The organism is Parabacteroides timonensis, assembly GCF_900128505.1.
Taxonomy (GTDB): Bacteria; Bacteroidota; Bacteroidia; order Bacteroidales; family Tannerellaceae; genus Parabacteroides; species Parabacteroides timonensis.
Genome location: NZ_LT669941.1, coordinates 865,074 through 922,744 on the forward strand (window position 1 = coordinate 865,074; position 57,671 = coordinate 922,744).

48 protein-coding genes and 2 pseudogenes (2 of these 50 cut by a window edge) are annotated in these 57,671 nt (G+C 41.2%); 11 read left to right on the plus strand and 39 right to left on the minus strand.

Annotated elements, in window-relative coordinates; genetic code table 11:
* The 23 genes and pseudogenes from BQ7394_RS25395 to BQ7394_RS11215 all read right to left on the minus strand — a co-directional run.
* On the minus strand, positions 1-1,680 hold the 5' portion of the coding sequence (locus BQ7394_RS25395; RefSeq protein ID WP_082211858.1) for a contractile injection system tape measure protein. Its footprint begins 1,137 nt before the window's first position; 1,680 of the gene's 2,817 nt are visible here — the first part of the coding sequence; it begins with the start codon at positions 1,678-1,680; the stop codon falls past the left edge of the window.
* Complete coding sequence (locus BQ7394_RS11110) at positions 1,667-3,916, minus strand: hypothetical protein (RefSeq protein WP_075557499.1); 2,250 nt, start codon at positions 3,914-3,916, stop codon at positions 1,667-1,669. The genes BQ7394_RS25395 and BQ7394_RS11110 overlap by 14 nt, the downstream gene beginning before the upstream one ends.
* 29 nt (positions 3,917-3,945) lie before the next feature.
* Positions 3,946-4,599: a hypothetical protein gene (locus BQ7394_RS11115; protein WP_075557500.1), complete on the minus strand. Its 654-nt coding sequence runs from the start codon at positions 4,597-4,599 to the stop codon at positions 3,946-3,948.
* 3 nt (positions 4,600-4,602) lie between these two features.
* Positions 4,603-7,791, minus strand: a complete 3,189-nt coding sequence (locus BQ7394_RS11120) for a hypothetical protein (protein WP_075557501.1) — start codon at positions 7,789-7,791, stop codon at positions 4,603-4,605.
* Positions 7,792-7,838: 47 nt separating this feature from the next.
* A complete protein-coding gene (locus BQ7394_RS11125) occupies positions 7,839-8,447 on the minus strand; it encodes a hypothetical protein (protein WP_075557502.1) in 609 nt (202 codons plus the stop codon).
* 108 nt (positions 8,448-8,555) lie between these two features.
* Entirely contained in the window at positions 8,556-9,017 is a 462-nt protein-coding gene (locus BQ7394_RS11130) for an HU family DNA-binding protein (protein WP_075557503.1), read from the minus strand.
* A gap of 142 nt (positions 9,018-9,159) precedes the next feature.
* Complete coding sequence (locus tag BQ7394_RS11135; RefSeq protein ID WP_075557504.1) at positions 9,160-9,651, minus strand: D-Ala-D-Ala carboxypeptidase family metallohydrolase; 492 nt, start codon at positions 9,649-9,651, stop codon at positions 9,160-9,162.
* A gap of 32 nt (positions 9,652-9,683) precedes the next feature.
* Positions 9,684-10,103: a GPW/gp25 family protein gene (locus tag BQ7394_RS11140; protein ID WP_075557505.1), complete on the minus strand. Its 420-nt coding sequence runs from the start codon at positions 10,101-10,103 to the stop codon at positions 9,684-9,686.
* A gap of 29 nt (positions 10,104-10,132) precedes the next feature.
* On the minus strand, positions 10,133-10,435 hold the full coding sequence (locus tag BQ7394_RS11145; protein WP_075557506.1) for a PAAR domain-containing protein: 303 nt from the start codon (positions 10,433-10,435) through the stop codon (positions 10,133-10,135).
* An 18-nt stretch (positions 10,436-10,453) separates the two neighbouring features.
* Positions 10,454-12,228: pseudogene (vgrG, locus tag BQ7394_RS11150) on the minus strand (type VI secretion system tip protein VgrG).
* A 4-nt stretch (positions 12,229-12,232) separates the two neighbouring features.
* A complete protein-coding gene (locus BQ7394_RS11155) occupies positions 12,233-12,895 on the minus strand; it encodes a CIS tube protein (protein ID WP_075557507.1) in 663 nt (220 codons plus the stop codon).
* A 25-nt stretch (positions 12,896-12,920) separates the two neighbouring features.
* Complete coding sequence (locus BQ7394_RS11160; RefSeq protein ID WP_075557508.1) at positions 12,921-13,103, minus strand: hypothetical protein; 183 nt, start codon at positions 13,101-13,103, stop codon at positions 12,921-12,923.
* Positions 13,104-13,114: 11 nt separating this feature from the next.
* Positions 13,115-13,579 (minus strand): phage tail protein, encoded by a 465-nt coding sequence (locus tag BQ7394_RS11165; RefSeq protein ID WP_075557509.1) that lies wholly within the window; start codon positions 13,577-13,579, stop codon positions 13,115-13,117.
* A 6-nt stretch (positions 13,580-13,585) separates the two neighbouring features.
* Positions 13,586-14,050, minus strand: coding sequence for a phage tail protein (locus tag BQ7394_RS11170; protein WP_046149380.1), 465 nt, complete (start codon positions 14,048-14,050; stop codon positions 13,586-13,588).
* A gap of 57 nt (positions 14,051-14,107) precedes the next feature.
* Positions 14,108-15,631 carry a phage tail sheath family protein gene (locus BQ7394_RS11175; protein ID WP_075557510.1) on the minus strand — a complete coding sequence of 508 codons (1,524 nt, stop codon included), beginning with the start codon at positions 15,629-15,631 and terminating at the stop codon, positions 14,108-14,110.
* A 33-nt stretch (positions 15,632-15,664) separates the two neighbouring features.
* Positions 15,665-17,494 carry a phage tail sheath family protein gene (locus BQ7394_RS11180; RefSeq protein WP_075557511.1) on the minus strand — a complete coding sequence of 610 codons (1,830 nt, stop codon included), beginning with the start codon at positions 17,492-17,494 and terminating at the stop codon, positions 15,665-15,667.
* A 33-nt stretch (positions 17,495-17,527) separates the two neighbouring features.
* Positions 17,528-18,289: a hypothetical protein gene (locus BQ7394_RS11185; protein WP_075557512.1), complete on the minus strand. Its 762-nt coding sequence runs from the start codon at positions 18,287-18,289 to the stop codon at positions 17,528-17,530.
* A gap of 12 nt (positions 18,290-18,301) precedes the next feature.
* A complete protein-coding gene (locus BQ7394_RS11190; RefSeq protein ID WP_075557513.1) occupies positions 18,302-18,838 on the minus strand; it encodes a Pvc16 family protein in 537 nt (178 codons plus the stop codon).
* Positions 18,839-18,981: 143 nt separating this feature from the next.
* On the minus strand, positions 18,982-20,853 hold the full coding sequence (locus BQ7394_RS11195) for a helix-turn-helix domain-containing protein (protein ID WP_082211861.1): 1,872 nt from the start codon (positions 20,851-20,853) through the stop codon (positions 18,982-18,984).
* Positions 20,854-20,861: 8 nt separating this feature from the next.
* Positions 20,862-21,092 (minus strand): 4Fe-4S binding protein, encoded by a 231-nt coding sequence (locus tag BQ7394_RS11200; protein ID WP_075557514.1) that lies wholly within the window; start codon positions 21,090-21,092, stop codon positions 20,862-20,864.
* 46 nt (positions 21,093-21,138) lie between these two features.
* A complete protein-coding gene (locus BQ7394_RS11205) occupies positions 21,139-22,680 on the minus strand; it encodes a DUF6850 family outer membrane beta-barrel protein (RefSeq protein WP_075559987.1) in 1,542 nt (513 codons plus the stop codon).
* A gap of 5 nt (positions 22,681-22,685) precedes the next feature.
* Entirely contained in the window at positions 22,686-23,849 is a 1,164-nt protein-coding gene (locus BQ7394_RS11210; RefSeq protein ID WP_075557515.1) for a DUF4876 domain-containing protein, read from the minus strand.
* A 31-nt stretch (positions 23,850-23,880) separates the two neighbouring features.
* Positions 23,881-26,505, minus strand: coding sequence for a TonB-dependent receptor plug domain-containing protein (locus BQ7394_RS11215; protein ID WP_075557516.1), 2,625 nt, complete (start codon positions 26,503-26,505; stop codon positions 23,881-23,883).
* A 151-nt stretch (positions 26,506-26,656) separates the two neighbouring features.
* Between BQ7394_RS11215 and BQ7394_RS11220 the strand changes: the two genes are divergently transcribed.
* The 3 genes and pseudogenes from BQ7394_RS11220 to BQ7394_RS11235 all read left to right on the plus strand — a co-directional run bounded on the left by BQ7394_RS11220 (position 26,657) and on the right by BQ7394_RS11235 (position 29,847).
* Entirely contained in the window at positions 26,657-27,778 is a 1,122-nt protein-coding gene (locus BQ7394_RS11220; RefSeq protein ID WP_075557517.1) for a helix-turn-helix transcriptional regulator, read from the plus strand.
* A 196-nt stretch (positions 27,779-27,974) separates the two neighbouring features.
* Complete coding sequence (locus BQ7394_RS11225; RefSeq protein WP_075557518.1) at positions 27,975-28,376, plus strand: LytR/AlgR family response regulator transcription factor; 402 nt, start codon at positions 27,975-27,977, stop codon at positions 28,374-28,376.
* Between the two features lie 234 nt (positions 28,377-28,610).
* A pseudogene (locus tag BQ7394_RS11235) lies at positions 28,611-29,847 on the plus strand (transposase).
* 87 nt (positions 29,848-29,934) lie between these two features.
* Here BQ7394_RS11235 and BQ7394_RS11240 read toward each other — a convergent pair.
* The 3 genes from BQ7394_RS11240 to BQ7394_RS11250 all read right to left on the minus strand — a co-directional run bounded on the left by BQ7394_RS11240 (position 29,935) and on the right by BQ7394_RS11250 (position 32,670).
* Positions 29,935-30,678 (minus strand): NigD1/NigD2 family lipoprotein, encoded by a 744-nt coding sequence (locus BQ7394_RS11240; protein ID WP_075557520.1) that lies wholly within the window; start codon positions 30,676-30,678, stop codon positions 29,935-29,937.
* A gap of 170 nt (positions 30,679-30,848) precedes the next feature.
* A complete protein-coding gene (locus BQ7394_RS11245) occupies positions 30,849-32,006 on the minus strand; it encodes an acyltransferase (RefSeq protein ID WP_075557521.1) in 1,158 nt (385 codons plus the stop codon).
* 64 nt (positions 32,007-32,070) lie between these two features.
* Positions 32,071-32,670 (minus strand): MarC family protein, encoded by a 600-nt coding sequence (locus tag BQ7394_RS11250; protein ID WP_075557522.1) that lies wholly within the window; start codon positions 32,668-32,670, stop codon positions 32,071-32,073.
* Positions 32,671-32,844: 174 nt separating this feature from the next.
* Between BQ7394_RS11250 and coaW the strand changes: the two genes are divergently transcribed.
* Entirely contained in the window at positions 32,845-33,687 is an 843-nt protein-coding gene (gene coaW, locus BQ7394_RS11255) for a type II pantothenate kinase (RefSeq protein WP_075557523.1), read from the plus strand.
* A 49-nt stretch (positions 33,688-33,736) separates the two neighbouring features.
* Here the strand turns inward: coaW and BQ7394_RS11260 are convergent, their stop codons facing one another.
* On the minus strand, positions 33,737-33,961 hold the full coding sequence (locus tag BQ7394_RS11260) for a winged helix-turn-helix domain-containing protein (protein WP_075557524.1): 225 nt from the start codon (positions 33,959-33,961) through the stop codon (positions 33,737-33,739).
* A gap of 217 nt (positions 33,962-34,178) precedes the next feature.
* Here BQ7394_RS11260 and BQ7394_RS11265 point away from each other — a divergent pair, with 217 nt between their 5' ends.
* Complete coding sequence (locus BQ7394_RS11265) at positions 34,179-35,024, plus strand: helix-turn-helix domain-containing protein (RefSeq protein ID WP_075557525.1); 846 nt, start codon at positions 34,179-34,181, stop codon at positions 35,022-35,024.
* A gap of 225 nt (positions 35,025-35,249) precedes the next feature.
* Here the strand turns inward: BQ7394_RS11265 and BQ7394_RS11270 are convergent, their stop codons facing one another.
* The 3 genes from BQ7394_RS11270 to BQ7394_RS26270 all read right to left on the minus strand — a co-directional run bounded on the left by BQ7394_RS11270 (position 35,250) and on the right by BQ7394_RS26270 (position 39,616).
* Positions 35,250-39,110, minus strand: coding sequence for a TIM-barrel domain-containing protein (locus BQ7394_RS11270; RefSeq protein WP_075557526.1), 3,861 nt, complete (start codon positions 39,108-39,110; stop codon positions 35,250-35,252).
* A gap of 108 nt (positions 39,111-39,218) precedes the next feature.
* Positions 39,219-39,473, minus strand: a complete 255-nt coding sequence (locus BQ7394_RS26265) for a sensor histidine kinase (RefSeq protein ID WP_075557527.1) — start codon at positions 39,471-39,473, stop codon at positions 39,219-39,221.
* Positions 39,470-39,616: a hypothetical protein gene (locus BQ7394_RS26270; RefSeq protein WP_235848731.1), complete on the minus strand. Its 147-nt coding sequence runs from the start codon at positions 39,614-39,616 to the stop codon at positions 39,470-39,472. Before BQ7394_RS26270 ends, BQ7394_RS26265 begins: the two co-directional genes overlap by 4 nt.
* 9 nt (positions 39,617-39,625) lie before the next feature.
* On the opposite strand from BQ7394_RS26270, the gene BQ7394_RS25970 reads away from it, so the two are divergent.
* Positions 39,626-39,907: a hypothetical protein gene (locus tag BQ7394_RS25970; RefSeq protein ID WP_139317699.1), complete on the plus strand. Its 282-nt coding sequence runs from the start codon at positions 39,626-39,628 to the stop codon at positions 39,905-39,907.
* Positions 39,908-39,999: 92 nt separating this feature from the next.
* On the opposite strand, the gene BQ7394_RS11285 is transcribed toward BQ7394_RS25970, so the two are convergent.
* The 3 genes from BQ7394_RS11285 to BQ7394_RS11295 form a co-directional block, all read right to left on the minus strand.
* Positions 40,000-41,370 carry a PL29 family lyase N-terminal domain-containing protein gene (locus BQ7394_RS11285; RefSeq protein ID WP_075557529.1) on the minus strand — a complete coding sequence of 457 codons (1,371 nt, stop codon included), beginning with the start codon at positions 41,368-41,370 and terminating at the stop codon, positions 40,000-40,002.
* 462 nt (positions 41,371-41,832) lie between these two features.
* Positions 41,833-43,884, minus strand: coding sequence for a molecular chaperone HtpG (htpG, locus tag BQ7394_RS11290; RefSeq protein WP_075557530.1), 2,052 nt, complete (start codon positions 43,882-43,884; stop codon positions 41,833-41,835).
* 113 nt (positions 43,885-43,997) lie between these two features.
* Positions 43,998-46,559, minus strand: coding sequence for an ATP-dependent Clp protease ATP-binding subunit (locus tag BQ7394_RS11295; RefSeq protein WP_075557531.1), 2,562 nt, complete (start codon positions 46,557-46,559; stop codon positions 43,998-44,000).
* A 220-nt stretch (positions 46,560-46,779) separates the two neighbouring features.
* Between BQ7394_RS11295 and gyrA the strand changes: the two genes are divergently transcribed.
* Both gyrA and BQ7394_RS11305 read left to right on the plus strand, forming a co-directional pair.
* Positions 46,780-49,356: a DNA gyrase subunit A gene (gene gyrA, locus BQ7394_RS11300; protein ID WP_075557532.1), complete on the plus strand. Its 2,577-nt coding sequence runs from the start codon at positions 46,780-46,782 to the stop codon at positions 49,354-49,356.
* Between the two features lie 40 nt (positions 49,357-49,396).
* Positions 49,397-50,614, plus strand: a complete 1,218-nt coding sequence (locus BQ7394_RS11305) for a tetratricopeptide repeat protein (RefSeq protein ID WP_075557533.1) — start codon at positions 49,397-49,399, stop codon at positions 50,612-50,614.
* A gap of 117 nt (positions 50,615-50,731) precedes the next feature.
* Here the strand turns inward: BQ7394_RS11305 and BQ7394_RS11310 are convergent, their stop codons facing one another.
* The 4 genes from BQ7394_RS11310 to BQ7394_RS25985 form a co-directional block, all read right to left on the minus strand.
* Positions 50,732-51,946: a sodium ion-translocating decarboxylase subunit beta gene (locus tag BQ7394_RS11310; protein ID WP_075557534.1), complete on the minus strand. Its 1,215-nt coding sequence runs from the start codon at positions 51,944-51,946 to the stop codon at positions 50,732-50,734.
* 8 nt (positions 51,947-51,954) lie between these two features.
* Positions 51,955-52,389, minus strand: a complete 435-nt coding sequence (locus BQ7394_RS11315; protein WP_075557535.1) for a hypothetical protein — start codon at positions 52,387-52,389, stop codon at positions 51,955-51,957.
* Between the two features lie 1,052 nt (positions 52,390-53,441).
* A complete protein-coding gene (locus BQ7394_RS25980; RefSeq protein WP_167369471.1) occupies positions 53,442-53,600 on the minus strand; it encodes a hypothetical protein in 159 nt (52 codons plus the stop codon).
* A gap of 764 nt (positions 53,601-54,364) precedes the next feature.
* Positions 54,365-54,529, minus strand: a complete 165-nt coding sequence (locus BQ7394_RS25985) for a hypothetical protein (RefSeq protein ID WP_165359893.1) — start codon at positions 54,527-54,529, stop codon at positions 54,365-54,367.
* Positions 54,530-54,731: 202 nt separating this feature from the next.
* Between BQ7394_RS25985 and BQ7394_RS11330 the strand changes: the two genes are divergently transcribed.
* Positions 54,732-55,193 carry a DUF302 domain-containing protein gene (locus BQ7394_RS11330; protein WP_075557538.1) on the plus strand — a complete coding sequence of 154 codons (462 nt, stop codon included), beginning with the start codon at positions 54,732-54,734 and terminating at the stop codon, positions 55,191-55,193.
* A 76-nt stretch (positions 55,194-55,269) separates the two neighbouring features.
* Here BQ7394_RS11330 and BQ7394_RS11335 read toward each other — a convergent pair whose 3' ends face one another.
* The gene (locus BQ7394_RS11335; protein ID WP_075557539.1) at positions 55,270-55,443 is read right to left on the minus strand and encodes a histone H1; all 174 of its coding nucleotides are present in this window, start codon (positions 55,441-55,443) and stop codon (positions 55,270-55,272) included.
* Positions 55,444-55,678: 235 nt separating this feature from the next.
* On the opposite strand from BQ7394_RS11335, the gene BQ7394_RS11340 reads away from it, so the two are divergent.
* Both BQ7394_RS11340 and BQ7394_RS11345 read left to right on the plus strand, forming a co-directional pair.
* Positions 55,679-55,954: a hypothetical protein gene (locus BQ7394_RS11340; protein WP_028729268.1), complete on the plus strand. Its 276-nt coding sequence runs from the start codon at positions 55,679-55,681 to the stop codon at positions 55,952-55,954.
* Positions 55,955-56,068: 114 nt separating this feature from the next.
* The gene (locus BQ7394_RS11345; RefSeq protein ID WP_075557540.1) at positions 56,069-57,181 is read left to right on the plus strand and encodes a universal stress protein; all 1,113 of its coding nucleotides are present in this window, start codon (positions 56,069-56,071) and stop codon (positions 57,179-57,181) included.
* Positions 57,182-57,286: 105 nt separating this feature from the next.
* Here BQ7394_RS11345 and BQ7394_RS11350 read toward each other — a convergent pair whose 3' ends face one another.
* Positions 57,287-57,671, minus strand: partial view of a phosphatase PAP2 family protein gene (locus tag BQ7394_RS11350; RefSeq protein ID WP_075557541.1) — the 3' portion only. The gene runs 302 nt beyond the window's last position; the window shows 385 of its 687 coding nt (coding positions 303-687); its start codon lies off the right edge, out of view; its stop codon occupies positions 57,287-57,289.

Sequence of the window (57,671 nt, forward strand, 5' to 3'; positions counted from 1 at the left end):
CCCCTTATCAGTATTCCAACAGCTTTCCAGCAATGTTTGAAGGGGATTAAAATCGCTTTCACGGTGTTCCTTGTCTTTACAACTTTTCTCCGCCAGGCATAGTTCTGTCGTTACTAATTCGATGGCATCTTCATTGTCGGTATCTGTAATAATCCGATAGATACATCGTAACAGTTGCCTGATATTATCCACTTCGGTTTTGCCTTGGCATCCGTTACCTATCCAGAGAAGCACAGCTTTTCGAATGGTAAAATCCAATTGAACACTGGTAACCACATTCAGCCAGTCGATCTTCGGTGCATGGCTTTGTAGATAACTTCTCATTTGCTCCACCATTTCCATTGCAGTGAATGAAATGGAAACAAGCAGTTGGTTTATGATAGCCATACTGGTTATCTCTGTCAATATAGAAATTAATGCATCCTCTTTGACTGCTACTGTTTGTAGCCAATGTGTCAGTTTCTCCGGATTCTTTTTTGCATACAGAGTAATCAATATCCGCTTGTCTGTATCGCTTCGCTGTGTATCTTTCAGGAAAGCAGCCAAGGTGGAGATATCTGCCGGATAGCGGTTTTCCACCTTTTCTGATAACGGTATTTCTTTTCCTTCCTTTGCAAGCGGTAACTGAAGGAGCGACAGGTTCAGAAATATCCGGTACAGTTCCCGGTTGAAATAGCTGTCATGCATGGGCGAGCCATCGGGATTATGCGGTTGTTGGTCGTAGATCGCATTTAATACTTCTATATAATCGGTAGAACCGAATACTTCCAGTAGGAAACCGACAGTCAATTCCGCTTTGGAGAAGTAGAACGAATAGGTTTGCTTGTGGATAAACGTGAGCAACCGGTGATGTAAGTGGCGGATAAAATCGCTCTTGCCACCGAAGATAGCGAGACCATTGAACGGATAATACCGGATAAGCCACTCGTACAGGTAATGCCAGTAGGGCGGAAGATCGACTTCGGCGTGTTCTCCGGCTTCAACCTCCATGATCCGTTGGACGGATATGGTATCGAGTAGTTCTGCCATACTTAGTAGTGCGGTATCATTTTCCGCTTCGTGGATGAAACGTATGGGAATATCCGGCTTTGCCACCAAAAGCCTTACCAGGAAACGGCGTTTCTCATGTAGGGTGGCGGCCGGTTCAGAAAGTGCAGCGACATAAAGCCGGAGAAATACCTCTTCGTTATCTGCCTGCCAGAACAGACGCTGCAGAGCATTCTCCTTATTCAGACACAACTTCGATATCTTATTGATGCAGGTTGATGATTGTGTCGCTATCCATTCCAGTTCTTCTGCCAGGTTGAAACTTTCGTCCGACCATTCCGCTTTCGGATAGCCATACTCCAGATAAAAAAGCAGGTTTTGCAACCGGGAAATACCGGTACTTTCTTCCCGGCTTCCGGCAGATATATTCAACAAAGGCAAGGCTCTCTGTAATTTATCCCGGAGCCTACGCGGAAACTCCTGATAGAAATCCTCTTCCAGGATATCGCCCAGATCGAGATCGAGTAGTTCTATCTCATGTAGTACCTTTTCCTTATCATAAACGGACAGGCATTCTTCAACCACTTTTTCCACACAGGCATGGCAAAAGTTGTCCCAGTTGGCATACAATCCGTATGTAAACTGTTCATCTACTGCAGTGAACCCAAACGATATGTTGTCAATACGTATCATCCAGTGTATTCTTATCTTTGTCCTTTACCTTTTTTAATATCCCGTTCATCGTATCCTGCAGCATCTCTACGTCATCCATATATTGTTTAGCCAGCGCCTGTCGCCACAGTCTGTAACAGTCTTCGAACTCTTGCATGAAGGCAATATTCAACCAGTAAATCGTACCACTCAGATGGGCGGGTAATATGGAACGCAACAAATCACGGCAGACTTCGCGGAAACGAGGTGACCAGAAGCGAGCCGTCCACGAGGGCAATACGAGCGACAGTTTGAACGGATGGGATTTGGAAAGCACCGGTTCGACGATGTAAAGTGTTTCACATGCATGGTTGAGTTCCTGCAGGTAATGGCGCAAGATGTTGGCAAATGCATTCAGTTCTGCCTTTTTATTGGTTCGCCCGAGGTTCATCCAGATATTTTCCTCCCGGTTGCGGAATACCAGCATATATTCATTCTCATCGGCTAGCACGAGCCGGTAATTATCCAGGAAAATGCCCCCCCGGAACAGGCCGCTACTGATAAAGTTCTGGTTGAATACAGGCAGTTCCGTGCGTAACCGGCTGTATTGTTCGAATTTTTCATTCTCGTCTTCTGTCTGCTTTTCAGGAACAATAGGTTCCATATGGCAGTTTTCGAGTATTCGTTCATCAATCAGCCTGGCGTTTATGAAGTTTCGTGGAATTTTTCCTTTTCCGTTTGTTTTCATCAATATAAGATTATGGCTGGCCAGAACGTTTCCTACCGAACGGTTCTCGTTCCAACTGATGCCAAGTAGACGGCAGAACCATTCTTTCGCCATTGCTACATTTTCTTTTCCATCCGAATCGGTTATATTCCTTGCCTGGGCGCGATTCTTTATCAGATAAGCGATATGCCGGAGGAAACCTGCACGGCGACGCAGTATTTCTTCTTCTGTTTCACCATAGTTATCAAATTCCTCCATCCATGCCGGTTGGCTTTCCACACAGTACAACTGGTCGAGGAAATCCATATAGCGGCTTTTTAGTGCATATATATTATGGGAGACCGGGGCATTTATATCTTTTGCATCAATGGAGAGCAGACGATCCAACTTTTTTACTTCCGATAATCCCTGCTCGATTGTCTGATCGTACAGTTTAAGATAGGCCTCGAAGGAAGTAGGAGGCTCCCGATCCGGGGAGAGGTTGTAGCATGCCGGGAAATCCCGTGCGATGGGATAGTGATGAAGTATGTCATGGTAAGTGCCTTTCAAGCCTGCCCATTGATAGTTCCGTTTTTCCTCCGGGATATATACCTTAGTATTATAAAGTTCACTTAATTGTTTTGTAAACTTCTCCATATCAACCTGTACCTGAGAACATCCGCAATAAATATCTACCTTCAAATCGTCTTTCTTGTGGGGTATTTTAAGACTATACCCTCCGGAGAAATTGGTCAGTGGCTCGTTGTTCTTCATCAGATAGCAGACGCTGAACGATTTGATGCCCTTCACCTGCCAGAGTTTATTATACAGTTCATATTCGGTATTCTGCTGCCGGGGGATTACAACACGCACGGTATCGTCTGAACCCTCCAGCCATTCTTCGAGCGGCATGCCGGAGATTTTCTGTTCTTCCGGGGTGGAGATACTTACTGCACCAGATAAATAACGCAGGATGATCTGATAGATTTCTACCAGCATGAGGGTGGCATCCTGTCCCGGCTCGATTTCGAATCTCGCATGAAACTCCAGTTCTTCGGGTTTCACGACAATGACCTGGTTAAGATATTCGCACAGGTTACGGTGTTCGTTGTAAACCTTCTGAACCTTCTCCTCCAAAGTCTCACTTTTTATCTCTTTATTAAAAGGAGGAAGAACGATCTTGACGGTGTAACCGCCGGTAGCCGGGTCACACTCTACCCATACATTCTCCAGTTCGGGGATATGAGAGAAGAACAACCTGCGGTAATCTTCTGTCGTGACGGGAGCCGTGGTATAGACTTCGCCGGGAGGGAAGAGGCCGAAACGCTTCGGGTTGAAGTTTTCACCTTCCCCTGTCAGGTAGTCTGCCAAATCGAAGCCCAGCTTGTAGCTTGTTTCCGTCAATGCATAGTTGGCTATGTCGGCCAACGTCACACCGGGATCATGGACGTTGAAGTCCGTCCATACTTTTCCCGACAGGCGCTGCACTTCTTCCAACGTCTTTTTTTGCAGGTACGAGTATAGGTTTTCACCCTCTTCTTGTTGCCTGATATATGGTTCTTTGCCATCCATCTTCGTTTCTTCTCGTTAGTTACAACGTATTATCCTTTGTACATTTCTACAATCCGGCAATGTACTTCTCCGGAGGGCAACCGTTTCTTGCTGCGCATTTGCAAGCAAGGCTTACCGCCGTGATCCAACCAGCGGAAACGAATACTGCCCGACCAGCCCCACCAGTGCTTTTCCGGTGACTCTATCCGCTGCTCCATGAAGTTCAGCCAAATGGCGGTGACACGTGTCAACCGGCAAAGCTCCGTGCCCGGTTCGCGGAAAGAAGCGTAGATGCGGTAGACACGGCAGCCGAAACCTTCGCGGGAAACGTCGAGCGGCAGGTCGTGCCACTTTTTGTCGGCAGGGACGGTCAGGTAATCTTCGCCGGGAGTTGTTCCCCCTCCGCCTTTTGTCTTGTATGTCGATGCAGTGACCGTATCTTCCACTGTCAGGTTGCCGTGCAGGAGAAACGTTTTGTTTTGCGACACTTCCATCACGATCTCAGCCTGCTCGTTCTTTATGACAAGTGTTTTCTCGGGAGTCACGGCAAATGACCAGCCGGAATCAATTCTTATCACTTGTTCGTCTTCCACCAGATTCAGCGTGGAATCGATCAGTTCGGCGAACTGTTCTTCTGTAGGGGTTTTACCTTTTTTGAAGTAACCCTTCAGTGTATCTCTGTTTTTTCGGTTGTTCAGGTTCATAAGCTATGTTATTATGAAGTTACCCTCGATCTCAGCTTCATTGATGCCGGCGTGGGGAGAAAGAAGTTCGATCTCTATTTTAGGAAGCAGTATGCTCCACAGGTATTTACCCTGTATAATTATGTCCTCGGTCTTTACATCCACGTGCGGCAGGCTCTTGCCGCCTACTTCCAAGGCAACCAGTTTCATCAGGTCTTCGTGGTTCGCCATGCGGGCATGCAGTTCCTTGTAGGAGAAACATTGCCGGAGAGCCGGTATTTCTCCTTTGCGGTACCACGGTGCGAGGTAGTTCTGCGCCAGCACCACCAATTGGCGGACGGCTTTGCCTTCGTCCTGCACGGTGTTCCATAAAATCGCTTTGCAGTGAACCACCACCTGTTCATAAACGGGGTTGATTACGCGCAAAGGAATGAACGTAGGGGTATATTGCCGGATAACCTGTTGTATCTCCTCCAACTTCCAGGCCGAGGAGAGGTAATAACGGCTATCTTCCGTGCGGCTAAATATGACGAGACTGATTTCCGATGCGCCTATCTCCTGCGGCACAGGGATACATTGTACCTTGTCCACTTCGGGGAAGTTTTCCAGAACAAGACGTTCGTAATCTTTTATCGTGATAGCCCGGTGACGGTTACTGATGCGTGAACTCTGGCGTATGGCTGTATCGGTATTCGTTTCGGCAGGCCTGCCTCCAAAGCCGGGTAGGGGTTGGAAGATACTTTCTATCCGCTCGTCCGGCTCGATTGTGCCTTGTATTGTTTCTGCAGGTAATGGAGAACCGTCTCCGTTCTGCGCTGTGAGCCGGATATAGTTCGTCCGGATATGGCGTATGGCAAGGCAGGACGACAGGTCGCCTGTTACGGCGGCGCGAAGCCATGCACGACCTTGCTTATCTGTATGACTGTCTTTTATCTTTTCCGGCAGCCTGATTTCTATGAAACCGCTTTGTGTCAATCCCTGGGTTTCTTCGGCACGGATAGTGTCGGTGGCGATGGGAGACCATACATTCCCGTTCCAGAATTCCCAGGCCAGTTTGGTGACTTTGCCCGGCTGCGGACTGTTAAACGGTCTGTTTTCCTTTGGCAAGACCATGTCGAGGTACATCCGCACGGTTTGTTCTCCTTTTGCACGGAGGAAGGCGAAGTAGAGTTGGTTGTCTGCTGCAAATGCCGGCAGGAAAGTTTGTTCACTTGCATTATTTACGGGGAAAACCTCTTGTTCAGACAATACCGTGATGCGGCTCAACCGGATGGATGAATTCGCTATATCGGTCAGTGTCGTTTCTTCCGAAGCGATGTACGAAAGTTCCACATCTGCCAGCTGGGGGACAACGGGTTCGGGAGGTAACTCCTTAAAATCCTTCTTTTTGCATCGGCTGTTATGGATCATCGTTTCGGTAAAGAGGGTGCGGTAGGCATCCGTACCGAAGCCGATAGAGGGAGCCTGCAGGGTGGCACGGAAGAAACCGTCACGGTCGCGGCGGTATTCGTAAGGGACAGATTCACTACGTGTCAGTAGCTTCTTCTCTGTTAAATCAAAGATTACCAAGGCATCGCTGAGCGAACGGTCTGCTTTTTCCCCGGATGTATCAGTAGGATCGGGGGTGAACAAATGTTGCCTGATACCCTGGCAGGATTTCCATTTTCCGCCTTGTTGCCATTCGGTGGAGATGGTGAATGAGTTTATGTCGATTACTTGTCCGGCGGCAGCGGTATAATTTTTGTATAGTTTGTTGAACTCTGTTTCTGTTTCGGGCAGTTTCTTCCACTTGCCTTTCAAGCGGACTTCCTTCAACGGTTTGAGCCCCATTTCTTCATTACCGAAAAGGAACCAGGCTCCTTTTTCCGATTGCAGACCGAAAGGCTGGAAGGGTTGCGAGGTATCGACTTGCCCCAGCTCGTTGTAGAAGGTGAAGTTATGGATGGCAGATACGTTCGTCTCTATCTTTACGGCATCGAATTTTAGCTTGGTTGCCCAATCGTAAGGGCACGGGGTTTCGCTTGCCAGTATCCGAAGAGAGGGATATTCGGTTGTCATGCCATGTGTATCTTCAGTGCAGGGAGCGGGGAGTATACCATCACCAGGAATTGTGATTTCGAAACATAACCAGTGATGGTTGTCTTCCATTTTGATCTTACAGGTGCACGATTGCTCTGTCCAGCCTTCTGCATTGCTGAATTGCAGGATAAAGCTTTTATCCGGTATACCAGGGAGCAGATTGGAAACTGTACCGGCAGTAATCCGGAAGTCGACGTGAACTTTTCTTTCTCCTTCACCCAAGATGAGCATAGAGGATTCTATCATCCAGCCCAGAGGTAATACTTTGCTATGTTTATCGGAGAAGAGTTTTTCTGCTGATGATATGTCCGGATTGTAGATTGCTTGCTTACGGATGGACGTAGCTATTCTATTTTTTCGTTCGATGTATACGGCATTCGCCTCGGCGCATTGCATGGGGGTGATGTATTCGTTGCGCACGGTTTGATAAAGCCGGTCTTCACCGGCGGTATTCTGTCCGGCCGGGAATGCCTGTTGGGCGGGTAGCGTGAAGCCGGCTGTGTTTTCTGCCGGGTTGACGACGATATAGGCGTTATCTTGTATTGCTCCTTGTGGGACGGCATGCAGGATGTCGCGAAGGTAGAGTGCTGGAAGTGTGGCAAAGCGATGGTTGAATGTTTGGGTGATTCCTCCGTAGTTACGCAGGTAAGCGAGAAGGAGGGACAGGGCGCCATCCATGTTGCCGTCGTTTTCGATCTGTGCCAGGTAGTAGTCAAAATGCTCCCGGATGGAACGGATAGTGTTAAGCGTCCGGGACTTCTCCAAGCCGTCTTTCAGCTGTCGGGCGATCAGAATAGAGGAAGAAGCATTGTTAATGGTTTTCCAATTCCTGTCGATATAGCGGTTCAGCCGGGCTATCCATTTGCCGGTCTCGCTTTGCCGGTCTCCGGTATCGGGCGATATATCTTGCCGGGCAATGTCTAGCAACACGGTCAGGACATGGTTTTCCCACAGGCTGACGAGCGTACCCTCCTTGCCGTCGTCATTACGATAACGGGTGTCGCTGTTTGCTTCAGCCAGCCGGGGAAGCAGTTCGCGCCAGTTGCTCTCCAATGCCGGGAAGTTGTCGAGGCGGGGAGAGGAAGTTTCGTAGGTGTGACGGAGAAGGCCGCTGAGATTACTGGGGGTTGCCATTATCTTATAGTGTGTTTTCTATAAATTATATCGAAAGATTTTTTAAATCACCACGCGTCATAAACAAATACTCCGGGAGAGTCTTGATATAATTGTACATCAGGTATAGTCCCTGGTGCTGGAGCTGGAATTACTGCTCCAATAGAAGTATGAACTTGGTTATATATTGTCATTGCCGCATTCTGTGCTGGAGCATTGGGATCAACAGCATTCAATGGAATATTTAATCCAGGATGTGGTATAGGAGCGAAACCAGCCATTTGTCCTCTTCCCACACCAACAGAAAAAGGATTGTTAGATTTAATCTCTCCATAGCCCCATCCTCCCGGAGTAATCTCTGCCAAATCGGCATATGTACCGCCATGTTGCCTTTCTACTTCTCTATTAGGAATCGGAGCAGGAGCAAAAGGTACTGCTCCATTTAAAAATTGGGTTTGAAATAATCCATGTATATGTGATCCTAGTGTCAAATTATTTCCCCAAGACGGACATTCTACATTCGTTCCTATACGTACTCGCTGTATGTTATTTTTATTTTTAGTTTCTAACAAATGAGAAGACCTATTATCAACAAAAACATGTTTATTTAGTTCGGGAGTATGTTGGAGAACTAAGGTATGACTCAATTTAGGTCGATATTTTTTTTGTTCTTTCATGATAAAAAAATTAAATAATATTACTTTCTTTTCAAACCTTTATCAGGTTTAGCCCCCCACTATCAGTTATTCTGGTGGTGAAGGGTCGAATTCGGTTTAATCTTCCTCTTACTCAATCACCGGTCTATCATCCTCGCCACCTGGTTCCGGTGCCGGGTCTTGATCTGGGGTGTTGGGTGAAAGTTCGATCCATTCCAACTGGTCGCTGTCTACGAGCGCGCGGGTGTATGTACCACCGCTCTGTTTCGTGCGTTCGGGAGTGAATTGCACGCGGACTGCTTGTACCTGCTTACCGAAATCGAAGTCCTTAAGGTCTTTCACTCCTTTCGTGTCGAGCACGTAACGGAAGTAACCGAGCCCCTTAATATGAACACTCTTGCCTTGTGCCATACGGTTGTGCATCACCGGAGCGATGTCACCCAAGACGGCCTGAACATCCGAGTTACTTACTGTGGAGATTCTCGACAAATCTTTGGCGATAGCCTCCGTTTCTACGGGCTTTCCCTGCACAATAGCTTGGGGAAAGTGAACGTTCGTTCTTTTACTAAATGATTTTTTCCAAAATGGCATAATCAGTTGTTTTTAGATTGGTAATTAATAACTTTATTTATTCTAGCTTGTATTTCTAAAGGTAGCTACCTCGGCTATGTCAAGATAGCTACCTTCAGGTGGTCGAGGTAGCTACCTTTGATTTTACTCTGAAATAGTCCGTTTATTCAGTCATAGGACAATATTTACCACCTATCATAGAAAGAAACTCGCGACGTTGTTTTCCCTCCGGATGTTTATATCCTACATGCATCCAGTTCGGAACCCCGCTCTTGTTTTCTTTTTCGGAGATCAACTGGTCGAACGAACATTCGGTATAGTTGGTGAGGAAGTCACGACAGAAATGTTTGAATTCTACCATCTTCCCGTTTGCCGGAACCAGATCGAAGGCATAGCCATAGCAATGCGCCGATGTCTTTACACCGTGAACGGCAGTATTAAGTGCCGGGCTACGGTAACCGGACGAAATATTAATACCTACTATACCCAGCTTATTTTTACGACAATGGTTTCCCCATGCCTCGCGCAGCGGAACGACTAATGTTTCTATACTTTCCACAATATGCGCTTTATGTTCGGCACTCGGCGTGTTGTCGATACCTTTGGCTTCTGCTGTGGCAGAATATGTACATTCCTTAAGAGTGAAATATTTCATAACTTAAATCTATTAGTGAATATTATAACACATCATGTATTCGTCCCTTCATTCAGATAAAACGGATACACCATATTGCTGCGGCTATTCGTACGGATGATGGTGTAAGTGATCAGGATCAGCAACAATCCTTCATCCGAACGCTCCTCGAACGACACCTCTTCCAACGTGATGCGTGGCTCGAAGAGAGTGATAGCCCGGGCGATATCTGCCCGCATCCGCACCAGGGTTTGCGTATAGATCGGTTCGAAGGTGTAGCGACGCAGCGGGCAGCCATAATCGTACCGGTTCACGCGCTCGCCCGGCGAGGTGCTGAATAATACACGCAAGCTCTGTTCGATATCCTCTTCGTAAGCTACCATCTTTACCCCATTTTCCGTCAACTGAGGTGGAAAATTCCAACCTCGCCCCAGAAAGACATCGGCATCCAACAGATTCTTCACTTCATCCATCTTCTTTCAGTTTTTCAGTTTCCGGAGACTTATCCTCCAATCATTACCGTGGGACATCCGGCGACAATCGTTCCGCCATGTGCGGTGCTGTCGCCCATCCGGGCTGCCGGTCTTCCGCCTATCATGACGGTAGACGAGCCTTTTATGATCGTGTCCGGTGGCCCTACGCAGACACACATGTCGCCCACGACGGCTGCCGGTATTTTCCCTATCAGTACATTCGGCACAGCAGGCCCTGTAATCGGGCCGCCCACATGCGGTATCGGCGAGGGAAACGCCGGGGTCTGCATCGGGCAGGTGTGCATATCAGTTATTCTTGCTGCCGGTGGCATATTGTTCTCCTTTCTTTATTAGTTTATCATTACCATAGACCCTTGACAATGGTCTGCCCACTAGCGGAGAGCTCTGCCGTGGCGTTACCTTTCACCGAGGCACCTACCTTAGCCTGCACTTTCACATTCAGCCCTTCCAACGTGGCATCCTGCTTGGCATTGCCGCTGAGTTTCATCGTGGCATCCAGTGTGATGTTGCCTTTCGCTTTCAGCTTGATGTCTTTGGATGACGAGAGGGAGATACCATCGCTGTCCATCACGATCTCGTTCTTGTGCTGATCGGTCAGTTTGATGGACTTCTTATCATCATTGATCTCTATACTGTTTTTACCGGGGGTGGAAACCGTTATGATTTTCTTCTCCTCGTCAAACTCTATCTGCATGTTCTCACGGGTGACGATGGCTTTCGTATTGTTTTTGGCCTCATATTCGTAAGGAGGTTTATGCTTCCTACCATACAGGCTTCCCAGTATCACGGGATGGCCGGGGTCTTCGTTCATGAAACCTATCACTACCTCGTCACCCGGTTCGGGCAGGAAGAAACTGGCAGAATTATTGGTGGCATACAAGGTCGACAGCCTTGCCCAAAGCAACCGGTTCTTTCCGTCCAGCCACGGCAATTCGATCTGTATACGGTATTCTTTCAACGGATCGCCGTCCAACTGTTTCACTATCGCAGCATGAATACCTTGCAGGCCGGGCAGAAAGCCGGAAGCGGAAGGGGAAACCACATCTGCTTCATCGGTGATATTTACGGGCGAGATACCTGCACCTGCTTTGGTGATCCATTCATTGTCCTCGATGGTATGCGTTACTGATCCGACAAACATATTGCCGTTGAAGCGTTTACCCAGGCCTTTCAATTCGATCAGGCAGCCCGGCACTACTTTGGCGGAACCGTAGAAACTGCATGAACCCTGGTATCGTGCCAGTCCGGCTTTCAACGCCATGCCGTCCGCCCATTGCTTCAGGGCACTCTCTTCGGTTGGTGCATCGGTTTGCAACAGCAGATTGTCGCCCGTAGCGATATTCTTCGGTTGCAAATCGCCCTGCCGGTTGAGTGAAGGGAGGGAAGCGGTTGTTTTCACCGTCTTTTGTGTATTGGGATCCCATGATACGGCTTCGTATTGCGTGAACTGGTCGTTGGCGGACAGTTCGAGGTCGAAAGCAGTCAGGTCGTTGCCATAGGTTACGGTCAACACAGGCGATGCACTGACGTTGGGCTTCTTCACCTGTATCTTTTTCCCGGCGGTGTAGACGAACAGGCCGTTGGCATCGGCACGAGAGAGAGCGAAGTCCCAGTCTGAGCAGTAATACTGCACGAGGGTAGGATGCATGTAAGGAGTAACATCTATATCGACACTACCGTAATCGGCAAGCGCTTCCTTAATAATATCACTGTCTTTCTTTTTCTCGAAGATGCGGTTTTTACGTCCCTGCGTAGCGGAGTAAGCATTGTCGCGGCATTCTACTAGCATGTAGGAACGATGATCCTTACCTGTGGTGATGCGTATTCCGATGATGATGCCGTCAAACAGTGTTTCCTCTTTGTCTATGCTGCCGACATCCAGACGGATCGGGGTACCGGGTTTGAAGAAGTCGGAATCGCTCTCGTCGAACGTTTGCTTATCCATGTTGCCGGCATTGAACTTTAATGTTGCCTTGCCGATACGGTTCAGTTCCAGATGTACCGAGGCGGATACCAATGAAAAGGTATCTTTTAGCTTGCTGCCGTTGCAATAGATGGAACCAGCCAGTACACGGTCTTTGTTTACAGAAGGTGATTCTGCCATAATTTTATTCTTTTTTTAACATCGGCAGCAGGATATTCGTACCTGCCGGTACATCCCTGTAGCCGTTGAGATTATTAAATCGGGCGACTTCGCCCACCAGGAGCGGGTCTCCATATACTTCGTTGCAAAGGGCGGCCAGGGTCTGGCCTTCCTTCAATGTAATCAGTCGCGACACATCGGGCGAGCGTTTGGAGAAGCGTTTCTTCTCCTCTTTCTGGCTGCAATAACCCATCAGTGTCACTTTCAGTTCGGCACGGAGCGGGATGCTGTCGAAGTCGAACAGGGTGTATTCTGTTTCGAGTGTCTTAAGTTGTCCGAAGAAGGTGATGTCGCCATACTGTACCTTGACGAACGAGGGACGATGGCCTTCGCTATTGTAAAAGTACAGGCGTTCTTCGAGGTCGTTCACGACGTCGCGCACGGGTTTCTTCTCGTCTTCATCTTCCATCGCGGCGGTCTGATCCAGCAGACATTCGAATGAGAAGGTTTCCGGTTGGTAACGCACATATACGTTCGACCCGTTCAGGCTACCCAGTTGCTTGTCTTCCGCATAACGGATTCCCTTGTTAAGCTTCACCTTGCTCGGGTTGATGGGTAGATCCAGCGCAGATTTGTATTCGCTGCTGAAACTATCGTCCGTATAGGCTGTAATGGTCATTTTCCCCATTTCGCTTTTGTCTTTTTATACGTTATTACCGTTCGTTCTTTTTCCGTTGCCACCGTTGTGCGGCCAAGTGTCCGCTTTCTCCGGCAGACAACCTGTCCAGTACACGGTCTTCTATCTTTCGGATGATTTCTTCCGAAACTTCCGCATCCGTGACGATCCGTTTTTCTATCACGGTACGAATGCGCATTTCTTTGATGATGACAGGCATAAGGTTTCTATTTATAGTATACGATCTATCCGGTTGCAGGTCAGGACTACCGTTTCTGTTGCCAATCCGCTCTTTTCCGCATCCAGTCCGCCAGGTGTCCATTGTATAGGATATGCGTATGCACATTTCCAACCGATCAATGGATCCCCTTTTTCGTCCAGTAATTTGATTATTACGTCATACGGTATAATACGCTTGTCCTTATCCGTTTTGAGACATTTATTAACCCACTTAAGGAATGTATCATTATTCAGGGGAGTCGCAGGACGTTTGAGCGTAATATTTCCGTATGTAACTTTAGCCGGCATTTTTATCCATATACCTGTATCATTCGGTTTTTCGTGCGTTTCAAGCCGTATATCCAAACCGGAAACCTCTGTGAATGAAGTCTGGAAGTGATCCAGCTTACTTTGAAAATCCACCAGAAAATGGAAGCTTACAGGAGGTGTCCAGTTTGTTACAGCGTTGTCCGGCATATTACATTATTTAACCGTTACTCCTTCGTGTGCCAATATCAATGTCTCCATCGCCGGTGAATTAGCGTCTGATTTGAAACCTTCCACCGTTATCTTCTTGGGCCATGCATTTGCCACTTCCCAGGTCTTTACAGGACTGCCGCTTTCATCCAGCAGGCTGATGGTTACTGTTTCACGTTGGATGATGTTCATATTGACTTTGTTAATCCAATCCCACATGGCTTTGTCGTCTTTGAAAACACCTTTCTTCAAAGTCACGTCACCAGCTTTCTTCAGTCCGGGCATTTTCATCTTCGTAAATATTTTACTGTCGCCTGCGCGATAAGTCAACTCTTCATATTCCGCTTCAAGACCGGAAACTTCACTGCACGACATATCTCCTACATTGGAGATAGATACTTTGAAATAAAAACTGGGCAACGGCCACATTTGCGTGCTCGAACTCTGTGCTGAACCATTATCGTCTGCCATAATATTAAACTTATTAAATTGTTAACTTTTGATTTAATTCTTAATTCTCATTTTTAGTTAGCTTTTCTGCATTTGCTGCTGGAAGGTGATTTCGATAAATTCTGCCGGATGCGAAATAGCTACCAGTACTGTGATGCGCATAATTCCTTCGAGGATATCCTCAGGAGTCATGGTATCGCCTAAACCTACGTGTACGCTATAAGCATCTTCAGGTGTAGCACCTGCCAGTCCACCGCGTTTCCAGACGCTGCGCAGGAAACTCTCTATCATACATTTCATGTTGATCCACGTGTTGGCGTCATTCGGCTCGAACACGTAAGCACGGGCAGCATTCTTTACCGACTGCTCCAGAAAAGTCATCGTACGGCGTACATTAATATAACGCCAGTCCAGTGAATTGCCGTCCAACGTGCGTGCACCCCATACTTTGATACCTTCGCCGGGGAAAGAGCGGATCGCATTGATTGCTTTTCCACTCATCGGCATGTTCAACTCTTCCTGGTCTGCATTCGTGATAGGGATTGCAGGTTTATTCACGTAGTTGATGGAAACATTAGCCGGGGCTTTCCATACACCGCGCGTATTATCGACCATCGTATAGACGCCGGCCATCGCAGCCGAAGGAGGGAGGAGATTCAGATAATCTTTCACTTTCTTTACCATCAAGCTGTATTCCGGCCAGTTTTGCAACAGGGCGTTATGGAGTTCTTTATTGATTTCTTTAACTGCATTGTCGTCTTCCAACTCTTTTTTCCTGGTTAAAAGTCCAGATACATATTTATCTAATGGGAACAGATCTCCTTTTTTAGGTGGTGTCCAGTCAAAGAAAGGCGATAATAATGTCGGAGATCCCTCCCATTCGATATTATCCTGGGTAATGTCATTATCCGATAAAACAGAGGTTTCCAGCCAAGGATAATAAGCGGCTGCAAACTGAAGGTTATTCGAACCTATTTTGTTGCGGAAATAAGTTGCCGGATCTTTCTCTTCTTCGTCTCCCTTCATGGGTACATCCAGCAATACGAAGTATTTCTTGCTGTCGCACAATCCCAAAAGGTTAGTGTAGATGCCATCCCATTCTTCTACCTGTAAGGCTTCAGGAACAACCAACATTGTGATGTCCTGTACTTTTTTCAGTTCAGGGAAGACGCTATCCTTGATAATACTTTTGTCAAGAGAACCTGTTTGATAATCTCCTATCGAAACCACATAGCATGTTCCGCCGCCATTGGCAAAGAACAACACCATGTGATAATATAAAGTGTAAATAGTTGTCGGAGCTTTTACCTTCAAAGCTGTTTCCTTTTTTTTGTCGGGTAAACAAATCAGATAGTCCTTGTCTTTGGTGTCGATTTTTGCAATAGAAAGTGTAAACTTCGGTGTCGGTGCACCACCAAAATAATTGTTGAACTCTGTCATTGATGAAATCCGCATCGGCTTATTCAGCAAAGACGTTGTGCCGTCCTGTGCTTTCTCTGTAAGACCGATAAAAACAGGGATGGCTGTTTCGACTTCCACAACGGAATTGCCGAAAGCGTTCTTCTCTTTTATATAAACGCCGGGGGTCTTGTATTCTCCCATGATTCTTATTGTTTTAAGTTTAACAACGGGTTATTAACTCTTTTGCATTTGCTGCTGGAAAGTTATCTCGATAAATTCGACCGGATGCGTGACGGCTACCAATACCGTAATGCGCATAATGCCTTCCAAAATATCTTCAGCAGTCATGGTGTCTCCCAGTCCGATATGTACTTCATAGGCATCTTCCGGAGTGGCTCCTGCCAGTCCGCCGCGTTTCCATACGCTTCGCAGGAAGCTTTCTATCATACATTTCATGTTGATCCACGTACCGGCATCGTTTGGTTCGAACACGTAAGCACGGGCAGCATTCTTCACCGATTCTTCGAGGAAGAGCAGCGTGCGACGTACATTAATGTATCGCCAATCGAGGGAGTTGCCATCGAGCGTGCGTGCTCCCCACACCTTTATTCCCTCACCACGGAAAGGACGGATTACATTGATAGCTTTTCCGTTCATCGGTGCATTCAACCCGGCCTGTTGCTCGTCATCGATATCCTCTGCCACGCTGTCTACATAGCTCAACGTTACATTGGCAGGGGCTTTCCATACGCCACGACTTCTGTCTACCATCGTATAGATACCGGCCATAGCTGCGGAAGGAGGGAGGAGGTTCAAGCTTTTCAGTAGACCTTTCATCATCTGCTTGTAAACAAAAGAACTGTTAAGCAATGCCAGATGGAAGGTTTGTTTATCTTCGATATTGATAAATGAAGGTTTCCAAATTACTTTTATCTTTTTGGCTACAACTTTTACTTCATTGTCCTTTGTTTCCTTTATATCTTCTATTTTTTCAATTTTACCAATAGCCTTTTCTGTTTCACCTTCAGTTAGGTAAATATCATCGCCTTCCTTTTTTTTATTAACCTCATCGAACTTAAATTCATGCTTTCTTACCGTCTTTGCTTCACCTGCTTTCAACTCAAATTCATCACCATAATATGCATTTATAATATTGGAAAAGCCGGGATCAATATTGGAGAACTTACACCAATAAGTATAACCTTTGTCACCCCATGTGAACATGTTGCCGTCCAAATCGCGCTCACCTAATACAGAAGTATTCAGCCAGGGGAAATAAGCAGCACCGTATGACAGGAAACTTGAACCGATGTTCTCCCAGAAAACATTCACCTGACTGTCGATACGTGTATTTTCATCCTCTTTGGGATAAATGTCAAGTAGGGCGAAACGGTTTTTCATATCATATCCACAATGAGAAAGCATTTGTTGCTGTACATCTTTGAAGTTATTTTTATCCGATAATTTTACGGCCTCCGGTATTACTACCATTGTAATTTCCTGTTCCAGCTTTAATGTATCCAATGCCTTAATCATAGAATCTTTATTCAATGCTTCTTCGTAGTTACCCACCGAAACGATATAGCAAGCACCACCACCGTTGGCAAAGAATAACTGCATATTATAATATAATGTATATGCATGAGCCCCGTCAATGCAAAATGCATAGTTCACTTGAAACGAAGTTTTCTTTTTCTCCTGACCAATCTCAAATACTTCTTTTTCATCTGTATTTATGTCCAATTGGAATATCGGAGTCTTTGGTTTTTCTATTGGTTTGTCTAGTTGTACAGCTATCTTTTCATCCTCTTTCGTTATTTCAATTTCTTGATGATACTTTACAATATCCACCGTGAAACTAAGTTTCGGTGCTCCACCAAAATACTGTATAAACTCTGTCATCGATGAAATTTTCCAGGGAACATTTTTCAGGTCGTCATTGCCGTTTCGGGCCTTTTCGGTATAACCGATGAAAGCCGGAATAGCAGTTTCGGCTTCCACAACCGAGTTGCCAAAGGCGTTTTTTTCTTTGATATAAACGCCTGGTGTCTTGTATTCGCCCATAAATTAGAATTTTAAGATTAGTAATTATCGTTTTTATAAATAACAAACTTCCCTAATGATATCCGGACGGCTGGTAATATACTTACCTGGTTGCGGAGTAGGAATAAACTTACTTATAATTATTCTTTTGTCGTCAGATAAACGTTCATAAAGAGTAAGTGTAAAATCATAACATTCCTTTGTCTCTATTTTCACTTCAGAAATAACTCGGTATACATTATTACTAAGCATACTATTTTCACATTTCTCAGAAGTATGGAAAATAAGTTCATCCTTATGTACATTCGTTTCAAGCACAAAAGACCTTTTATTCTTGTTGTCCTGATCGGTTTCACCCTTAAAAACAAACAAGTACTCCCAATAATAAGAACAAGTAGAAAACTTGATGGTGTATATTGGTAGGATAGGTTTCAATACTACCCGACAGAATTCTCCTTGACGTTTTGCTTTATCTGGAACCGGAAGCGGATTGAATTCTACCAAACTTTCTCTTCCCAGACAGATTTGATAAAGTTGCAGCGGATCATAACCCTTTTTTAGTGAAATCTTTCTTATAAACTCCGGATCATCTGCTGTTATAGAGACTTCCAGTACATCGTTTTCCATAAAACCTGCATGATCCTCCTCTCCAAACCATTGCCATTCATTGGGAGTAATCTTCCTGAAATACACGCCACGCCGTTTTATCAGCTCGTCGGTTTGGGATGTAGGCTTCAGATCTAGATGACTGTTTATGGGTGGAGTATAATAGTCATGTTCCAGTTTTATACCAGCTATTACTATGAATCGGCTCATATTAGTTCTTAGTTATTTTGTTAAACGTACATTTTGTTCACCGGCTATACCAGTACTTCCACTGGTATAGCCGGCGTCTATCATCAGCCTACGCAGCTTACACATCACTGACGGATAATACTGTCCACCTAATGTTGTCCAGATATTATTGATATCTTGTGCTGACAACGTTACAATTTCAATTGTGTACATCTGTCCATTCAAATCAAAATAAGGGTGAGATTGCATGAATGTCAGTGTTTCAGATAAGACGGATAATGATTCTGTATAGCGTTTTTCATCGTATACAGCAGCCAGCATCAGATCCAGATTCAACAATAGTGGCGGATAACTCCGTTCATATTCCGAACCACTCCGGCGGATACCTGCCGAGATACCTCCAGCCGCTTCCCGTTCTATATTGACTAACGAGATAATTAATTTACAAGGTCTCTCTTCCGAGCCGTTGCCTATAAAGCCCACTTCTGTTACCCCTTCAGGCTGGGGAAACTTCCTCCGCAGATATTCATCCAAACGGGCAGCAAAATGTGTCAAAACCATTCTTATCATACGGTCTCTTTGATTTTATTTAGCGGAAAGATATCAAAAATTCTGAAAACAATGAAATTAAATTCGCAGACGACCTGAAATACACTGTGAAATACAGAATTGAGGGCATGAACGTAAATAAGAAACTAAGAGGAGACAGAATGTCATGATTCTTTAGTAAGAGGATACTGCTTTAGATATTCGCTAGGGGTAAGATTTGTCTTTCGTTTAAAGTTACGATAAAAGGCATCGGTGGAAGAAAAACCTGCTTCATTAGCCAGATCGGATAATTTCTTTCCTGAATGAATTTGTTCCAATAAATAATCAACGCGAAAATCGTTGATCCATTGATTGTAGTTTTTGTTAGAACAGGTATTAATGCATGATGACAGATAGGAGTGGTTGGTACCCAATATTTTTGCCAATGATTTAAGCTTCAGATCTTTATTAAGATATAACTTTTCAGAACTTACTTTCTTTTGGGCTGCACGGAAAAGTTTTTCTTCAGAGCTAAGTGGCATCTTATTCTCTGGTGTAGCCAATGGCTCGGGTTGTTTCGCTTCTTTATCCTGATTTAGTATAACCGATAACCGCTTCTTCCGTTGCTGATAAATGTAGCCTATAGCACATATAAAAAAGAGGAATAAGACTGCACAAGTGGATGAGACTGCAATTATGCGATGTGAATTAGTCAATAAAGCTTCCTGCATCTCGAGTTTGTGCATTAAATCTTTAATCTGCAAACGATCCATAAGATTTTTACTTTCACGTTCCTTATTGACCTTGTTAATGATTTGCTGGATGGAGTCTCGACGTACTAATAAATCTACGGCTTTTTCATATTGCTTGGTAGCCCGACAAAAAGAGCTATAGCGGGTGAGAGCATCGGCTTGGATCTCCAATTGATCTGGATTTTTGATTGACTTTCTCATTAACGGCTCAACTATGTTAAATGCTTCATCTGCTTGTTGATAATTCCCGTTTTGTTGATATAAAGTTGCTAAAGATGAATAAGGTTGCAAAAAGTTAAAAGGAAGAGAAGAATTTACACTTTTCTTTTGGAGATGTTTAGCCTGATTTTGATATTGTTTATTCGCCTTTTTTAACAAAATAAGAGCAGAATCAATTCTCTTTTCTGCAATATAAGTTTCAGCAATATTACAGTTAAGAGTCATTCCTTGTCCTGTTTTCAATTTTTGATTTTTGTTTAAACAAATTCGGGCACTATCAGGTTTTTGGAGTTCTAAATAACATGTAGATAGTACAGAATAAGCAGAAGGCATGAATGATGCTAAAGAATCTGCCCCTATTTCATTAGCATAATTCACTACTTCCTCATATTGTTTCGATTCATAGAAAAGGTAAAGTAATCTAATTACACATTGTCTACTTAAATCAGGAAGACGATTTTCAATAGCCAGTTGATAAGCTTCTTTATACAAGGAGAGACCTTTTTCTTGATCTCCTAATATAGCAAATTGATTTGCTATAGCAGAAAGATCCTCAATTACGAGTTCTGTTTTATTAGCTGCACGGTGTTCTGCTAATAACTCAAACCAAATTGGTAAATATTGTTCATGTAATCCTCTTCTACTTAATAATATTGCTTTTATTTTTTTTATAGTCCATTCTTCTTCTCGTGAAAGGGAGTAATCCGTTTCGAGTTTTTCACTTAGTTGAATACCTTTTATATCAGTACCCAACACTCTTTCTTCATTTAACTTTTCATAAAGCTCCAATAATCGTATTTGTATTTTTTTTCTCTCTTTTTTGGATGTGAGAGGGAGACCTTTCAATAAGAGTTTTTCTTGTTTTTGCATTCCATCTATATCTTTTTCATTCCGATAGGAAATTTGATATAAGATTGCATCTTGCTGTTGGGATGGTAGGTTTTGTACCTCTTGCAATAAAGAATCAAATGATAAAGATAAAATAGATGTTGCAGCTATTTCTTTATCTAATAGACTGATTTTTTCCTGATTTGTACAACCGATATATATGAAGAATATAAGAAGAAATAGATGGAATGCTTTCATTTTTTCTATTAAGTCAATTCAATAGCATCAGATGCACAAGCGCCAGCACAATCTCCACACCAATTGCAATCTATTTGACTAGTTATTATTATCATCTTATCTTTAACTATAAGTATTCCGCGCTTACAAGCATCTACACACTCTCCACAAACATTGCATTTTGAACGATCAATAGTCCATAATGTTTTAGGTATATCCTGTTCTGTTTGTTCTAAAATTTTTCCTTCATTGTTTTCCATAATACTGTTGTTTTTTTTAATTGTTTATCAAAACTACATATTCTATTTAAAATAACAATCCGATTTGTGACGTTATTTTTCGTGAATCAGTATAAATTACATCTTGAGGTGTCTTTTCAAAATCAAACGTCAGCCGAATAAACCAGCGAAAATGAGCTGATCTGGTATAAGTTACAGAAGAATGTAAACCCCAGCGCGACATTGTTTCATAATCGAACACTTGCTGTAATCTGCTATGATTTTGCCATAAGGTGATTTCCGGAGCAATATCTTCAGGTGACAGCAGCTTTTCTTCCATAATCGATCCACCACCTTTCCCATATTGAGCACCCAGAGATAAGTCGAGTAAGGCATTTGGTAATAAAAAATTTTGAACAAATGTAGTATGGATTGTAAACCGGTGAATCGGCTGTGTATACTCTGCCGGATAGAATAATAAAGCTGTTTTCGCCTGACGATAACTAATACCTGAAAGGATATAAAAACAGGAATGCCAAGCATCACGTAACCGATAATATCCATAATTCAAAGCATATCGGCTTGTACGCCGGGTAGAGCGAAGTATTCTTCCATCCGATTGCCAGGTATCCGATTCCACTTGATGCTGCAATGGATCAAAGTTATCAGCATAACTAAATGTAGCCAGCCATTCCCATTCATGCCTGCAATCGGGGAACACCTGCTGTAACTTACCTTTATACTCCACCTGCCAGCTATCTGTTTCGCCTTCTTTCTTATTTTTTATACGGTCACTCTCTACTGTCTGTCCGGCGAAACTCCCACAGATCTCCTGGTATAATTGGAAAGAGCCACGATTCAAGTCAAACTGTAAAGCACCGCCAACCTCTTGTCCGGTATAATACCAATTCACATTTTCGCCCCATGATAAGGTTTTAAAGAACCCCAACGGATACGCTACCAGGACAGGATAAGTTGTATGACTACCCATATTTTGATAATCTATGGTCTCTTTTCGACGGACATAAAGCAGTGAAGCGCCCAAATGTAAATTCCCGCACAGATATCCCACACCCGGTGTAAGGTGCCACTCCATCCACTGATTTTTATTTCGTGGATCAATATCTTTGGCAGTTAGCTGTACTTTATAATCCGCTTTTACACCCAGCAACCATTGCCGATGGATCGGCAGAGAAAAACCTCCCGACAATTGATATTGCTCCGAACGCTGCTTTCCACTTATGGAGTCACACAAGTTTACAGCCTGCCAATAGTCACCTGTCATTCCATTCCAGTTCTGTTGTCGATTCTGAAGCTGGGTGTAACCAATCTTACCATAAAGCGACACTTTATTTACAGTCTGAAATGATTCGCTATATACGGAGTACACATCCGCAGAAGCCGGAAGACTGACGTTCCCAAAATTTCCTTTATGATGGCCGTAACTTGCTTCCGCCACAGAGAAAGAGCGGAAACGGTTGAACGACAATCCCACAGGATTAGCGCCGCCCAACCAGCTATTGTGTCTATACACTTCTTTTATCGAAGGTATATGCAACGTATCCGTTTGAGCAGAAACCGTCATGGATAACGAAAATAATAGTCCGAACAATGTTTCCCGGCTTCTCATGGCCATTATTCTGTTTTTAGGGTAGCAAATGTAACTTCCATATCTTCGGCGGAATTATTTGTATCCTGATAAATAACATGTCCATCTGCCATTCCTGTTTTCTTCCGGATAATCGACCGGCCTGAATACCTGTCTCCCGGAATATAACATTTCCCGTTATCAAGTTCATTAGGCACTCGCTTAGGTGAATTGATATCTTTCACACATTCTATACAGTCTATTACCCATTCCTGAGGAACCATCAGAAAACGCTTGTCCTGATTAGCCGCCTGGGGACGCGGTTCGCGATTATCCGGATCTTGTACATATTCTTCCGGTGAATCCTGCAAGCTGAATACCATAAATGTAGGGCCAAAAACCGGGAGAGAATACATTACTAATAAAGGATTCAGATTTGCGAGCAACGTCATGGGTTTAACACCGGCAGTAATATTTTGCCGTTCAAGACTCACATCCCAAAATCCCCAATCGACCCCAGATAGATCGACAGAGTTGGCGTGTTGAAACTCTGCGCCCGTATGATCCACGGCATTCGTGGCAATGGTTGTTTCTTCTCCCGGTGCCAAAGGATATTCTTTCCCTTTTCCGGGAAACTGCCAGGTCAGATCATTTACCGGAATCCGTTTCATATCCGTATAATTCATCCAGGGAGATTCCAGATTGTTACCCGGATCCACAATTCCGACACACAAACCATCCAGATAAATTGTCTGATCTGAATTGTTATATAAGGTCACATACTGATCTGCCTGATATTCTTTATCATTCAATCCCTTGCAACCACCAAAGTAAATCTCTTTAATGACAAGAGCATTTATTTTAGCCTGTGATAACGATAGCTCTATCACACCTTGTTCCTGGTCTGAAAGCAACGATAAAGATTCTATTCTTCCGCTAAAAATCAGTCCGGAAGCAGCTTGATAATGTACCGAAGCAGCATAGTAACCCGGTTCAACGTTGAATGAAGCCTTTCCTGTAGATGAACAATGCACAGAATACACAGTTCCCTGATCTTTATTTGTCAGTGCAACTTCCATTTCTTCATAAGGCAACGTTGGATAACCTTCGGGAGCTACTAGCTGGATATAAATACTGGAAGATTGTTTCTCATCTTCCGAACAGGAAGCAAAGAATAAAACAGCAAGTAATAAGTAAAAACCTTTTTTCATTTGATGTTTGTTATCTATATTAAAAACTCTTTTAAAACCGGATCGTCATCTCGGCTCCATAATATAAACCGGGATTTTGAATCGTATATTGTTGTGTGCTACTGGTGTATTTCTTTGGATTCGATTGCGTAAAATTATTGGCACAAAAAGCAACTGATACATAGCGCCCTATCTCTTTCGTTACCCGAAGATTCAACAGGAAATAGGGGCCAAACGAATCTTCCTGATACCGGGTCAGTGTGCCAGCATCCAGCACTAGATCAGTGAAACGTTTATCGTTCGCCATTTCCGGAGTGAAGGGATGTCGTACTCCATCACTATCCATATAATATACTGGATTGAGACGTTTACGATGTTCTATATCGGTCATCGGATCTCCATCGATCCGGTTCCCATTATCGTCGATCAGGTAAACGGGATTATTGTAACTGCTTTCCATGCCACGGCGTTGTTTATCCATCCATACGGCCTGTAAAGTTAAAGTTGTGATCAAACCGATGCGGGGTAACTGGGTGATGAACTGGAAACGGGTATTGAATTGTTGCCAAACCCGCAGATTGGAAGCCAAGTGATCTGCTTCATAAATACCGACATACGGATATGGCTTGCCATTCAGCTCAACCTGAGGATACACTGCTGACAATGCCGTGTTTTTTTCATGTAACTTTAAATAACTGCCACTGATAAACAGTGAAGTATGCAAAGTATTCCAGTGCCCCATATCGAATGTATATTCAATACCTTCTTTCAATTGCTCAATACCATTTTCCGGAGAAGTAAAAGTGGCAAACGTCGCAAGGGTAGTGTAGGAGAGAGGTGTCCCGTTGTTCATTACACCATCGGGAGTCAGTTCGGGATGTTCCCCTTTACCGGTTAACGGATCGTAACGGCGGTATGTAAAAGGTTCAGCTTGTTCCGTTGTACTGAATCCATTCCGAAGATGCTCTCTGAACCATACAATATCGGCAATCATTTGTCCTAGCCGAAGGTTAAATCCCAACTCTAATTTTCGGTTTACCGGTAAGCGCAAATTCGGATTAAAAGTATGATCGGTCACAAAAGTATGCATCACAGTCAGCCGCTCGTTATTCTTCACATCATTATAGGTAAAGCCGTTTTTATCGGTATAGGATTTATCCGGATACAAATAGGCTAAGACCGGCATCTTACGCATCAGTCCCCAACCTGCGCGTATGCTAAGGTGCTTCAGCAGGGTATTTTCATTTTGTTCCAACAGAATCTGTCTGACGTTGATACGCGGTTCTGCTGTCGGGGCATAACGCAATGCCTCCGTTTGCAGTTTGGTGAAACGTACACCAGCTTGTATTTCAGTTTTCATCTTTCCTGTATGGAAAGTGACCTTATCTTCTGCGAAAGCTATATATTGATGTACAAAGGGAATACTCCGAAAAGAACGGGTACGCATTCGGATCATTTCCAACGACGGGCGGAGAGGATCGAACTGAATACCTTCTCCACGGTTACCCTCTGTCCCCATTTCCAGGCCAAGCATAAAATGATTATATACATTATTCGATAGTATACTTCTGAGATTGGCCGTAAGTGATGCATCTGCGGATAACGGTTTCCCTTCCACCGAAAGATCGCTGAAGTAGTTGGGAGCTAAAAATATACCGGCCTGCTCACCCGGCTGACGGGTATAAGTTGTTACCTGCTGCGTGCTTGAGTAATATATACTCGATTCATTCTTCTGGTAACTATAAGTCAATCCGGCATGATATTCCAAGTTTGAAATCCAGGATTTATTTAAATCCCATCGTCCGTTTGCCGAGAATGAAAAGCCCCGGTTAAAGGCTTTCTGATATTCACCATCAATAGTGTTGCGACCTCTGCCTCCTTTATCCTGTGTCCAATATCCCCGCAAATTAAAAAGAAGTGATGCCGTGGTAAAGTCTTTCGCATGAGCTATTTGAATACCTATCCGTTGAAATGTTTGTTCCGGCAGCCGGGGATCTTGCGATGAAAGTGCATAATCTGCTCCCAGGTAGAGAATACCTCCATTTGCTCCCATAGCTATCCCTTTACCTATAGAAGCCAGTTTCTCAGTTGCCGTAAAACGCAATCCCACCGTATAAGGTTGCAATCCGGCTTTCGAGTTCACCAATACTACGCCGCTGGTAGCATCCCCATAGCGGGCCGAAGGCACTCCGCGTATCACCTCTACAGATTCTATGGAAGCAGGTGAAATCGAACGGACATCAAATCCGGAAAGAGCAGAACTGTTAAACAGGCTACCTTGACCTTCAAGTCCCAGTTGCTGCATATTCATATTATTGTTCATTCGCATTCCATCTACCAGTATAGCGGTTCCCAGCGCATTTGTCGTATTCTCGTATGTAGCACTACGGACTGTGAAGACAGCAGGAGAATTCAAATCAGGATTACGGGTAAGTACGCCGGGTAATAATTGGGACAAGTCTGATAAATCTGTCGCTTGTATATGCCAGATAGCATCGTGCCCAATCAAGGAACTGGTACCCGGTGCATCTGATGGAGTAGCCGTGACTACCACCTCCCGGAGCCGGATATTACGCAGGGTATCAGGTACTGTTATTTTCTCTTGCCCGTTAATTATTAACGAACAAAAGACAAAGAAAATTACCTCAAAAGCTTTCCTACAACTATGCTTATTCATCTTCTCTTTTGTAGATTACCTACTGTTAAAAGCCTTATGGCAGTACAAAATAAGCTATTTTATTTTGTTCACTTATCGTCTGAAAATAAAAAAACAAAGAAACCTGCATTTATAAACTTTAGTAAGTACATTTGCATTCAGAAATGTTTTTATGTTATCATTATTATTTCAGATTTTAGTTATTTGTACTTCCTTATTAGCCTGGGGTGTTTTAAGCATCGCCGGGATTTCTTTGTTACAATACGGCAGATATAACAAAAAGACTATACTTATAACTTTCATCACGCTGGTACTCTGTGTTGTATCCTTTTACAACAGTTGGTATGAAGGACTCTTCCTTTTCAGAAAGATTGCCCTTATTTCCAGTTTGAACAGTTGGGCTTTCACATTGCTCACTCCCTTGTTTTATTTGTATTTCCGCTTTCGGATAACTAATCGTTTACCGGATGTATGGCAATGGAGACGACACTTACTTCCTCCGGGAGTATTAGCTGTTATTTATGTAGCGATGACATTATTCAATCCGGTACCCGATAAATTGATCTATAGCTGGCATGAATTCGAACTTGATCGCTCTACCTGGTGGGGCTCTTTCCGTATCAGTTGTTATTTGCTTCTGGCGGTACAATTGTTTGTTTATCTGTCTCGTCTTTTAAACAGAATAAACGATAATACAACGCAAATACAAATTATTAAAAGAGAGTTATTTTGCGTTTTATGTTTCATATTCATTTCTGTAATGAGTATGCTTACTCCGAGTTATATATGCAATATTCTGTATAATCTGTCACTTATTCTTATTGGTGTATATTTATTGAAACAGTCCGTATTTTACCGGACTGTAAAGCGTAAAATAGGCTTTTACCTATTACCTTATTTTTTCATCAGAACTGAAGCTAATCCAAAAGAGAAAATAGAAGTATCGACTCAATTCAACCTGAAAGAGGGAGAACGGATAATCAATCTATTGAAATCACCGGATATCCTGCACAATCCAGATCTGACCCTAAAAATACTGGCCTGTGAACTTGGCACGAATGCTACTTCATTAAGTCGTTACTTTAATCAGCAATTAGGAGTTCGCTTTTCTGATTATCTGACGGCTCTTCGTCTGGATGAAGCAGAAGCATGGCTAAAGGATACCAATATAAAGGTAATAGAAATTTCCGAGTTGGTGGGCTTTCAAACTTCATCTACGTTCTATCAGGCTTTTAATGCGCGACATCATATACCACCTTCCCAATGGAGAAAGGGAATGAAGCTTAATTCTTAATGAGGATATTCCGATATTATATATTTTATTCTTAAATCATAAATAAAAAAGCACTTAGCTCGACGTTTAATAATCTGATAATAAGAATAATATAAAAATAATTGAATAAGAAACATTCTGGAATTACAAAACCTGGCTTCCTGCTTATTTTTGTTGACATAACCAAGGCTCATTAAGCCTATAAACATGAAACAAAATGAACACACTCAATTTTAAGGAACAAACACAGGTAGGAACGACAGCTGATGCATCAAGTTGCACAGATAAAAACACATTAGATAATATCTTTATCAAAATTCAGGATCACTTCCGTAAAATATCATTTAGTGATATTCTTTATATTGAAGCATCGGGAAGCTACTGTAATTTCTATTTGCAGACAGGTAAAATAACAGTATCATACACACTGGGTGAAACGATGCAACATCTATCGGAACTTTTATTCCTCCGAGTACATCGTTCTTTTATTATTAATAAGAATCATGTCACCAGTTATGTAGGTAATACATTTTATATCGGCGAACATATGATCCCTATCGGTAGGCAATATAAAAAAGAAATATTATCCCATTTCAACATATTGGGAACAATCGGTTGAATTGTTGGTATTATCTCATTGCACTAATTAATGATATTATAAATGAAATCTTTAATAATAGTCTTCCTGATTCTTTTGTTGAATACCGTCATATTGAAAATTCTTCCGACTGATAATTTCTGAGGGGATATAAGCAAAAAAGGGGCTGTCCAAAAAGTCGGATAGCCCCTTTTACTATTGTTTATTTCGGTAAAAAGCAGTATCTTACCGTTGCAACAAACAAACCTTATAGCAATGGCTAAGATAGTATTTAAAGAGTTAACTTCCAACCCAAATGTACTTTTTCCGGTCAGTTTATCGGAAAAGATAGTTCCCAATCATCCCGTTCGTATTGTAAACAGTGTTGTAGACGCATTGGATATTAGCAGTCTTCTTCAGACATATAAAAGAGGAGGCACCAGCAGCTACCATCCCCGTATGATGCTCAAGGTCCTGTTTTATGCGTACTTGAACAATATCTATTCCTGCCGTAAAATAGAAAAGGCCTTGGAGGAGAACATTCACTTCATGTGGCTATCTGGAAATAATACTCCCGACTTCCGTACAATCATGATTTCCGTAGCAAACGTTTAAAAGAACACATAAAATCGTTATTTTCAGCCATTGTTCTGCTGTTACAAGAATCCGGCTATGTCAGTTTGGATGTACAGTATATCGATGGCACCAAAGTGGAATCGGCCTCCAACCGCTACACTTTTGTCTGGCGTGGCAGCGTGGAAAAGAACAAGGCCAAACTGGAGTCGAAAATACAGGCAATCCTTAGTGAGATTGATAAACATGTCGAACATGACAAACAGGAAAGGACACCGGATGCCTTACCGGTTATGGAAGCGAACAAAACTACGAGTTTATGGAGAATGCGGGTATAGAGGCTTTTGTCAAGTACAATTATTTCCACAAAGAGCAGAAGCGTGCCTGGAAAAAGGATGCTTTTGCCATACAGATTACTATAATCAGGAACAGGATTACTACGTATGCCCGATGGGACAACATATGGAATATACAGGCCAAAGGAAAAATAAATCTGATGCAGGGATATGTATCCGTACTGAAGCGTTATCAGGCACAGAACTGTGAGGGTTGCCTGCTGAAATCTCAATGTCATAAATCAAAGACTAACCGGATCATAGAAGTTAACTATAACCTTAACAGGCATAAACAAAAAGCACGGGAAAACCTCATGAGTGAGGAAGGTATTTATCATCGGGGCAGACGATGTATAGAACCAGAAGCTGTCTTTGTACAGATAAAGCATAACTCGGCATGGAACCGGTTTAGATTAAGAGGGTTGGAGAAGGTAAAAACAGAGTTTACCCTAGTTGCTATTGCACATAATCTAAGGAAACTGGCTAAAAAAGTCAGTTCTCTTTTGTTTTTTACTTATTTCTGTAGGATAACTTCTCGAAAAGAGATAATTGAGAAAAACAAAGATGGTCTTAAAATAAAAATGGATAATAAAAGAGCGGCATAACAAAAAAAGAAGGCATCCTTTTCAGACACCTTCATCTTTTGTTTGAACGAATTTTATTCGTCTTCTCGTATTAAACTGGTAATAGATCTATTTCATATTTAATACACTTCTCTCGTCACTGATTGTCGACTTCCCAGGAGTTGACTTACGTGTACAATAGTCAAACTCTGCCGATTTATCACCAGAAAACGATTTCCATTTTAGTTTCAGTTTAACCGTTTTACCATTCGTATCTGGTAGTTTAGCCAGATTAAATGCAACCAATCCGTCTCCTTCGATTCCATGAACATCACCATAAGCATTGTGACGGAATTCCACTTCATACGGATTTGCAGGGTCTTCGCTTACCAGCAGGTTTACAAAATGAGCCTTACTACGATCTCCCCATAATGTTCTAAAACGAAGTGTCAGATAACCGTCTTCTGCAATTGTAACCCAGTCCTTAAGCATTTCGACAGGATCGGTACCATACACAGAGTCTTTTTCTACTCCAAGGTCCGGAGCCATTTGTTTAGTCAGGATACTGTCTATCCAGTTCACGTACACAGCTTTGCTGTATCCTTCACTCGGCTTATCTACGAGCCTGCAATTAACCAAAGCTCTTACCTCCTTGTCGCCATAAGGAGAAGAAGTTATGTTTACAGGGAATAATGTTGTAGTATCATCCAGTTGCAGGAAAAATGAATCATCACTAACCGGCTTTACAGTTACAAGAGCATTTGCCCGCCAATTGCCACCATAGTAGTAATCATCATCATCCAAACAAGATTGGAAAGTTAGAGAAGTGAATAGAACACCCGTGGCCATTAAAAATAATTTCAACGTCTTCATAGCTTAATATCACTAAATTATTAATTGTTATATGAATGAAGATGGATAAGAGCTTGAAAATGCTGCAAAAGAGAATAATAAAATATATTAATAGAAGGGATAAAATAATAAGTAGGGACTTTTTATATCGAAAGTTCCGACTTATTATTTAGTTTGATATAGGTTTGAATTTAGCCTACAATATATTTGGCATTCTTACCCACCACTTTGTAGATCGCAAAAACGATAGCCCATGAAATACCGAAAGCTATAACAGCTGCCAATGGAATCTGCAAGCCAAGAGGAACACCAATCATACGCATTAGGATTACACACGGACTTGTAAAGAAATAGTGTATCATATAAATACCGAAACCACACAATGTCAGGTTAGCTAGAGCTTTCTGGATAGATACAGATTTCACATTGACCTTCTTTACCAACATAAATACCGGGACTGTCATCATTACGACATTCAAGGAGTTATAGGTAAAGAACAGTTCTAGTTGTTCATCTGTGAAATCCGGTAAAGAAGTTACATGACGGAATCCAAAGAAGGTAACAGCATATCCGATAAGGAACATCGGAATACCTATAGCTAGTATCTTACTTACCGGCCAATCCAGTTTACGTAAGTAATGGCCCAGCAATAAATACCCATTGAAGCCGGCAAAGTAATACGACATGCCAAATGAGTTCCAAGAACAGGTTCCCCACAAATACGGAGAGACATATTCATAATAATAAGGCAGCAATGTTGTTACTGCCCATACACCCAGAAACCACAGTTTTGCCTTGTCCGATGCCTTTTCCACCCAAGCAGAGAAGATAGGCAGGTATAAATAGAGGCCGATAAGCAAATAGATATACCACATGTGTACATCCAGTAAGGAGAAGTTGAATGGTATCTCGGCAATATATCCCATCGATACACCAAAGGCCTGTTTGGTAGCTTCTTCGCCTGAATAAGGGAAAAAGTCAAGAATAACATCTGGACTCAATCCTAATAAACCTGTAATCCAGGGGAATAAATTATATATAACCGACCAGATCAGGAACGGCCAAAGCACACGACTAATACGTTTCTTATAAAAAACAGAAGCATCTCCCTTTGTCGGTAACAATAAAGCTCCGGTGATCATAACAAAGAGGGGTACACAAGGACGAAGTAGTGCTCCATAAGCGGCACCCCAGAATTTAATATCTGTAATATTAGGTGGAATATCCCCAGGATAAAAGTTAAAAGGATCGGCACAATGACAACATACGACAGTAAACATAGCGACAAACCGCATCACATCCAGCCACACCACATGCGGCTTCGTGAAAAGAATAGTTTTGTTTTCCATAAGATTTAAAAGTTGATATAAGATAGTTTTATATTATTGCTTAGTATTGCTTATATTCGTTGTTTTATTGATTTTGTAAAGCATCAAGCAGGAGAGTGATATTGACTGTAAATAATCTTACGGAAATAGCCAGTAAAATAATTCCAAAGAATTTACGTATAATATAGATACCGCCTTTACCCAGTAAGCGTTCTACTTGCTTGGTCATACGCACCACAAAATAAACCCAAAGCATATTCAGAATCAGTGCTACGACAATATTGACACTGGCATATTCTGCCCTCAAAGATAATAAGGTAGTAAACGAACCGGCACCGGCCAGTAACGGAAAGACAAGGGGAACAAGCGTTGCTTCCTTGATCGGCCCCGTATTTTTAAAGATTTCGATATCGAGAATCATTTCGAGCGATAATAAAAAGATAACGAACGCTCCGGCTACGGCAAACGACTCTATGTCTACATGGAACAGTTTCAGTAAAAAGTCTCCAGCATAGAAAAATCCAATCATTAACAAAAAAGAGATAACCGTCGCCTTCAGGGCATTCACCTCTTTTCCTTTATCTTTTAGGTTAATAATAATAGGAATAGAACCGATAATATCAATTACAGCAAACAGTACGATAAAGGCACTGATCATTTGTTGGAAATTAAAATCTTCAAACATAACTAACCTTCCCTTTAGAATAGAATAATAACTAATTTCGTGAAGATAACATTTTTTTGTTATATGGCAATTTATGTAGCCATGAATCTTTCTATAATTGCTGATTATTAATAATTATAATATCTTTGCAGCGAACAATCAGGAACCTGATATGAGGTTTTAAACTTAAAGGTTATGGGAATAGTAATTGGGATAGACGTAGGAGGGAGCACTACCAAAATAGTAGGTATCGACGGGAAGGATATAAAGAATCCGATGTTTGTCAGAGCTACCGATCCGGTTACCTCATTATTCGGCGCATTCGGTAAATATTTATATGATAATGATATAGCCTTGTCAGCAGTCGAAAAGGTAATGCTAACAGGTGTTGGTAGTGCTTATATAAATCAGTCATTATACGGTTTGCCTACTGCTAAAACCGATGAATTCCTGGCGAATGGCCTGGGAGCACAATATCTGACCCGGTTAGATAAACTGATCGTTGTCAGCATGGGAACCGGAACTTCTTTCGTCAAAGTAGAAGGAGAGAAGATAGAGCATATCGGTGGTATAGGAATCGGAGGCGGAACAGTATTAGGGTTATCCAAATTACTTCTTAAAACACAGGATATACGTCAGGTCGTACAGCTGGCCCTAAAAGGCGACATAACAAATATCAATCTGCAAATACAGGATATATGTAATATTCCACTCCCTGGGCTTCCTTTGGATGCAACAGCTTCTACATTTGGGAAAGCCGACGCCAACTCTTCACAGGAAGATGTTGCCCTGGGTATCATTTATATGGTACTTCAATGTATTGGTCAGTCCGTAATATTAGCTGCTTTAAACAGCAATATACATGATTTTATTTTGATCGGAAATCTGACCAAATTACCTCAATGCAAAAGTATCTTTCCCAAACTCGAGGTTATGTATAATACTCGTTTCCATATTCCGGAATATGCTGAATATCGTACAGCTATAGGAGCGGCACTTACCTATATTAATAAAAGAGAATATATGAAAGTAATTTAATATAAAAAGGGTCGGAAACGTTTTTTATTTCCGACCCTTTCCTATTATATTAACCAAAATATAATCCTTGTTGAATACCATTACTTACAAATACCTGCCCATTCTTTCGTTGTATAAAAACTTTATTTTCACGGGCAAGCCATCCAATAGCTAAAGTGGTATCTTCGTGACTCAGATCAATCAATCGACTCAATTCGGGAATTGATAACTCCCTTCCTTTATTCAACTCGTGCCAGACTTTACCGGCATGCTCTCCGATCTTTTCTAATTCCATAATCGTAACATTTTTGATAAAATAGATTTACTCTTTAATATAAAACAAAAGAAAGTGTATTCTGTTCATTCCGTTTTCCATTTGAATCTTCTGCAAAGTACAAGGTTTTGACCGGATTGATCAATTCCTATTATTGGGTTTCTATGTCCTGTTTTTGCGATTATTCATCGTATAAAAATCAAATGTACTATCTTTGAAAATCATAAATCTGAACAGTATGGAGGAAAACATGCCTATATTTGATATTCCTACGGATTTTATTGCCGGTGACAATATTACGGGAGAGATATTGAAACGATATGTCAATTACTCTAGTAAAATGAAAGCCGTACTTTTTGCCTTATGTGTAAAGGGGAAAGTGCGTATTACACTGAATTTATCCGAACAGACAATCAAACAAAATGATTTTCTGACACTTACTCCAGACAGTTTCATACAAATCAATGAAGTTTCGCAGGATGCCCATTTTTACTACGCCTGTTTTTCACGGGAATTCATGGATAGTAATAACCTGATCCTGACTACAATCAGGCTGCTTCCTATGTTGACAGAATACCCTGTTATAAACTTGTCGGAAGACCTTACACAACTCTATCTGGATGTTTTCAAGCCTCTTTTACATGCCTATTCTCTCCCTTGTACTCTTGAGAATAAAGATATTATTAAGTCTATATTCACCATCTTTATACAGGGCACGGCTGAGTTATACAAAAATCATGGAAAATGGAAAAATCCATTCCATACCCGTAGTAAAGAAATATGCCGTGAATTTATAAAACTGGTTATGTCCCATTACACAACCCAGCGTAATGTAGCCTTTTATGCAGAACATCTGGGAGTTACCGTTTCTCATTTTTGTTCAACCATAAAAAAGGAAACGGGTAAGACTGCACTGGAAATCATCACAGCCATTGTGTTGATGGATATTAAAGCACAATTAAAATCGACTGATCTGCCGACAAAAGAGATTGCCTTTTCGTTGGGATTCAATAATATGTCTTTCTTTAACAGGTATTTCAAAAGACATACAGGAATGACACCCCAGGAATTTCGCAACAGCTAATACGATTATGATTTGAGTAAACGGAGAAAATCGTCTTTATAGCTGGGTGAAATTTCTATTTCCGTATTATCTTCCAACACAATATATCCACCCGAACTCAGCTTTCTATAAATTCAGATCTCTAACAAATTTCACATCATCAAAGATAACGATAATATACAATAAAAAATCCCTTGTTCCAGCAATTATCTGAAACAAGGGATTCCGATTTATCTATGAAAGATATTAAAACTTACACATATTTAGGTCTTTATCGACTAATAAGCCATCAATAACTTTTAGATTGAATTTTACTTTGCGTTTTGCTTTCAGTTTCAGGACAAACAGGTCGGTTGTTCCTTCCAGTGTTTCCTTGTCACCGAGATTTACAAAAGTAGGATACAATGCTTTCTGGCCGTTTGTATGTAGACGGTCGTAAGTAAGATTTTCCATTGCTTTCAGATTCAACGGTTCCACTCCGACAAATTCATAATCCTGCTGATCATAAGGCAAGGCAAAGCTTAATGCGTTGACAGCTTTCAGATCTGTTCCTTTTACCTTTACTTCTACGATTTCGTCTTTATTATACATCTGTTTCGGAGTATTGATCTCAATTGTTCCGGCAACCTTCTCTGTCCCCTGGTTTTCTATGCCACCATCCAACTGAGTAGTAACAACTGAAATATCATAAGCATCAATTAAACCATTCTGGTTGATATCACCTGCACTGACATAGTCGAAATCACTGTCACCTTTACGAAGACCAGTATAGTTCATATATGAAGTCAGGTCATTATTATCGATCTTCTTGTCCTTATTGATATCACCCGGCAGATAGCTTTCGGTTCCAGGAACTTTAAATACATACAATTCACGGCCTGAACCATAATTACCTACACCTTCGGTCACATTCAGTTTAATGTAACGTGCTTTGGGTTTATCCTTGAATTCGAAGACTTTGACATCACCGTTACGTTCGAAGCGGAAAGAGTCGACCGGAGTCCAGTTTTCTTTATCCATACTATATGAAACGAAACCTCTCAACATTGTACCATTGCCACCATCCTGACGAGACAAATAATGGAATTTGTCCAGTTGATTGATTGTACGGAGATCGATAATCATATCAAACGGTATAGCATTCTTACGATATTTCGTATGGAACATATCACCCAGTTCGGCAAAGTCAAATAAACGGAAAATCTCGAAACCTTCCTGTTCTTCGGCCGTCACTTCACCGCGAATACCTTGGATGGCAAATTCCAACGGATTGGATTTTGTTTTTGTACTGAAAGTACTCCAGTCTGAAAAACCGTCTTTGTTTACGGCACGAAGTTTGAATGTGTAGTCTGTTTCGGCTTCCAGTCCATCGAACAACAGTTCTGTATTCCTTATAGTAGTATACAACATGTTATTGAATTCGATTTCGTAGTAGTCGGCATTGTTTACCTTATTCCAAGTTGGTTTTAAGGTATAAGCTTCGACATTTTCGGCAGTAATCTGTCCGTTCGGGGCAGTCAGCGTTCCGGTGGTTACTTTCTGCGTATTTGCCGTATTGAAGCTATAACCTTCAACCTTCAATGTAATTTCATCTGAGGTAATATCGGAAGAAGCCAACTTCACCAGTAACTGCGGATTCTTTGTTATCGTAAGCTTTTCGAACTCGCTATCTTTAGTAGCAAACTTATTCAGGTTCGGGGCTGCATCATAGAAGTATGCGTTTTCTGCATTTTGGAACTCTGTCATTGAACGTGCCTCTGTCAGTTTTACTTTGTTCTTACCCACTTTGGCTACAAGCTTTTTAGGCATTTCAGATACGTTGATCCGCAGTTCGGTTGCTTTTTCTTTTGCAAAACCGTTAAAGTCACCCACAGTCGGATGAATTGTGATCACCACATTATTCTTACTATCAACCCTCGATTCGATCAGTGTAGTTGTACCTTTTCCTAATTTGTAAGCTTCTGTAAGTCCATCGTCATCATATTCAGTAAATGAACTGTTACCAGCAGGATAGAACTCATAAGTACGCAGATTCTTATTGATTTCAGAAACATTATTGTTAGGGTTGGTCATCGGAATGATCGCACCGCTTTTCACAAATACCGGAAGTTTCCAAAGTGGGGAAGCGAAGTTATTGATAACACAATTGCCTTCATATTTTTCTCCGGTGAAGTAGTCTACCCAAACACCTCCGGGCAAATAAATACCGTCACGAATATCATTTCCTTTTTCATCTACTTGTGTTTCCTGATAAATAGGAGCGACCAGGAAATAGGGACCGTACATAAACTGATATTCAGTAGCCTTTCCATAGGTGTAAGGATTTGGATATTCCAAGAACATTGCACGGATCATCGGTTTACCGTCAACAGCTTCTTTTGCGATACTGTAAGCATAAGACATCAGTTCCGATTTCATTTTCAGATACCAACGGTTAATTGAAGTGGCCGGTTCGCCAAGAGCATGCGGATATTTCTCATTCGAACCCCAGCCATCCATATTCAGTTCCATTGGTGTCCATGTCTTCCACTGGAAATCACGAGTATTCATTGCCAGATTTTTACCACCGAAGATACCGTCCATGTCGGAGGTTATATTGGGTTGTCCGGACAGTCCTGAACCTATATAAGTCGGGATATGGAAGCGGATATATTCCCATTGTCCACCCGTCTGGTCACCTGACCAGATACCGGCATAACGTTGTGTTCCGGCCCAACCATCCAGAGAGATGATAAACGGACGGGCATCGTTGCCATAATAAGGCATGATATGACCAACATCAGCTACACCGTTCAGACCGAATGAATAACCATCGCCTACCCATGCCACGTCTGTCTTAAGTACACGCACGCCGGCATCACGAACCTCTTTCACTATGTCGCGTTGCAGCAGTGCACTCACTTCGGGCTTCGGATGCAAATCCGACTGTGTCCAAAGACCTATTTCCACTCCGTTCTTATGGGCATAATCGGCAAGGTCTTTCAGATTCTGGATATTTCCATCCAGTGTTTCCGTTTGTCCGTATCCGGCGCCATAACCATCGTTTGGTAATAACCATCCGAGCGGCATATCATAGTTTTTATAACGGTCGATCACAGCACGGGCAGAGAACTGGTAATTATCCTTTTCTCCGTTCAACGATTCTTTAACACCGCCATTGTCCTTCTGACTTTCCTTATAACGTTTGCCGTCTTCAAAAAGAATACCTTTCTCATCTTCAGTCCAATAGTCACGATTGTAGGCATTCAGGTGTCCCTGATAGAAACCAAACTTAGGCAATAATACCGGATTACCTGTCAACTGATAAAAATCATTTAACAAGGCCACAGGTCCGTCACTGATCATATAAAAAGCATCCAGATAATCGGTGTCGTGGGATAATGTTACGATACCTTTTTCTGCTGCACCAAAATCATATTTACCTTGTTTAAAGGTGTACCACATAAAGCCATAGCCATTAGTAGACCAGTAATAAGGAACAGGAGAGGCCACACCACCATCAGTCCAGCTATTTTGATTTTCTATGGCTATCGCTTTACCCTTATGGGAGAAACGTCCGTTCTGGACACCGCCACCATAGAAATATTCTCCTGGTTTCTCTTTTAGGGTAAGAACTGTTTTGCCTTTCTCAAAAAGAACCGGTTTCACTTCTTCCAGGACCACTTCATTGGTTTCAAGATTGGATACTTTCAACAAAGACGTGTTTTTATCCAATTCTAGTTTTACTTTATCCGTACTGATAAAAATACAATTATTGTCTTCTTTCAGGGTTAACGAAGCTAGTGGTTTTCTGGGATTATCAACCAGGATTTGTGCTTCCGGTTTAGCTTCCGGATCACGTATGATACCTCCGTTTATATCCTGGAATACACGGAAGATGTTTTCTCCATAAAAGTCAAAAGCCATTCTTTGGTTATCAGAGAACTGGATTTCGATGGTTGTAGGATTGATTTGTTTCGCTCCGACTATTTTTTTTGCCTGTTGCATTTCCATACAGATATTATCTGCTTTTTGTATGGCTTGCATGGATAAGGGCGAAAACAGCGGAAAGGCTAAAGCTAATATCAGCACTTTCTTTTGTTTCAGTTTTTTGATAGAGTCATTCATGTTATTAAATGTTGTTTTAACGTATAAAATCTTTTAAACAACAAACTTACGGGATATAATTTTCATACGCAAGAATTTACAATATATCCTACAAGAAAATATTAACAATCAAGCATTGAAGGGGTATTTGATCAAAACAACTACACCTGTACCGACACCTTCTTTTTCGATTATTTTCATTGTTATTTGGGTATTATATAAACTATTCAGGAGACTGATCCGTTCATGCGTATTTGTCAGCCCACGCGAATGATGTTCTTTTTGATGGTGCGTTTTCAGTTCATTACTTTTCTTCAGACCGATACCATTATCTTCAATCACGACAGACAGGATATTGCCATCAGCCTTAACTGACAGTTTCAATAACCCGCCGGATTCTTTATATCGCAGGCCAATTCTTTCAGCTGTTCCAACTCTGTTGAAAGCGGAGTGAAATCCTTATTTGAATTTTCCAGAATGTTCCGCATCAGGCGCGAATAGGAGGAAAGGTATTTATTTGCTTCCAACTCATTGTTTTGGGCAATGAACTGATTGACGCTATTCAGGCTGTTGAAGATAGTGAAGAATTCTGTGGTACCGTCATCCGTAAAGCTGTAAAGGAACTGGAATGGGGACGCAACGATGCAGACATGAAACTGATCTATATTGCCGGAAACGAAATCTTTACACAAGGCTCCAAGCGTCAGATTTATATAGATGAACAACTAAAAAATGAAGGGGAAAGTAAAGGGGATGATCTGGGCAATGCAATTACGGAGTCTATTCTCGCCATAGCAAAGGTGAAAGAATATGAGTAATTCTATTTATGAGGGTGTTAAATATATTAATGGCGCCCTCGTAAACATTTTTGAGGACACCATTAATAAAAACAGAGAAAAGACATATTTGATCAAGAAGTAGAGATTACTCCATCAGCAATCTTTATATCATCTATTTTGACTTTTCTTCCATCTATTTCTACATCAAATTTCAGATACAGTTCGGATTTCTTCATTTCAGGTATGTAATCAAAAGAAGATCTTATTGTTTCATTAGCACCTGTTTCATATGTAATTACATCCCCTTTTTCTATATCCTCTACATCCTCTCCTTTGAATGTGTAAAGTTGTCCTTTTGCTTCACCACCGGAATAACGAAGAACCGGAGTTATTTTTATAACAGCATTTTTATAGAACCACTGGGGAGGGAATATGATATTTTGGATAGTCACAGGCACCTTACCACCTACAGCCTCTAACGGTTGTGGCTTTGCTTTGATAGAACTTTTATCCCAAAATAGCATTGTTTTTACCGAATACCTAAATTGCGATATCAGCTTATTGTCCTTTAGAATAGAGACAATTATGCGCCCTTCTTCGTTCCAGGCTTCTAAAGGTATCAAAGTGATAGAATTGTTATTACGATTATGCTTAACTCTCCATCCGTTAGTTGCTTCAAAATCAACTGTTGTTTGTGAATCCGGATTTTCTACCTTATACGTAATCTCTTTTGTCTCATTAGCCCACATTCTTTCTGTAATCAAACCATTTTCATTTACATCAAAGAGAATTTTCATTGCTTTAGAATTTTCTTTGGGCAACTTTAATATAGTACCTGTCGTTAGTTTTAATTCGATATAGTCTCCTTTGTCCGTTACGCTTTTAAATGGAGAGTAGCCATCAACGCCATCTTTACCGTTGGTTCCATTCGCCCCGTCCTTTCCGTCGATACCATTTACTCCATCTTTCCCGTTTTGTCCGTCTTTACCCTTAGCAGAAACCGGTCTACCATTAACTAAAAGTTCTTTAGGACCTTCTCCATAATCTACAGTCCAGTTTCCACTGGAGTTTACGCCGATAACAGGCGTTTTGCCGCTCACTCCGGTCGTTTGTACTTTATTGCCATTTGAATCTAAAACCCAGGAAGCAGGATTGTCCCCAACCTTTTGTGTCCAATAAAAAATGCCATCTAACTCATCTACACCAATTACCGGATAATCACCATTTGTACCATCTTTTACCACAATGGTATTTCCTTTAAGAAAATTAATAGCATATCCGCTTTTGTCTGCCAGTTCATTTACACTTGTAATGTAATCATTAGCCTCCAATAACGATACAATTTGTTTCAGGCCAACAATGTCTGTATTAGCCTGTTCACAGATTTTTTCTAGTTTGGAAACTCTTTCTATCAAATCATCCACATCATCTCTCAAATCCTTTTGACAACTAGTGGTTGAGAATAAAAGGATACCTAAGAATAAAATAAAGTCTTTCTTCATAAATATGCATTTTGAACTATAAAATAGTCCCGTTATATATTCTATTATAGTGGTTTACATCATCAACAAAGGTAGCTAAAAGAAGAAAAAAATCTGCTTTTTATAAAAGAATGCAAGTTTGTCTTTAGAAATAATAGAACTGTTAGATATTTTAAATTTATGCATTAATTGTTTTTCAGGCGAACAATATTAGATGTGAAAAATATATAATTAAAGAAGTGGGCTAGAGACCTCTTGGAACTGAATAGAAAACCTGATTCATCAATAAATAACAAAAAGGAAGCAACTCCTTTTATATATAAAACCAAATAAATCAAATAAATACGTTGAATTACAACATTTTATCCTTTTCAGGTCAGGGTGCAAAATTATCACATATTGTGATAATTTATTCGCACAGATTATACCAAAAAAGGAGTTCCAAATGGAACTCCTTTTTTATTGTTGGATTATATCCGGCTGCTATCCGATCATCTGAACGCTACGTTTAATGAACTGGCTTAATGCTTCACCTTTCAGCATACCGTTGGCAAGCAACGCCAAGTCTATTAATTGGCTAACCAGTTTGTTGCTGCCGGCATATTCTGCCAGGATAGCATTACGCTGTGAAGATAGTTCGTTGATCTTATGATTTGTATTCGTCATATCTTCTTTTTCTTCAGAAGTGATCTCTTCCTCTTTCTTCTTGCTCTGTGCTTCGCGCAAATCAGCCTGGCGAGCTTTCCAGCCTTTCAGATCGGCGAGGATCGGTTTTAATTTGTCTTCGCAGTTCTGTTCTTCTTCGGAAAGTACTTTCTTAACCAATTCGTGATCTGTATTCAATACCAGATTATAGTTATCCGGCATCTCACCATAGAATGACATACCTGGCTGCATAGCAGACATTTCACGCATACGGCGCATATATTCACTCTGGGTCAGCATCACTGGATTGGAGTTTTCACCTAATGCTTCGAAAGTAACGATAAAGTCAGTCTTTTCGATCTTCGGTAGCTGGCTTTTGAACATTTCCTGTAAAGCATTCTTTTGATCTTCGTTCAGTGTTACCTGGTTTGCATTTTCCTTACGAATCAGATTGTCGACCGTATCGCTGTCCACACGAACGAAGCGAGTCTTTTCAAACTTCTGTTCCATCTGGCTGATAGCATGAACATCCAGTTGGCCGTCCATGATCAAGACGCTGTATGCCTTTTCTTTGGCAGCATGGATATAGCTGTATTGGTCGTTGGCATTTGTGGTGTACAGATAGATAAGATTACCATCTTTATCTGTCTGGTTAGCTTCAACCAACGCCTTATATTCTTCAAATGTATAATATTTACCATCTACGTCTTTTAGAAGAGCGAATTTAGCAGCACGATCATAGAACTTTTCGTCGCTAAGCATACCATATTGGATGAATAGCTTCAGGCTATCCCATTTTTCTTCGAACTGAGGACGGTTGTTCTTGAACATTTCTTCTAAACGATCAGCCACTTTCTTTGTGATATGGTTAGAGATCTTTTTCACGTTCTGGTCACTCTGTAGATAAGAACGGGATACGTTCAAAGGAATATCCGGAGAGTCGAGTACGCCGTGCAACAATGTCAGGAATTCAGGGACAATGCCTTCTACCGAATCGGTAACGAATACCTGGTTACTGTATAACTGGATCTTATTACGATGTAAATCGAGATTGCTCTTGATACGTGGGAAATACAGGATACCAGTCAGGTTGAACGGATAATCTACATTCAGATGAATCCAGAATAAAGGTTCTTCCGACATAGGATACAGATCCTGATAGAATTTTTTATAATCTTCATCCGTCATATCAGCCGGTTTGCGAACCCATGCCGGAGTGATATCGTTGATAATGTTATCTTCGTTGGTATCAACATATTTACCATCTTTCCATTCCTGTTTCTTGCCGAATGCGATAGGAACGGGGAGGAAGCGGCAATATTTGGTCAACAGGCCGCTGATCTTTTCTTTATTCAGGAAGTCCTTATTTTCGTCGTCGATATACAGGATGATGTCTGTACCGCGATCATCTTTCTGTGTCTCTTCCAGTGTATACTCGGGAGTACCGTCACAGCTCCATTTCATAGGAACTGCACCTTCTTTGTAAGATTTGGTTACGATTTCAACTTTCTTAGAAACCATGAAAGAAGAATAGAAACCAAGACCGAAGTGTCCGATGATAGCTGCAGCATCATTCTTATATTTTTCTACAAATTCTTCTGCACCCGAAAAGGCAATCTGGTTGATGTATTTGTCGATCTCTTCAGCTGTCATACCGATACCACGGTCGGATATTTTGATGATCTTGTCGTCAAAACTTACATGAACAGTCAGGTCGCCCAGCTCACCTTTGAATTCACCGACAGATGAAAGTGTTTTTAATTTCTGTGTAGCATCTACAGCATTCGATACTAATTCACGAAGAAAGATTTCGTGATCACTATACAAAAACTTCTTAATAATAGGGAAGATGTTCTCGCTTGTAACACCAATGTTTCCTTGTTTAGCCATATCGTTTATATTTTATTTATGTATTAATAATTCGTTTGACGTTACGGTATAAACAAAAAAAATGCCAGATAGGTTCTATCTGACATTTTGACTTTATAACCGACAGAAACGGCTTATGCCTGTTCTTTCTTCTGCACGGATGTAACTATTTTCTGTTCCTCTTTATTGAAGTCTACAATGATTTTGTCTCCTTCGCCAACGGAAGCACGGATAATCAATTCGGCCATTTCGTCTTCCAGGTATTTCTGAATAGCACGTTTCAGCGGACGGGCACCGAACTGTACATCGTAGCCTTTCGTTGCAATGAAGTCTTTTGCCTCGTCGGTAAGAACCAATTCGTAACCCAAACCACAAACCCGCTTGTAAAGTCCCTGTAACTCAATATCGATGATCTTATGGATAGCATCTTTATCAAGCTGATCGAACATGATGATATCGTCTACACGGTTCAGGAATTCCGGAGCAAAAGCTTTATTCAATGCTTTCTGAATAACACTACGTGAGAAATCTTTATCCATTTCACCAGCTGCCTGCGAACTGAAACCGACACCACGGCCAAAGTCTTTCAACTGGCGTGTTCCGATATTAGAAGTCATGATCAGAATCGTATTTTTGAAGTCGATCCGTCTGCCAAGACTGTCAGTCAGGCGACCTTCGTCTAATACCTGCAACAGCAAATTGAATACATCCGGATGCGCTTTTTCGATCTCATCGAGCAATACGACAGAGTAAGGTTTACGACGAACCTTTTCGGTCAGTTGACCGCCTTCTTCATAACCTACATATCCCGGAGGTGCCCCGATCAAACGTGACACTGCGAACTTTTCAAGGTATTCGCTCATATCAATACGAACTAATGCGTCCGCCGAATCGAACAGATATTCTGCCAACTTCTTAGCCAGGTGCGTCTTACCGACACCTGTCGGACCAAGGAACATAAATGTTCCGATCGGCTTATTCGGATCTTTCAAGCCTACACGGTTACGCTGGATAGCTTTCACAATCTTCTGAACGGCATCATCCTGGCCAACTACCTGCTTTTTCAAATTCTCTGCCATTTCCAGCAGTTTCAGGTTTTCAGCCTTTGCTATTCGTTGAACAGGGACACCTGACATCATGGCTACCACTTCGGCTACTTTGTCTTCGTCTACTGTTTCGCGATGTTCCTGCAATTCCTGTTCCCATTTAGCTTTAGCAGCTTCCAGTTGCAGCAGATACTGACGTTCCTTATCACGGAAACTTGCTGCCAATTCGAAATTCTGGGACTTAACAGCCGCCAGTTTTTCGGTCTTCGTATCTTCTATCTTAGCTTCCAGTTCTTCGATACTTTTCGGAACTGTAATATTAGATATATGTACGCGAGAACCGGCTTCATCCAGTGCATCGATCGCTTTATCTGGGAAATTACGGTCGCTGATATATCGTTCTGTCAGCTTCACACAAGCATCCAGGGCCTCGTCGGTGTAGATCACATTATGGTGTTCTTCGTAACGAGGTTTGATATTTTTCAGGATCTGCAATGTCTCTTCTGCCGTAGTCGGATCAACAATTACTTTCTGGAAACGACGTTCCAGTGCACCGTCTTTCTCGATGTTCTTGCGATACTCGTCAAGCGTAGTTGCACCTATGCATTGTATTTCGCCACGGGCCAATGCTGGTTTCAACATATTGGCAGCATCCATAGAGCCGGAAGCCGAACCTGCACCTACGATAGTATGAATTTCATCAATGAACAGGATGATATTCGGATTCTTGGAAAGTTCGTTCAATATCGCTTTTATACGTTCTTCAAACTGTCCACGATATTTTGTACCGGCAACGATAGAGGCCATATCCAAACTGATCACACGCTTGTCAAACAATACGCGGGATACTTTACGCTGGATAATGCGCAACGCAAGCCCTTCTACAATAGCTGATTTACCAACACCCGGTTCACCGATCAACACCGGATTATTCTTTTTACGACGGCTCAGAATCTGCGCCAGACGTTCAATTTCTTTTTCACGGCCTACGATCGGGTCTAAACGATTCTCGGATGCGGCACGTGTCATATCCGTACCAAAGTTATCCAACACTGGAGTATCGTTCGGTGATTTCGGCTGTGCGGCACCTGTACCTGAGGAGGAGCGGGGCGATTCCTTGCGGGAAGAAAAGTCTTCTTCATCATCGTCTTCGTCGTCGGTGTAACCATCGCTGATTTCATCCACTTCTTCCAGTTCTTCCATTCGATTCATATCCGTTCCGTTTGCCAGATTATTGTATACATTACGATAGTTTATACCGGCTTCGCTCAATGCTTTGGCAGCAACATTGAATTCTTCTTTTAAAATGGCCAGAAGCAGATGTTCCGTACCAGTCTCGTCTGTTTTGAACAAACGCGACTCCAGCATACTCATACGTAATACACGTTCTGTTGTTTTACTGATGGCGATATCGTGAAGTTCGGACTCTTCCGTATCAAATGTATTTTTGATCTCTTGTTCAATTCTCTTCTTTATGTCATGTACGTTGACATTCAGATCACGCAATAACTGCATGGCTCTTCCTTCACCATCACGTATGATACCAAGCATCAAATGTTCCGGTCCGATATAACTGTTCTGAAGCCTGGCAGCTTCCTCGCGGCTATATTCAATAACGTCCATCAATCTTTTTGAATAATTATTTTTCATACTTATATGAATCCTTCTATTATAATAATGTACTGTGAATGCAAAATTAATAAACTCTCCCTATATATCTAACAAAATTCGTGCCATTATTCCTTAAGAAAAGCCCAATATTTCTGAATAATAAAATTTCAGGGTAAAAACTTTCGTGATAAAGGGAAAAGCGTTACCTTAGTGCACTTTTTGAAAGGTGAGATATTGAGTGTAATTAATATAAAACTAAATGGTTGATCAAGACAGAATTATTAAGATTAACATCGAGGAGGAAATGAAATCAGCATACATTGATTATTCAATGTCTGTAATTGTTTCGCGCGCCCTTCCGGATGTTAGGGATGGTTTTAAACCGGTTCACCGTCGTGTGTTGTTCGGGATGAATGAATTAGGTAATACATCCGATAAACCTTATAAGAAATCTGCGAGAATTGTTGGAGAAGTTTTAGGTAAGTACCATCCACATGGAGACTCTTCCGTGTATTTTGCGATGGTTCGTATGGCACAAACATGGTCCTTACGTTATCCGTTAGTAGACGGACAAGGTAACTTTGGTTCGGTCGACGGCGACAGTCCGGCGGCAATGCGTTACACCGAAGCACGTTTGAGCAAGCTTGCCGAAGAAATGCTTCGTGATATTGACAAAGACACAGTAGACTTCCAGCTGAACTTCGATGATACGCTGAAAGAACCGACAGTACTTCCGACTCGTATTCCGAACTTGTTGGTGAACGGTGCTTCCGGTATCGCAGTAGGTATGGCAACGAATATGCCACCTCACAACATGAGTGAAGTGCTGGATGCGTCTATGGCTTATATAGATGCCCGTGGAGAAATCGATGTAGAAGGTTTGATGGAGTATGTAAAAGCTCCTGATTTCCCGACAGGTGCAACGATCTACGGCTATGCAGGTGTGAAAGATGCTTTCGAAACCGGTAGGGGACGTATCATTCTTCGCGGTAAAGCAGAAATTGAAGTAGAAAACAATCACGAAAAGATCATCATTTCGGAAATTCCTTACCTTGTTAATAAGGCAGAACTGATCAAGTATATCGCCGACCTGGTAAATGATAAACGTATCGAGGGTATTTCTAATGTAAACGACGAATCAGACCGTAACGGTATGCGTATCGTTGTAGATGTGAAACGTGATGCAAATTCAAGCGTTGTACTGAATAAATTGTATAAGCTGACAGCTTTACAATCTTCATTCAGCGTAAATAACATCGCTCTGGTTAACGGTCGTCCGCGTCAGTTGAACCTGAAAGACATGATTAAGGCATTCGTTGATCACCGTCATGAAGTCGTGATACGTCGTACAAAATTCGAACTGAAGAAAGCCGAAGAAAGAGCTCATATCCTGGAAGGATTGATCATTGCTTCTGATAATATCGATGAAGTAATTGCTATTATCAAATCATCCAAGAGCCCGAACGAAGCGATCGAACGTTTGATGGAACGTTTCTCTCTATCAGATGTGCAGGCTCGTGCAATCGTTGAAATGAGACTTCGCCAGTTAACAGGACTAGAACAAGATAAACTGCGTGCTGAATACGAAGAAATCGAGAGATTGATTGCCCGTTTAAAAGAGATCCTGGAAAATGAAGACACTCGTATGGAAGTGATCAAGGGAGAATTGCAGGAGGTGAAAGATAAATATGGCGACGAACGTAAAACCGATATCGTATACGCTTCTGAAGAACTGAATCCGGAAGATTTTTATGCCGACGACGAAATGATCATCACGATCTCGCACATGGGATACATCAAACGTACGCCGTTGAGTGAATTCCGTGCTCAGGGCCGTGGAGGAGTAGGAGCCAAGGGATCTGAAACCCGTGATGCTGACTTTGTTGAGTATATGTATCCGGCTTCTATGCACGCAACGTTACTGATATTTACGGCAAAAGGTAAGTGCTATTGGCTGAAGGTATTCGAAATTCCGGAAGGAGCAAAGAATGCAAAGGGTAGAGCCATCCAAAACTTATTGAATATCGAACCAGATGATAAAGTAAATGCCTTCATCCGCGTTAAAAAACTGACAACTGACACAGAATTTATCAATTCACATTACCTATTGTTCTGTACAAAGAAAGGTGTTATCAAGAAAACATTGCTTGAAGCGTACTCACGTCCGCGTCAGAATGGTGTGAACGCTATCACACTGCGCGAAGACGACGGTCTGATCGAAGTCTGTATGACGAATGGTAACAACGAAGTATTGATTGCGAACCGTAACGGACGGGCTATTCGTTTCCACGAAAGTGCAGTTCGCGTCATGGGACGTACAGCTTCCGGAGTAAGAGGTATGACACTCGACGAAGATCCTTCTGATGAAGTTGTAGGAATGGTATGTATCAAGGATAAAGAAACCGATACAGTATTGGTTGTTTCTGAACAGGGTTACGGAAAACGTTCAGTTGTAGAAGATTACCGTATGACTAACCGTGGCGGTAAAGGTGTTAAGACACTCAACATTACTGAAAAGACAGGTAAACTTGTTGCCATTAAAAATGTTACAGAAGAAAATGATATCATGATCATTAACAAGTCTGGTATCGCTATTCGTATGAAGGTAACTGACCTGAATGTGATCGGTCGTGCAACACAAGGTGTCCGTTTGATCAACTTAGGTAAACGTAACGATGAAATAGCCTCTGTATGTAAGGTTTTATCCGAATCGGAAGAGCAGGTGAATGAAGAAAACGTAGAACAAGACGCTCAGAATGAAAACAAAGGAGAAATAACCGATTTTGGAGGATCCGAAGATATCGCTAACGATACTGAAGAGACAACAAATGAATAATTTAAACAAATAGAAATATTAATCTCAAATTACTATCACAATGAAACGATTATTATTAACAGTTGCATTATGTGTTGCAGCATCTGCCTCTTTCGCTCAAAAGAAAGCCGTTAAGGAGGCACAAGGAATAGCAAAAGGAGACAAGGCTGATTTCACAGAAGCCAGATCATTAATCAAGGGGGCTCTCGAAAATCCTGAAACAAAGGATGACGCTCAGACTTGGTATGTTGCCGGTTTTATCGAAGATCAGCAGTTCAGTGCAGAAAGAACAAAACAAATCTTGGGACAACAGCCGAACGAACCGGTTATGTACGATGCTTTGATCGCTATCCTTCCTTATTTCAAGAAGGCTTACGAACTGGATCAGCTTCCTAACGAAAAAGGTAAAATCAAACCGAAATATACAAAAGACATCAAAAGCATCTTGAGTGCTGACCATGTATATTATTTCAACGGTGGTGCTTACTATTTCGACCAGAAAGATTATAAGAAAGCATACGATTTCTTCAATCAGTACCTGGAAATCTCTGAATTACCGATGTTCGAAGGAACTCAGACAGCAGAAAAAGACTCTACATTCATGACTGTTCAGTTCTATGCTGCCGTAGCTGCTACTCAGCTGGGTGATTCTCCTACAGCTATCAAAGCGTTGAGTCGTGCTAAAGACACAGACTTCAGACAGAATGATATCTACCAGTATCTGGCTTACGAATATCAGCAGGCTAAAGACACTGTGAACTTTGAAAAGGTACTGGAAGAAGGTATGGCTAAGTTCCCGAACGAAGAATATTACCTGATGAACCTGATCAACAACTATATCTATTCAGGAAGAAACGAAAAAGCTATCGAATACCTGAACACTGCTATCGCTAAGGATGCTAACAATTCTCAGCTGTATCACGTAATGGGTATGGTTTACGAAACAGGTTTGAAAGATTATGCAAACGCTGAAAAATATTTCTCTAAAGCATTGGAACTGAACCCAGATGCAGTAGAATCCCTGTCAAGCCTTGGCCGTGTATATTACAACCAGGGTGTAAACAAACAAGGTGAAGCAAACATGATTAACGACAGCAAGAAATATCAGGAAGAATTGACAGTTGCTAAAGATCTTTTCAAGAAAGCTCTTCCTTATTTCGAAAAAGCTCACCAGATGAAACCGACAGAATCAGAATATATGATCGCTTTAAGAGGTATCTATTATAATCTGAACATGGGTCCGGAACTGGAAGCTATCGAGGCTGAAATGAACAAATAATAATCATTTCCATTAAATATAAAAATAGCCGCTCCATTTGGAGCGGCTATTTTTGTCTATAAATAAAGTCCGTATATAATCGCTTAATACGGACTTAAACAAGAAACAATATCCTTATTATAAATAAGGTATGATTGTAATATAAATACCTGTAATAATTGCAGATGTAATCACACCGGATATATTAGCACCTAATGCATCTCCCAAGATGAAAGAGTCCGGGTTTTCTTTACTTACCAGTTTCTGAGCTACTTTAGCCGTTGTAGGAACACAACTCACGGCAGCAATACCAATTACCGGATTATAGTTACCACGTTTAATAAAATACATGATATAGCCACCCATAATACCTCCGATACCGGAAAGGAGCAATGCCGTAACGCCTAATACCAACAATTTTAAAATTTTGGGATCAAGAAGTAGTTGAGCATCACACAATACACCAAGCAATAACCCCAACATAAAAGTAGAACCATATAATAACGGTCCGCTCACAAAGTCATAAATATGTTTCATACCTGATTCGCGAACTGCAACTCCCAGGAATAATGAGAAGAAAAGGGGAGAGGCTACAGGAAACAGAAAACATAAAACGGCACACAAAATAACAGAAAATGCCAGTTTAACCTTTGCATCGTAATTCTTAGGAGGTTTTGTATTCGTCATCTTTATAGCACGTAACCGTTGTGGAATCAGTAACTTTACCAGGTAAGGATACCCACCATAAGTTAACCCCAGATACAAATAAGCAACGACTGTGATAGGAACGAACAGGTGCTTTGCCAAAATCAGTGATGTAAACAAAACCATCGGGCCATCAGCACCACCCACCATAGCGACAGAGGCACTTTCCTGTAAAGATAATCCAAAAGCACTGGCAATCGGAACAGTCAGGAAGGTTCCCAGTTCGGCACAAAGAGCCAGAAAAAGGCTGGCAAACGGCTTTTGGAGTAAGAAACCGACATCCAGTAAGGTACCGATCCCCATAAACACAAAGCAGGCGATCAAACCATTACTAAACGTAAGCGTATAAACAGGTTGAAGAAAGTCAATCTGCATAGTGTTCATTAATTCGTCTGTATCGGAAAGCATTGGATCCAGAAACAGATTCCCAAGACCACCTTCCGGCATGATCAGAGTACCACAATTGATAGCAATCATCCCTAATCCCATAGGGATCATTACCATTGGTTCCAAAACACCTTTCCAGCCCAGATAAACGAGCAGGCCACCAAGAGTAATCAAAAAAACACGAGCGATAGCCAGTATCCATCCACCGGCAACCATTGTTCCAAATCCTTGGAACAAACTTAAAAAATCAACGTTTTCCATATCTGTCTTTATTTTTCGGTAGAAGGATTCTCCTCTTTGTTAATATTGCTTTTTCTCATCATCTGTTCTTTTTTCTTCAGATACATGATACGAGTATCCTGTGGATAATAATAATCCATCAGATCCAAATGAGATGCACCATGGCTTACACCATGATAATAACCGGATGGCTTTATATGAAGAAGATCGCTGTTTACACCTTGACGAAATTCTTCACGTTCGTCATCCACCTGTTCTTCTTCATTAACCGAATCCAATCCGAGTATTTCTCCAATTTTGGCACGTAATTTATTCAACTTGCTAAACTGTGAAAGTTCTTCATTATGATGAAACTCCAGAGAGTCGGCCCAAACTGCGATAAGTTTGATCACACCGGCTACAACAAACCCAATAATGAAGGTCAACGCCATCATTTCCAGGGTAGAAAGTAATAGACTTAACATAATTATTTAATTTAATATCTGATATAATGTACTCCAAAGAGCACACGAATTAATCATTGTTTACAATCCGCGTAAACAATAAAATAGAAACAATGATAAATGGTAAACTAAATAATGATTTTTCGTAAGACATAGATCCAATGACCTGATCGCATACGAAGAGACGAGAATTTTATAGATTGGGTTATTAAATAGGTTTCAGAGATTTTATTCAGAATATTTTGTTCTTTCTGTAAAGACAACTCTAAAAGCCGGGTAGTTACTTTAAAAGGACGCTCACATCTGGTAGATATAACTAAAGAACGTGTAGTGAGGCAAAAAGCAGTGTTATGGGTTTGATTCAAATCGTAATTTCTCAATTCATCCTGTAATGGATGCTTTTTATTATTGCAGATATAGGTAGTTTCTTTAGGAGATAAAATATCTTCATCTTCAATCTTTACCTGCATATTCAGCAACAACAGGAAGAGAAACGATAATATCAACAATAATTTTTTCATTAAGACGCGAAGATAGAATAGTTATTTAACATACAACACTCTTTAGATAATAAATGTTGAAAAAATTTGTACCGGCGATGAATTCGGGAAAGAATAGGTAAGGATAAAGAGTTCACAATAGTCCTATTAAACATAATCTTAATTATAAACAATAGAACTATAAAGATATCAGAGGCATTTCCAGGTAATAAAAAATCCGTATATAACTTCACAGTTACATACGGACCAAACAAATAACAAACTCTACTTATATGAAAAAACAAATACTACTAACATAATTATTACAGAATCTTTTAAGTCCTGTTTATCATTATAACAATGATAAGCTTTATTTGGTTCTGACTCCCGGAATAATTTTCTATTATTTTTTCTATACCTTATAATGTATATCCTAAAACTAATTCCGGCACAAGAACTATTTTTTATTTGATATTATAACAAGGCATTTATTCTATATGTTTTGAAATCATATACTAATAAATGCTAAAAAGGCATGTATGGCATCTTTTCCCGATACTTTACATGCCTTTTCATATTCAATATTTATTCTTTTCAAACAAAAGCAATATACATATCCATATATTTAATACTCTGCCTGTTAGCTAAATTCTCCTTTGCTATTTTCTCACAATCTTCTATATCCATTCCATTTTCAGGAACACTCCAGTACCACAGCATGGGTGCTTGATTTTCTCTTTCTGTTGTTTCCATTTTTTCCATTTTAAATTCAACTTCATATATAAGACAGGAAAAGATAAAATACCCCTATTGTCTTCCTATATATTTTTTTATACAACCTACTTCTTGCACTTTTTGTTATTTTGTTTCATATCAACAGTGATTTATTTGCGCAATCTAAAAGCCACGTATAACAAAGTGATTAAGAAACTGCGATTTATATCTCCATCGGACAGTCCCTTTTCAAATCTTTATATACAGGTCCCTCCCACCCGTAAACGGGCTCTCGCGAAAGAGGAATTAAAAAGATTATCTGAACTCGATCTTTCTGATACCCCTGAGAAATTTGCTGCTCTCCATCTGGCTTTAAAAAAAAGAAAACTTGAACGGTGATTATACACATTATATACGTAGTAAAATATTGGAGCGACCCTACAAGTTAAGATCACACCGGAAATGAAAAGGATCATCCATCTGTATTACCGTAAAGACAGCATCTGTTCCGCGTACATTGGTTGTGCAATAGCTGAAGACATTCCTCCTATACGAGTACCGGAACGATCGTACTGTTGTATTTTTAAATGATTCTCATTTATTCGCTTTACTTCCCTTTTTTCCATTTTTATTCTGTTTTCAATCATTATCTCTTTCTTTTTTTACGCACATTAACAGAGAGATGATTTCCTTGTGGTTGTTGTATAGAGATTGGAAGAGATAACAAAAAAACAGCGGAGTTATACTTTCGATGAAGTATACTCCGCTGCTCTGTTATAACAATAAAAAGTTGCGCTTTACTTTTAGTTTTCGTCTTCCATATCCCTATTTACATTCTGTGCATTAAGAGAATTATTGATCTCCTGACTAAACTCATTCAACAAGTCAATATCATGGATATCTTTGATATCAAGTATTTCACGGATTAATTCAACTTTACCATTTTCCAGTTCAGTGTTAGGTATCATAAGCCTTTCTTATTTTAGATTGATTAATATTGTATTATCTTATCACTTAACAATATAAGTTTCACATTGTTCATCAGAATCCTGTATTTCATATACATTTTAGGAAAATTGATATTATTTCCGGTAATATTGCTATTTCTTACAAGAAATGAAATACGGAATTTTACGACATATTAAGTAACACCTCAAACAAATCAGACTTATGAAACGTTATATATTTATTCTATCAGGATTACTGATGTCGATTATGATATTCGCTCAAAAAAAAGAAACAAGTATGTTGGTAAAAAGTAAAAGTCAGTTTAGCGTAGACGAAACAGTCAGCAGAATAGAGGCTAATCTTAAGGAAAGAGAGATACAAGTTTTTGCCTTATTCGATCATAGTCAAAATGCCAGGGAAAGTGGCCTGAAATTAATGCCTAATAAAGTAATCGTATTTGGTTCACCCAAGGCAGGAACCCTGTTGATGCAGGAAAATCCGGAGATATCTATTGAACTCCCGTTAAAAATATCTGTGTGGCAGGATACTCATGGAGAAGTCTGGGCTGCATTCATCAGCATGAAGTCCATAGCCGGCCAATATGGGTTGGACGACAATCCAATCATAATGAAGATGCAAGATCTGTTGGTAAATATTATAGAAGAAGCTACCAGCAAATATTAACCCACCATGCTCACAAAATAAAAAGGTGACTATCCAGTATCAGGTAATCACCTTTTCGTTTACTTAATAAGTTTTATTACTTAGCAGCTTCGATAGATACTTTTCTAAATTCTTTCAATAATTTGTCCAGTTCCAGAGATGCTTTACGAGCACGAGTACCCGCAGCCTTGTTACCGTTTTCTACCTGAGCTTTAGCATTTGTGCTGAACTCTTCAATTGCCACATTGATTTTTTCTACTAATTCTTTCATTTTACTTTTATGCTTTTATTGTTATATTGAGCCACAAAAGTATAAATAATTATATTATATGCAAGAAAAATGTATCTGTCAAGTTATATTTTATTTTGTCTGTAATCGGATACATGTCGTAAAGCATATTCATTTTCGGTTTATTTTAACTAAATAATTTGTCCTCTTGGTAGATATTGCCTAAGTTAGTGGCATAAATAATTAACCGAAGTATTAACCTTCAAAATAAGGAACCATGACAAAGACAATCACTTTTAATGAACTGCGCAGACTGAAAGATCGTTTGCCTGACGGAAGTACCCATCGCATTGCAGATGAGTTAGGTATATCAGTAGAAACTGTTCGTAATTATTTTGGTGGATATAATTATAAGGACGGTAAAAGCTGTGGGATACATATCGAACCAGGTCCGGATGGTGGCCTTGTCGTATTAGATGACACAACGATATTTGAACGTGCTTTACAGATACTCGCAGAAGTACAAGACGTATCTGAAGCACAGGAAGCGTAAAGAAATTCAAAGCAAAGAAAAATCCCATAGCAAACGAAAGAAAAACGCTGTGGGATTTTTTATTTAGCAACATTTCGTATTTTCCAATTGTTTAATTTATAAAACGCACGAATTATGGAAGATAAACTAATAACATTAGCTATTCACACGTTTGAGAAAGCACAAATTCTTAAGACGATACTTGAAACAGAAGGGATCGAAGTCTATATACATAATGTAAACCAGATCCAACCCGTCGTATCGGCTGGCGTACGTGTGAGAATTAAGGAAAGCGACCTACCCCATGCTTTACGCATTATTGAGGATAGTAAATGGCTTAGCGAAGATGCGGAAGAAGAATCGACAACCCCACAGACTAAAAAGATTCTGATCCCGGTTGACTTCTCCAACTATTCGATCAAGGCTTGTGAGCTTGGCATCAATTATGCTTATCATGCCGGTGCCGAAGTAATGATCATGCATGCATATTTCAGTCCATACTTCCCGTCTGCTATTCCTATGGGTGACACATTGGCCTATCAGGTAAATGAAGAAGAATCCGTACAAAATGTATTAAAACGTGTTCAGATCGATATGGAAAATATATGTACAATGATCAACCGCAAAATACAGTCAGGCGAATTACCCCGAGTGAAATACAACTATGTTCTGCGTGAAGGATTACCGGAAGAAGAGATTCTTGCCTATTGCAAAGAATACCATCCTACCCTGATCGTGATGGGAACAAGGGGAAAGAGCCAGAAAGATATGGATTTGATCGGAAGTGTAACCGGTGAGGTGATCGAGGTCAATAAGGTTCCTGTATTGGCTATTCCTGAAAATGTACGTTTTAACGATTTGGAGGAAGCAAAGAATATTGCATTTGCAACATCATTCAACCAGCGCGACCTGGTTGCCTTCGACGAGTTTATGGAAATTGTAAAAGGATATGATGTTAATATCCATCTATTCAATATTTCTACAAGCAAAGATGAATGGAACGAGATCCGTCTTACCGGCGTCAACGAATATTTCAAAAAACAATATCCGGAAGCCAACATCAGCCATACGGTTTTAGCTGACGGAGACTTGCTACTGGCCATCGAAAAGTTTGTACGCGACAAACATATCGATGTTATTGCGTTAAGCACTTATCGTCGAAATATCCTGGCCAGAATGTTTAATCCGTCTATCGCACGTAAAATGTTGTTCCATACCGATACTCCGTTGTTGGTAATGCATTCATAAAAATATAGGAAAACAGAATCAAACTATTCTGAATAAAAAGCCGCGGATAAATTATAAAAACGATTTATCCGCGGCTTCATTATTATTTGAAATAAAACTTGTTCCTTATCTTAGGCAACCGACTAAAGGTACATTAAACACCGCAATCAGTAAAACTGCAATAAAGATGGCATAAACAATAATACGTTTCTCCTTATCCGAATACAAAGCACTAGCCTCCCCGCTTGTTCCGGGAACAAATACACGAGCTTTTATATATAACCAATACACCAGCCATCCGAAGAATACGCCGGCAATAGCTCCCGGTACGATATCCGAAATAAAATGGACTCCGAGATAAACCCGTGTATAAGCAGTCAATGCGGCCCACAGGAAAATAGTCCATGTAAATAAGCGGTAGCGGAAAAGCAATGACATGAAGGTTGCAAAACCAAAAGCATTGGCCGCATGGCTGGATATAAAGCCATATTTTCCACCACGATAATCGAAT

What these genes read in the sequence shown, in the direction of transcription:
- BQ7394_RS11110 (WP_075557499.1), bottom strand. Translation starts at nt 3,916, where the DNA reads ATGGATGGCAAAGAACCATATATCAGGCAACAAGAAGAGGGTGAAAAC.
- BQ7394_RS11115 (WP_075557500.1), bottom strand. Translation starts at nt 4,599, where the DNA reads ATGAACCTGAACAACCGAAAAAACAGAGATACACTGAAGGGTTACTTC.
- BQ7394_RS11120 (WP_075557501.1), bottom strand. Translation starts at nt 7,791, where the DNA reads ATGGCAACCCCCAGTAATCTCAGCGGCCTTCTCCGTCACACCTACGAA.
- BQ7394_RS11125 (WP_075557502.1), bottom strand. Translation starts at nt 8,447, where the DNA reads ATGAAAGAACAAAAAAAATATCGACCTAAATTGAGTCATACCTTAGTT.
- BQ7394_RS11130 (WP_075557503.1), bottom strand. Translation starts at nt 9,017, where the DNA reads ATGCCATTTTGGAAAAAATCATTTAGTAAAAGAACGAACGTTCACTTT.
- BQ7394_RS11135 (WP_075557504.1), bottom strand. Translation starts at nt 9,651, where the DNA reads ATGAAATATTTCACTCTTAAGGAATGTACATATTCTGCCACAGCAGAA.
- BQ7394_RS11140 (WP_075557505.1), bottom strand. Translation starts at nt 10,103, where the DNA reads ATGGATGAAGTGAAGAATCTGTTGGATGCCGATGTCTTTCTGGGGCGA.
- BQ7394_RS11145 (WP_075557506.1), bottom strand. Translation starts at nt 10,435, where the DNA reads ATGCCACCGGCAGCAAGAATAACTGATATGCACACCTGCCCGATGCAG.
- BQ7394_RS11155 (WP_075557507.1), bottom strand. Translation starts at nt 12,895, where the DNA reads ATGGGGAAAATGACCATTACAGCCTATACGGACGATAGTTTCAGCAGC.
- BQ7394_RS11160 (WP_075557508.1), bottom strand. Translation starts at nt 13,103, where the DNA reads ATGCCTGTCATCATCAAAGAAATGCGCATTCGTACCGTGATAGAAAAA.
- BQ7394_RS11165 (WP_075557509.1), bottom strand. Translation starts at nt 13,579, where the DNA reads ATGCCGGACAACGCTGTAACAAACTGGACACCTCCTGTAAGCTTCCAT.
- BQ7394_RS11170 (WP_046149380.1), bottom strand. Translation starts at nt 14,050, where the DNA reads ATGGCAGACGATAATGGTTCAGCACAGAGTTCGAGCACGCAAATGTGG.
- BQ7394_RS11175 (WP_075557510.1), bottom strand. Translation starts at nt 15,631, where the DNA reads ATGGGAGAATACAAGACCCCCGGCGTTTATATAAAAGAGAAGAACGCT.
- BQ7394_RS11180 (WP_075557511.1), bottom strand. Translation starts at nt 17,494, where the DNA reads ATGGGCGAATACAAGACACCAGGCGTTTATATCAAAGAAAAAAACGCC.
- BQ7394_RS11185 (WP_075557512.1), bottom strand. Translation starts at nt 18,289, where the DNA reads ATGAGCCGATTCATAGTAATAGCTGGTATAAAACTGGAACATGACTAT.
- BQ7394_RS11190 (WP_075557513.1), bottom strand. Translation starts at nt 18,838, where the DNA reads ATGATAAGAATGGTTTTGACACATTTTGCTGCCCGTTTGGATGAATAT.
- BQ7394_RS11195 (WP_082211861.1), bottom strand. Translation starts at nt 20,853, where the DNA reads ATGAAAGCATTCCATCTATTTCTTCTTATATTCTTCATATATATCGGT.
- BQ7394_RS11200 (WP_075557514.1), bottom strand. Translation starts at nt 21,092, where the DNA reads ATGGAAAACAATGAAGGAAAAATTTTAGAACAAACAGAACAGGATATA.
- BQ7394_RS11205 (WP_075559987.1), bottom strand. Translation starts at nt 22,680, where the DNA reads ATGAGAAGCCGGGAAACATTGTTCGGACTATTATTTTCGTTATCCATG.
- BQ7394_RS11210 (WP_075557515.1), bottom strand. Translation starts at nt 23,849, where the DNA reads ATGAAAAAAGGTTTTTACTTATTACTTGCTGTTTTATTCTTTGCTTCC.
- BQ7394_RS11215 (WP_075557516.1), bottom strand. Translation starts at nt 26,505, where the DNA reads ATGAATAAGCATAGTTGTAGGAAAGCTTTTGAGGTAATTTTCTTTGTC.
- BQ7394_RS11220 (WP_075557517.1), top strand. Translation starts at nt 26,657, where the DNA reads ATGTTATCATTATTATTTCAGATTTTAGTTATTTGTACTTCCTTATTA.
- BQ7394_RS11225 (WP_075557518.1), top strand. Translation starts at nt 27,975, where the DNA reads ATGAACACACTCAATTTTAAGGAACAAACACAGGTAGGAACGACAGCT.
- BQ7394_RS11240 (WP_075557520.1), bottom strand. Translation starts at nt 30,678, where the DNA reads ATGAAGACGTTGAAATTATTTTTAATGGCCACGGGTGTTCTATTCACT.
- BQ7394_RS11245 (WP_075557521.1), bottom strand. Translation starts at nt 32,006, where the DNA reads ATGGAAAACAAAACTATTCTTTTCACGAAGCCGCATGTGGTGTGGCTG.
- BQ7394_RS11250 (WP_075557522.1), bottom strand. Translation starts at nt 32,670, where the DNA reads ATGTTTGAAGATTTTAATTTCCAACAAATGATCAGTGCCTTTATCGTA.
- coaW (WP_075557523.1), top strand. Translation starts at nt 32,845, where the DNA reads ATGGGAATAGTAATTGGGATAGACGTAGGAGGGAGCACTACCAAAATA.
- BQ7394_RS11260 (WP_075557524.1), bottom strand. Translation starts at nt 33,961, where the DNA reads ATGGAATTAGAAAAGATCGGAGAGCATGCCGGTAAAGTCTGGCACGAG.
- BQ7394_RS11265 (WP_075557525.1), top strand. Translation starts at nt 34,179, where the DNA reads ATGGAGGAAAACATGCCTATATTTGATATTCCTACGGATTTTATTGCC.
- BQ7394_RS11270 (WP_075557526.1), bottom strand. Translation starts at nt 39,110, where the DNA reads ATGAATGACTCTATCAAAAAACTGAAACAAAAGAAAGTGCTGATATTA.
- BQ7394_RS11285 (WP_075557529.1), bottom strand. Translation starts at nt 41,370, where the DNA reads ATGAAGAAAGACTTTATTTTATTCTTAGGTATCCTTTTATTCTCAACC.
- htpG (WP_075557530.1), bottom strand. Translation starts at nt 43,884, where the DNA reads ATGGCTAAACAAGGAAACATTGGTGTTACAAGCGAGAACATCTTCCCT.
- BQ7394_RS11295 (WP_075557531.1), bottom strand. Translation starts at nt 46,559, where the DNA reads ATGAAAAATAATTATTCAAAAAGATTGATGGACGTTATTGAATATAGC.
- gyrA (WP_075557532.1), top strand. Translation starts at nt 46,780, where the DNA reads ATGGTTGATCAAGACAGAATTATTAAGATTAACATCGAGGAGGAAATG.
- BQ7394_RS11305 (WP_075557533.1), top strand. Translation starts at nt 49,397, where the DNA reads ATGAAACGATTATTATTAACAGTTGCATTATGTGTTGCAGCATCTGCC.
- BQ7394_RS11310 (WP_075557534.1), bottom strand. Translation starts at nt 51,946, where the DNA reads ATGGAAAACGTTGATTTTTTAAGTTTGTTCCAAGGATTTGGAACAATG.
- BQ7394_RS11315 (WP_075557535.1), bottom strand. Translation starts at nt 52,389, where the DNA reads ATGTTAAGTCTATTACTTTCTACCCTGGAAATGATGGCGTTGACCTTC.
- BQ7394_RS25980 (WP_167369471.1), bottom strand. Translation starts at nt 53,600, where the DNA reads ATGGAAACAACAGAAAGAGAAAATCAAGCACCCATGCTGTGGTACTGG.
- BQ7394_RS25985 (WP_165359893.1), bottom strand. Translation starts at nt 54,529, where the DNA reads ATGATACCTAACACTGAACTGGAAAATGGTAAAGTTGAATTAATCCGT.
- BQ7394_RS11330 (WP_075557538.1), top strand. Translation starts at nt 54,732, where the DNA reads ATGAAACGTTATATATTTATTCTATCAGGATTACTGATGTCGATTATG.
- BQ7394_RS11335 (WP_075557539.1), bottom strand. Translation starts at nt 55,443, where the DNA reads ATGAAAGAATTAGTAGAAAAAATCAATGTGGCAATTGAAGAGTTCAGC.
- BQ7394_RS11340 (WP_028729268.1), top strand. Translation starts at nt 55,679, where the DNA reads ATGACAAAGACAATCACTTTTAATGAACTGCGCAGACTGAAAGATCGT.
- BQ7394_RS11345 (WP_075557540.1), top strand. Translation starts at nt 56,069, where the DNA reads ATGGAAGATAAACTAATAACATTAGCTATTCACACGTTTGAGAAAGCA.